Genomic DNA, 50,528 nt, shown 5'->3' on the forward strand with positions numbered 1-50,528 from the left:
CCGCCTTGAGCGCATTTTTTTTCATTACATCAAGGCTTATATTAGAAATTAGTGTATTCATAATGATATATAATATAAGTAACTGCTAATATAGCAATAGTTTTCTGTACTTATTTATTTACACCAGAAGAGAAATGCTTACTACAAGAGGAGCGTCCTTCTCATAACCAATCTTGTAGTTAATGTACTGACAATTTAATTACTGTAATTTTGGCCATTGTAGTCCGGGCTACAATGATTAATAAGGCTCAGTAAGCAATTGCGTCGAATAATTGATAATGTCTGCAGTTTTTGGGTTGCTTCTTCGCTATGGGGATTATAAAGCTTGTAATCACTGATTGCCAAAAATCATAGTACAAGCTTTTCTGCAAAGGATGCTCATCACTCATGGGAAAACAAGGAGCGTGATTTGCTTCCAATAACCATACTTGCAAATCACTATCGACAATAAAATCAATACCAAAAATGGCTAATGCAGGTGGTTTTTGATCCATAAAGGCTTGAGGGTGTAATTGATGCAAGCCATTAATAACGGAAGATACTATCGCTTTTATTTTAGGATAAAAAGGTTTAAATAAATCATATTGTTGCGTGATAATTTGGACCACGTTACGTTCATCTTCACGTAAATGCTCATTCGTTAAATGTGGTCGCAGATCGGTGAAATCATTTGCAGGATAAGGATGAAGCCCCACATTAAAATATCCTTTCGGATAAAGATAAGCACCCGCATAGTTAGTGAGTACCACAAACATGCGAATACTGTATTTATGCCCCATCTTTGGTCCTTTGAGCAGATGAGGTTGCATCAGATATTGTTGTAAAACATGCTCCCCTCCTAAACGATTGGCACTTAGATAATGTTGTTCCAATTGAGTCAGGCTTTGAAAAATTTTAATGTGTTGGCCATTATTTAACAGTGCTGGTTTTAATATCCATGCCAAATGATTGATTTGATCTACAGTATGATGCTCTTGCTGATAATACTTATGAGCTATTTGGTTTAAAAACCAAAGGCCAGTTTTCATCGTTAATACAATAAGTTGGCAGCATAACGTGCGGGCAGTATTGTGCGACTAATTGTGCCAATAAATTTTTAAATTCCAGACATTCTGCAGCAGATAAATCAAATTGAAAATTTTGCTCACCAAAATCAGCGAGCCTACTAAAACGGGTGGGATGCCATCCCCGCTCCTGCAAATAGCGTGCTAAATTAGAATAAGTAGGTGATAGCGACTCTCGTAAATAAAAACGAGAGCCTCTTAATTTTTTTTGCCATTGAGTCACAGATTGTAAATAGACCACTCTCAGACCTCAAATTTAGGAGATAAATAGCGGAATAACCTCGGAAAAAAGCGTGCCATAAAAGCCCCAAATCGCTCTTTAGCGCCCGCAATAAACATCACTGGTTTTTTATGCTCAATAGCCTTAACAATTTTTTGTGCACATTTTTCTGGTAATATCCCCTTTGCATGCGAATTATCAATTCGACCAAAATGTGTTCCATCAGCTAGTAATGCGTTTTGCGTAATCTGAGTATTGATGTAACCAGGATAAATTAAGGTAATGTTAATCTCCGTTTTGACTAATTCATTACGCAAACTTTCAAAATAGCCTCTAAGAGCATGTTTACTCGCACTATACGCTGCGCGAGTTTGTATTCCATAAAGACCCAGCATACTTGAAACCACGGCAATCTGACCACTATGACGCAGCAACATCCTTTTTAAAACCGGGCGAGTTAGAGCAATGGTGCCCAAAAAGTTAGTATCCATTATTTTTTTATCTAATTCAAAATTAGAATCAGCAACCAGATAACGCTGAGAAAGGCCTGCGTTATTAATCAGAATATCAATTGGCCCATGCGTTTCCCAGACTTTAGTGACGGTGGCTTCCAATGCATTATGTTTTTCCAAATCCAAGGGAACAACGCAATGCTTTTCCGAAAACATACACGCCGCACGAACCCGTTGTAACTCCTTTTCAGAACGCGCAGAAAGAATTATTTTTGCACCAGCTCGTGCCATTTCATAGGCTAAAGCCTCACCAATTCCAGAAGAAGCTCCTGTTATCCAAACAGTCTTATTTTTCAGTTCCATTATTTAATCATCCCTAATTTCAATCCAATCCATTTGGAATAGTTTAACTTATTTTAGACTGCTTAGATTTATCTGAGTTATATTCCACTATTCCATACCATTCCAAAATCGATGATCCCCCTTAGCTCTATTATGGTTTAGGGCTCTCGTATCTCATATCACAATCAGTGAAAGTTAAAATATATTCAAACACATGTGCCGGCAAGTTGAACAGTGGGTGCTCGTTTTCTTGCCGAAGTGCTTGGAAAAATACGGCTCTCTGATATCCAACTGACTTGGCTAAAGCTATTAATTGATTAAATTCTTCTGTCTTATACCCTAAAATTTGCGTAATCGGATGATTCTGATTAGCTTTTAAATTACGCAAAAATGTAAGACTAGTACCTAAAGAAGAAGATGATATTTTTTTCACAATTTCTGTTTTACAGTACTTGCTCAATAAATCCAGGGTATCCGGAGTGAACGAGGCTCCTCTAAGCAGATCATCCCAAATTAATGTTAATAATTCATTGGCAACTTCAACATTATCAACATTCTCCATCTGTTGTCTGCGATTAAGCGCATCCGTATAACCCCGTCTTATAGCTCGCTCCAAAAGGAAAATAGATTTTGCATAATTGATATTACAACCTAAACCATCTTTATAGATATTAGCTAGTGAGTATAGTGCCTCTACATTACCTAATTTAATGGCTTGCTCAAAAAGACAAAATGCTTCTTCATAATTTACATCTCCTCCTTGTCCAAATAGATGCATTGATGCTCTAAACGTAAGCGCTCTAAAGAGTCCTAACTCACTGGCCTTCATAAAAAGACGAATTGCTTCTCCATAGTTAATTTCTCCACCTTTACCATGGAAATGCATGGCGGCGCGATTTTGCATTGCAACAGCATTCTTCAATTCGATCGCTTGCTCAAGAAGACGAATCGCTTCTGGATAATTAATTTCTCCGCCTAACCCCTGTAAATGCATGAATGCACGATTTTGTATTGCTGTAGCATTCTTCAATTCGATCGCTTGCTCAAGAAGACGAATCGCTTCTGAATAATTAGCGTCTCCAACCAGACCTTGAAAATGCATAAAAGCGAGATGATTCATTGCAGCAGCATTCTTCAATTCAATCGCTTGCGTATAAAGGCGAATCGCCTCTTTGTAATTAACTTTACCATCAAATCCTGCTTTATAGATAAATCCCCGCAATGTCATAGAATAAGAATCATTACTTTTTATGCCTTGCTCGCATTTAGTAATGAAATCGTGGATCAGTTGAGTAATTTTCTTGGAATCTTCATTGTCAGGATTATCTTTTGCATTCTCAATGAGATCTTTTAATGTGCAGGAAAGAGAATAATCCCCTTGCAACATTTGTTGCAATATAATAGCAACGAGCTCACTGTTTGATTGTTCAAATAAGTTCAGAATAGGTTTATTTTCAGTTAATTTCATTATCAATTTTTTTCATTAATAGGAATAGTTCTTTTGTTTTTCAGGATACATTTAAAATCAACTCCATAGCAAATAAAAACGCATCCATCGTTAGGGTTTGTTGCGCATCACCAGCGCAACAAACCCTAACTTATCGAATACGCAAACTTCAACTCCGAAAGGTTCCCAGAAAATAACTCCTTTCTTCCTCGTAATCGGCTTCATCACTGGTATCAGAATCAAGAAGTGATGGATCATCAAACAATGCACCAACCACAGCAAGTGCTATGGTTGCCGATTGCGAGGTAAACCTTGATACAGTAGCTGCGAGAAAAAACACGGCAGACAAAGGACTTAACCAATAATTAAATGTATTAACATCATCAAAAAACTCAGGTCCATCTGATTCCAATGCGCGTTGTTGCTCTTTTCGTTTTAAAGCTTCAGCTAAATAGGTAGCCGCTAAAAAATCATCGTCGGAAGCGGATTGATTTATAGTCTGATAATCTATAACAAGAGGATGGCGATGATTTACCACTGTACATTCACTAGGCCAAACAGACTGCAAAGGAATGAACCCATACCCACTACTCAGAAATCGTGGGGTATTATGATATTGATCAAGCTCCATAATACCTATGGTTATAATGTCACCACATAAAAAGGACTTGTTTTTATGTAACCAAAAATAATTAGAATCAGATTTTGCAGATAATAGTCCTGGCCCCCAAGTCTGACTTTCTGTTTTACGGGATGTCGATAAACCAGATAAAGGAATTGTTACATGAACAATAGCCTGATAACGATGATGGCTATGTTGATTAGCAATATCCTCCGCTTCCTGACGTGTTAACCCAACTTGGAATGAAGACTTTTTGCTTAGCGATGTTAAAAATTCCGCTAAGTGCGCAAAATCAAAATTGTTCCTAAATTTAATAGCATCATTATCTTCCAATACAGGGGGATAAAAGATAGTGCTACCTTGTGAATTTTTTTTATGCAAAACAAAAATAGGAATAAAGATATCAATAAGATTTAGTTCATCAGATTTTTCAACGTCATCATTACTAAGATCCAACGATATGGCAACAGCATCCCCTGTACAAAATACTTCATAATAATCCTGAAACTTAACCTCTGTATTAACCTGTCTATAAGTCTGTAGCAGCTCCTTAAGAGCGGCAGTTTCTTCTTCAGCACCTTCTGCACGTTGAACAGCAGCACTTAATTCCCGCAGTTTTCTTATATAAGCTTGTTTGAGTTGAATAAAATCATTCGTTATATCTAGATCTAATACCTCAAAAACAGTTTTTCCCATTATATCCCTCCAATTTTTATAAAGGCTCCCTTACCTCAGGCTAACTGCAATATGCGCGTTGGGCCTGATTATTGCAGTTTGTAAAGGCATAGGCAATGCACCGAGGGAAGTTACAAAAATAGTTAAAAGATAATTGGGACTTCTCTCAGAGAATAATGAGGCGCATCCAATAAATATCCAAAATTGAAACAATTTGGCTTAGGTATACGTAAGCCCTAAGCCATTAACAGATTTGACGCACTATTTATTAGCAATAGTTGAGGTTCTCAATGCATCAACATAAGCAATGAGCTCAGAAGGTAACGTGCTTTGGCAGGTTGGTACTGAAATATTTTGAGCAGCAAAGAAAGCACAGCTACTTCTTAAAGAAGGAATCGGAGTATTAAAACCTAAGGCTCGATATGCATTAGCATCTTCTCTCCTCAAAGAGGGCTCAAGCCTTTGAATATCGATGTTATAAACATCAAGATACTCATCGAATTCATTATTATACAGAACAATATTATCTGCAGAGCCAAAACGATGTTGAAGAGTCTGACGTTTGAATGTCGTCATATCTTCCGCCCCAAAATACCCAAAACCAACAGATACAATATTGTCGGGAAGCGCTTCCACGAACTCATTGAACTCCTCATCTGATTTACTTTCAAGGCAATTTAATGGTAAATCAAGATGGGTAACACCTGTATCTTTGAAAGCAGCTGCCAACTCAGCCAGCTCTGCTCCTGTTTTTTTCCCAAGCTCATTTCCAGCTAAAGATAGATGAGTAACACCTGTATCTTTGAAGGCAGCTGCCAACTCAGCCAGCTCTGCTCCTGTTTTTTTCCCAAGCTCATTTCCAGCTAAAGATAGATGGGTAACCCCAGTCCCTTTGAAGGCAGCTGCCAACTCAGCCAGCTCTGCTCCTGATTTTTTCCAAAACGCATTTAGTCTTAAGTCAAGGTGGGTAACGCTTGTCTCTTTCAGAAGATCGATCAAATCAGCCAGATCTTCGTGGTACATTTTATAAAGCTGATTTTCACTTAAATCAAGATGAATGACCTCGGTCTCTATCAGCGCGGTTACGTATGCCCGCAAAACTAATGAGGACCAAAGACCGTGCCCACTTAAATCAAGCAGGGTAACTTTCTTCTCGTTCAAGGATCTAATTTCATCAATTACTTGGCATAGTGTTTTACCAGGAAAAAAAATTTTTTCTCTCATTATTCAGTGTCTCCTTCGTAAAATGCATCTTGGTATCGAGTATTCATTCTGCAACATGCCCATCAAAAATGTTGTTTTATGCCCCGCATGGACAAATATTATTCTTTTTGCCTTTTTTTGTGAACCCCTTATTTTTGAAAATGATTTATTCCAATATGGAAATTTTTGATAACAATCCCAAGGAAATGCTGTAGCCAGACTAATCATGGAACCCGCTGAAGATAAGAAATAGTTACTAGGGTCTTTATTCGTTATTTAACTTCACATTAATAATTTCTATTTTGGAAAAAATCGATTTCAAAAATATAGCATTCACAAATTAAGGCAAAAAGATTAATATATGATCATATTAATTCATAAAAACACATATTGAACCATGAAAAACCCTCCTAATTTTTATTATCAGATTCAAAGTAAGCGTGAAAATTATACGCACGCACCTTCAGGGACTATTAATGTTCAACAATTGATGCAAGGAAAACCGTGTTGGCAAGGTCTTGCTCCACTAGAAAATAAAGAAAAAATACTTATTCTTAATGACTGGCGAATGAATAGTCAACGAGAAGACTTAGTTCCCATCTATGTAACGATTCTTAAACAGTTACTTGAGGATGGTTTTACCGTTTATATATGGAAGGATCAACGAGCCCATCTTTTAGACTTAGAAAGTTTTTCTATTTATGAATTTAGCATGCTCAATAGTATGGAACCCAAAAAAGAAGAAGAAATAAGAAAGGAAGCAGCGCTACAGCTAAGTGTTAATAAAAATCAGATTCTTGTGCTTGACGATTACTGGGTTACTTATCTTTTTCAAAAAATCACTGCTCCTACTACTCTGGAATCAACTGGACGGCAACTTAGTTTGCGTGATTACCTATGGAGTTCATATGATGAATCGAAAGCTAGTTTTTTATCGAGTAAAAATCAAACTGTTTTAAAGTATATTGAAAAAATACCTTATACACGCTTTATTATCGATGAGTTTGATAGTTTCCATCCTTATTTACTTAAGAGTGAACAACTTTTTCCTGAAGCAACACGAATTATTAACATAACGTATCTTCACATAGAGGGTGATGAAATCGAAGAGTTAATGAACGGTAAGATATTGGCATGCGGGGGAATAAAATTCAGTCAACGTGATTTACAACAAATTGAAGTTCTTGAAATAGGACAATTTAATGAAGAGCAACTCACGTGGATTTTGAACCAATGCCCGCAACTACATACTCTTAGTATACTACAGTGTAGTCTAGAAGACTTTCATCCCCAAGCCCCAATCGCTCTGCCCCTATTAACGTCCTTACACTTTAAAAATTCGGCATATTACGAAGCGAAGTTTGTTGAAGATCTGCTTCTACATTTTGATGCTCAACTTGAACAATTAATTCTCTTTAATTGCGGTGGTATTGATGCAGATTTTACCCAAATTCCTAGACTTCCCAAGGTAAGAAAATTAACGCTTGATGGACCCGATATAAGTAGTAATAACATCAATACCTTAATTAAAGCAAGTGCATCGCAATTGCATTATTTATACATAAATAATGATGATCATAAGTTAACGCAGGATACCTCTGAGGAATATAGCCCACGGAATCTGGAATATTTAATAATTGAAAACATGGTAATTCCCCAAGAAAGCCTGGATGGCTTATTAAAATTTGCGGATAATTTAAAAATATTGCAATTAAGAAACGTTGAATTAACGGGGAAGACGCCATGGGTTCGTTACCAATTCAATAACCTAAAAGATTTTACACTACAAAATAAAAGTACTTTCCACGAAAACAAAGCCATTTATAACATTTTCAATAATAAAAAGCTGAACTTTATTTCCTTAAAAAACTCCTTGGTAATGTATGATAATAATAATAACATTTTAAACCTACCTTCTTTGCTTACTTTGGAATTATTAAGTGATGTTAAAAACCTTAACAAATTTGTTAATAACGCCCCACAATTGCAACGCTTAGTTCTTGAAGGAAAGACTGCCGACTTTTCTTCAATACCGCCGGCAACACCTCATTTAGCAGAAATAGTTTTAAAGCAGTTTATCTTTTTCAGTAAAGGAATGGAGGTTTTTTTAGAAAAAAATATAAATCAACTCAACGAGTTTGCGTTTACTTTTACAGATGAAATAAACATTTTCCCCCTGTTAAAAAGGGCTACTAATTTAAAAAAATTATATTTCAAAGGCCCTAAGAAACATAATGTGCTCACGCAAGATTTTTATACTGACTTACTTAATTCCTTGGCTTACTTACCTCAATTAGAATATCTGGAGTTAGAGCAATTTGGTAATATAAAATTTAAAAAATTCCAGGAAATACAGCTGGCCGCAAGAAACGCTCAATTAGCAAAACTAACTACGCTCACATTAACATCCACGACTTTTTTAGACAGAAACGACTTTGCGATTTTAATCAATTTGTTTCCGCAAATAGAACAGCTTTTATTGTCCAAAACAACCTTTTGCGATAAGCCTAAACCAATCAAAGGAACTATCCGTGTGTTAGATTCTTTAAAGTTAATCCAATTATCCCAACAATTGGTTTTTCCAACTAATTTGCTGAAATTAATACTGGATGCATCACCTAATCTGCAAATGGTTGATTTAGCAGGCTCCACCGCTCTTCAAAGTGACAAAGAAGTGATGACTCTATTGCATCCTTATGAATTACAGGGACTTAGTGAGCCAGAGCGCTATGATGCGGATAAAAAAACTACTGTGGATGCAGATACCCTAAATAAGAACACCAACTACACGGTTAATGTTATTTTTTATAACTTAAATGGTGAATCGCTTAAAGATGAAGTCCCCTTTTATCGAGAGAATATCTTTGATCAGGTAATTATTTCCTCACAACAATGCACTCAAAGTAATCCATTTGAGTTGATTGAAATAAAACCAGATGATCTAACACCTTGTTCTCCAACCAAAATTGCTAATTTAAAAAATATAGCGAAACAAGAACCACGACCTCCCAAAAATATTGGACAATATGTTTATGCGCAGGACTGTCTCGTTTTAAATTCTGAATGGCAGGCACTTCCATCACTATCCCCCGAGGAAAAATTACAGTGTTATTCTCTATCCATAGATTTAGAGATAGAACTGGCCTACTCCCAGAAACGAAATCAATATTATATTCGCTCGAAAAATAAACAGAGCCAACCAGTTATTTTCGAATTCATCCTTTGGATTCCCCAATTGCCGCAACCGGTGATGCAGCCTAAATCATCCGTACTGGCTACGGCACGTAAAGTTATTTCATCCTATGGTGAGGGCGCGTTACCAAGCACCGTTAATCGAAGCGATTGGACGGGACGCGACTACTTAGATGCCATACGCCACTACAAGGTGGGATCTTGCCGCCACCGTGTAATTGCGTTCTGGGATTTAATGAAGAGAATAGAGCAAGCAGGTATATTACCTCCAAACGTTGAGATGCGAATTGTCTATAATAAACTTCATGCCTTCTTTGAGATAAAAACAAAGGGAAAATGGCATATATATGATTTAGGGGGCTATGAATCAGGAATTGAATTCATTGAACCAACGTTTCATGAAGAGCCTGCGATAGAGAAAAAAGTAGAAGAAGAACCATCTCTTGTTCTATATAAATCTTATTTTAATACCCGCGTAACGCCGAGCAGTGAAATAACCTCTGTTCTCCATTATTGCCAACAATTAATTCAGCGAATTGACGCATCAAATCAGAAAAATGGTTTGATTAGCTTAAATTCTACTGATGAAATGGCGAGTATGGCCTTACAGTTAGAACGTTTCTGTCAGGCCACAAGCCGACCTGTTTTATTTATTAATCATCCAGATGATCTTATTGAATCTTCTGTCTCGATTCAACGCGAAGGCTCTAAAGGAACATTAAAGCAAAAATCCGGAGGCGCCCTGGCTAATTTTTTCTCAAAAAATCAGGAAGAAACCGCGCTTATCATTATTAATTATGATGAGTTTTCGCTCCAGGATTTACTCATGAGTATTGCTGTTTTAGACAGAAAACAAAAAAATATTCTTCTCATTGGATTGGTAAATCCTCGCAATGCCAATCATTACAATGGCGCAGATTTTCATGGTTATTTTGATATCCGTGAACAATCTAACTTTGCTATGCAAGTATTGAACGAAAATTTACCGCCCCTTAGGCCTCAATTAGTTGCTGAAGAATCCTCAGAAACCGTAGTACTTAATCTTTATAAACGACCTGATTGGCGCCGCTATCTTTTAGGTGGTTGGGAAATTTCAGGGGTCGAACTTACATTCAAGGAAGGGGTCTTAAACAAGGCGATTAAAGCATGTAGGCAAACACAACGACCTTTAGAAATAAGAAATGGCACTTGGGAAGATAAGGATTTTGTCTTATTTTGGCGCCAAGCATTGATTCACCACCGAATAGATCTCGAAGGAGAGTCACTTATTCTTCCAGAAGATTTTTCTCTTGTGCGGCAGGATGGTTATAGCTGGGAATACTTAACTCAAGGTATTTCTGTCTCACATGGTTTGCAGGCAGGCAAAAAAGTGCTAAATCGAGCCACCTACGATGATTTTTTTATTCGTTATACCTTTAGTAATCAAAACCTAAAAACAGAGTCCGGTATTCTAAAAGCAGCCCATAATAGCGTTCTGGAACTATCAATTACAGGGACTTTAACCTTAGAAGAATGGACTCTTTTCTTACACGAATGCCAACAGAACCAGATTCAACTGCATTGTGATTTGGCAGACGGTATTGAACTGCCTGAGGAAATGAAGCATTTTTTAAAAATTGAGCCGCCTCGAGACACTGCGATTAAACCCCTACTCCCTTGGCTGAGTATTTACGAAACACCCGACCCGGATCTTTTTATTGCTTCACTCATGCAAGAACAAAATTATCGAGTTGTCGATATCTCTGAATGCAATAGTGCCGATCTTTTAAAACAACGTAAAGGAGAAATAAAAAAAGATGGAAGCGGCTTTTGTTTTGAAGAGCGCGACACGTTTATACCGACATCAATTGCTGCAGGCATAAAAATTATTTTAAAAGGACAGTTTTCGTCCTCTCTCGCTGATGCATTAACCGCTTATTTTCTTGAAAACGAGCTTCCAGATAATTCAGTTACTCTCGTTACTGAAGACAGTCAACATTTTTCCTGCTTACCTATAAAAAAGGTTGCGCTTAATAATAAGTTAAAATATCAGCACTTGCGTCGCCACTATAAAGAAAATGAATTATTTTCATTTAGCAGTGAGGTTTTTGCGCAAAAATCAGTAGCTCAGCTTATCGCTTGCCTTAATTATGCCCGCAGAGAATCCAAGCTTGCTCAACACGAGACCGAGTTTAATTTAATAGAACAATTAAATAGCGACCTAGCTTGGCAGGGAATGCATGGCATTATTGGGGGAATACAACGAAACGACTTTGACTATGTCAATAGTGCCGAGCACGCCCAAGCGTTCATACAAAAACGAATTGATGCTTTTAAGGCCACAGTAAAATATTCTCCCTTTGTCTTTTTTACTGGTTTGACCGGTGTAGGGAAAACAACCTTTGTTACCCACATATTAAAAGATAAAGGTTATTGTATTCATGAGAGCATAAATAATCTTTCTCAATGGATAAATGATTGTCGTCCAGGACAAAAAATACTTTTTCTTGATGAGGCCAATTTAGATCCAAGCCAATGGTCCCTCTTTGAAGGATTATTTAATGAGCCCCCTGCTATCTTATACAATGGAACCTATCATCTACTAAGCACAGATCATAAAGTTATTTTTGCGGGTAATCCCCTGAATTATGGCGCCGGTAGACAATTAGCAAGCTTATTTAGCCGTCATGGCTCTGCCTTGCAATTTGAGCCCTTATCGCAAAATTTCATTTATGAAAAAATAATAAAACCTGTTTTTTCAGGAACGATAATTGAGGGCGAAAGTCAGAAAATTGCTAAGGAAATTCTGGCGGTTTACCAATATGTTTGTGAACATTCATTGAATGAAGTCTTAATGTCACCACGCGAAATAAAAACAATGGCCTTGTTCACACTCATTAATAAATTACAAAACCCTATGCGGGAAACTAAGCAAATCGCTGCAAGTTATGCCTTTTCTTTAGGAAAATATCTTATCCCTGATTATCTTTATCCGCAATTTAAAGAAAATTTTGCGACTCAACTGCAAGTTAATGACTCTATTCACACGCTGAACAGCGATCGTTTTTTGCTCACCTCGTCACGGCGTGAAGCGCATCAACTCCTTTCAGATTTTCTCAATACAAGAAACCTTAGTCCTAGTAGCGCAGGCTGTCTGGGTGGTTTTATTCTCGAAGCCGAGCCCAAAGAAGGAAGTACATCGCTCGTTATTAACACACTGAAAAGCTTGGGATATATTAAGGAAAGCAAGAAAAGAGAGAATTCAGACCAACCTACTTATTATGTTTTACCTTCTAATATATCGTTGGCGCGGCGCGAAGAAATTCTACGTAAAGCCTTTCATGAGGGAAGTGTGGTCATAATAAAAGGAGAATCATCATTACAAGAAAGCTTATTAAATGCCCTACTAATGGAAAGAACCCCTGAAGGTGAACTAGCAGCAAAGTCAGGTTTTAGATTAATTATCTTACAAAAATCCACAAGCCAAGATCTAAGTAAAGCATTGCAACGACGACTGCTTAAATGCCGTTTGCCTACTTATAGCCTTGCGGAAATGCTTGCTATTTTAGCTCAGAAAGGAGTACCTGAAGAAAAAGCAAAACACTTAATCAAAGCCTATCTTGCGCAGCGTGAAGAAGCTAAAATTAAGCGATTATCGCCAGAACCCGCTTTTAGTGATTTGTTAAAAGCAGCAAAACTTGTGTTAAAAAGCATGCGCTCAAAAGAAAGCGTTTATGGAAAACGTGCTCATGAAGAAGAAGAGGATGAACAACTACTTAAGCCAAAAAATTTGACACAAGCGAAAAAACGCACTAAAAGGGATGACGATCTTAACGATGAAATGGACATAGAACCCCCCTCTGCACGGCGGCTAAATAGAGCACAGTTTTTTAGTTCTGCAGAACAAGGAGATAATGATGACTTTGAAGTTCAATCTCCTAAGCCATTTTAAAAAGACAAAAGGAGAGCTGTTTGGCTCTCTGACGAATGAGGCACTAATTGACCAAGAACAACATCACAAAAGAATATGATTTATACGGTGATCCAATCCTCTTTCGTACCAACGATGAGTTTGGTGATATTCTAGTTATAGATCGCTCTCCCTATCGCGTTTTAACCTTTGATTCAAATTTTGATCAAAGCAGCGTTGATGTGCGAAATCCATTGATCCTGGTACATGAATATACACGTGCCATGATGTTAGCGCTTGCCTTTATTAAGCCGCGCCATGCCGTTATCTTAGGCTTGGGAGGGGGATGTCTTTTGCGAAGCTTGCACAATCTACTACCGCAATGTGAGGTGCACGCAATTGAATTGCGTCAACGTGTGTATGAAGTTGCTTCTGAATTTTTTGGAATACCCGTTAATAAGAATATAAACATCACTATTAGTGATGCAGAATACCAATTAAATAATATCAATGCCGCGAGCACAGATATTATTTTTGCGGATATGTTCTCCGCTTATTGCATGAATCCATTGCAAATGCAGCAAAACTTCGTGACTCAATGCCATCGAGTGCTGAGTAAAAAAGGCTGGCTAGTAATTAATTACCACGACATCCCCGATCTAAACACCACTTTTTTTAAATTTATGTGCAGTATTTTTACAGATGTCTTTATTTATAAAACCGTAGCAAATAATAACCATGTGGTGTTTGCCAGCAAAGAACCCATTAATGCCCTTCATGATTTCAAATATTCTATTGCTGAATTGGAACGAAAACTAGGAAGTAAGTCAATTAACTTCTTTAACCGATTAATTCGCTTAAATTCCGTTGGCCGTTTTCGAAAATCAACTTAAAGATATGCTTTGTTATGCCTGTGCTTCTAAAAATCTATTTAATTTCATAAGGTAATATTTTGTTCGACAGAAAAAACTGGCTATTATGAAATAGCAGTAATACAATTAAAGTGCGTTTTGATTAAAAACAGTTCTTTTGTTATGAATCATGGAGGATGCAAATGAGAGTTTTTCAGTCAACTTTATTGAGTATTTTGTTCACATTAACCCTAAACAAGGCTTATGCCACAGCCCCACTTCTAATCAATTTTACTCAATTAGTTGCCGCACTTGAAAATGCGGATGATGTTAAAGCGATCATTCATTTTGATAAATGTCTTGTTATAAATGAAAAAAATCAGGCGACCCAAACTCAAATCATAAAAAAATTTGATGGGGCTTCTACGCGTTTTAATTTTACAGAATATGTGCATGCTGAGGAGCGGCTTACTGGCGAATTGCAAGATACAGTTACAACCTCAATTAAAATTTCTATAGAATCATCGACAGGAGTATTCTTAATCTTATTTGGACAGTTGAAAGTCTTTGATGATAACACCGCAACGATTCATCTCGAATTGTTGAATCCAGTTAATCAAAAAAAGCAATTAAACGTAGATTGGTTATGTAACATCAGCAATGGTAACGATAATAACGGTTTGCTATTGTATGACTTCCCTTAGCAAATAAATGTACTGGGAAAATAGATCTTCCGATCAGAGCCAGAGCACTATAGGCCTAATTAAGTAGGACTAGGCCCAAATTTCGCAATTAATTCATTAGTTACTAATTTTTCATAAAATAATTGAGTGCTCGCTTTTCTTCGCCAGTCGGGATTATCGATTGCTGATTGAGCAATTTTTAGAACTTTCTCATAAGTTTCAATTGGATCTAATCCTTTCTCCTCAAATGAATTGATCTGGTTAAAAATTGCTTGGACGTGGGCAGGTTTTGGTGTTCCAAACAAACCTACTCTAAACATAGTTTCCCAAGGTTGTTTGCTTATGTATTGTTTGAGGTTTAAAAGAAAATCTTCGATTACTTGAGGGTCTATATTTTCAGAAGAAGCAGTATATATCTCGCCTTCAATATTTCGATCTGGATCAATTGCAAGTTGCGTTAAAGCTTCAAAATCATTTTCAATGAGTTTGTTTTCAAAATAATTCTTATCAATGATACTGATACTATCAATTTTATAAAGGAGCGTTAACGATTCAATGGAGCTTGGAGTGATATGATAATTCTCAAACCACAGGTTATATAGAAAATCAGCTAGCTCGTTATTTTCGCTGGGCTCATACTTTCCAGCATCCGTGCGTTTGGTTTGTTCATTCTCAATTATCTCGAATAATATCGATAATTCATCGTTAGGCGTTTTTAACAAGGTATAAATTTATCTAATTTTGCAGCATTTTTTCGAATTTCTTGATGAGATTCAAAGGAGGCATTTTTAAGTAATTGGAGCTCAGGATATCGACTTAAGAAAACGTCTGCTCTTATATCTAAAGTTGGCCAATGTAACTTTAATTGGATAGTTGATAAATCAGCCCCCATCGAGTCTAAGTGATTAAGAAATATAGCGATATCTTTATGAGTTGGTCTATAGTGTCCTGACTCATTACTGATCTCAGCTATTTTATTGTTCACTATTTTGATCATTCCCGCACAGAGAACTTCACCTCCTGAAAGAAAAGAACTGTGTTTTGTTTGGGAAGAAGGGTCTCTTCTTCCCATGACTTGGGTTTTAATTTCACCATCATTAATATAAATATCACCGGAAAATGAAAATACAAATTCTCTATCCTTAGCTTGAAACTGACGCTGAGAATTTTGATAAAAAACCTGTCCTTCCTCAAGGCCTATTTTGAACTTACTGGCTTGTTGTCTATCAAAATAAAGTAAATTATGTTGAGTTTGAACTTTATCTTCAGCATTAAAATAGGGGATAACTTCTCTACCCAATGTACTTAAGATCCGGCTAGGTAAGGTCATTGGATTACAATTAAAATATTTTGTTAATAGATTTACACACGATTTAAATAGATCATCGTAATACGAGTTATCCGATTTATTAACCAAATAATTATTTTGAATAGTTAAAATCAATAAATAGAGCCTTACTAATTGATAAGCTTTTCTGTCAGAGTTTTCTTCTCTATTGATTTTATTTACAAGCGAAACTACATTTTGCTTTAATATTTTATTAGGTTTTGTTTTCATGTGATGAGATTTTAAGAAACATATAATATAAATATACTCCTTGACTCTTAAAAGAACATTAAGGTTTTTACCTGTAGAAATAAGAAAAACCTTTGTACAGGACAAAAAATAAAAGCATTACGTGAACGCGAAAATGTGAGTCAACCAATATTTGCATATTGCCTTGATGTATCTAAAGATCTTATTAGCCAGTGGGAAAGAGGGCTTAAAAAGCTGGCAGGAACTTCTTTGAAATTGCTTTCGTTAATTAGAAAAAAAAGGGTTGAATGCCATATTATAGATATAAGGTCTGATTAATTAGGTTAATCAGACTTAGAGATTGGGGGTGTTATATGTTAAGGATTAAAATTTTCTTTCTTTACTCCTGATGGTTCAGTCGGTGCTGTATTGTCTGGCGCAAGCGCCCTCACTTCGCTAAATTTAGCTCGATATGATTTTGTTTTTTCATGATTCACTGCTAACTGAGGTATTGGTTTCGATAGCAATTTTTCTAATGCCTTAGGCTTTTCAGATTGCCAAGAAGCTGAGTTATGATTTCCTATTAAGGGGGCTTCTATAATTTCAACAATTTTTTCTATTGTCACTTGATGTCCTTTGCCCTTAAGCTTACCCTCAACAATATTGTTTAATGTTATTGCACCTGGATAAGACTCTCCACCTAAACTTGGCGTATCTTCTTCCTCAAGTACCCCACCACTTAAATAAAAGTTAATTGGTAACTTATCTTTTAAACAAGGAAAATCTTTAAGCCATTCCATTTCCCAGGCAGCTTTATTTTTTTGTGTTCCCGCCTTAATTTCAGTTGATGAGGGCAATTTAGCCTCCTTCCATTCGCCATTTTCATTCTCATCAAATTGCCAACCCACATGCCACCAGAATGCTCCTGATTGGGAAAGAACATTACCAAAGGTTTCAGGATGAGTAAGTGCGGCATGTGTTGCTGCAAGCCCACCGAAACTAGTACCGCCAACCGTTGTATGTTTTCTGTCTGAGCTACAGCCAAATTTATTTTGAAGCAATAACGGCAGTTTGTTTAAAAATTCAGTGAACGCGAGGTTGCAAGCATATTCCTTAAGTCTTCCTTCAGGACCAGGAGGAATAAAGACAGTGACTTGATTGGGTATTTTTTCTTTCTGATATAATTCATCTAAAATTGCAGGGGTAGATCTGGCAGAATGATCGGGATGCATTTCGTCATTGCCATCCATAAGTATTAAAACTCCTGGTTGAGTTCCAGTAGAGGGTGGCAGATGAATATAAAGAATGCGATCATCTTCCATTATTTCTTCCACTGCGTCTTGAGGTATCAAGTTACCCATATTGTCATGAGCGCGGCCGGTTAAGGAGGTGATTAATTTAAGTTCATTAGCGTCAGCAAGTTTGTATTGGTCATTAAACGCTGATTTCAATTCGTGAAAATCATCTTGTTTATTATCAGAAATTTGTATTTCTTGGAGTGTTTGTGCGCTTAAATCAGCATAAAAAAGTTGATCCTTAAATAAAATTACAGCATCTTTATTATTCAATAATTTTTTTATATCCTCAAAGGTGGATTTGGTTGGAGCCTCTGCCATATTAATAAGGCCGCACCCCTGGTTATAAATATAGGCGACAGGTTCAGACATGTTTTTTCTCTGCTTTTATTTTGGGAAAGTATCCTATTATTATAGTAACTACCTGGAACTTTGTTTCTTATCCCTGATTAGCTCGTACATTAGCAAAAATGTAACTGATGTTTGTTTCATTTTCTGCAGCCTAAATAGATTTATATCCCGGATTGCGGCTTCGCCTAATCCGAGATACGGCTCATGTTCTTTTCTTACACTATCATTTACTTGTACTTGGCACAGATGGTTTTATCACATTATCTAATTCTTCTTGTAGTTGTGAGGAGAGAATTTCTTTTCTGTTTTTAGCTGAATAAAAACCGATGTTTTCTGCGACATAGCTCAAACAAAGTTGTTTAAGCGGCTGAACTGGGATTGATTTTAATTCTTTGAATTTTTCCTGTGCATTCTTAAGTAATTGTTCTTTTTTTGCTTCAGCAAATAAATTTATCGCCTCTTTGCGAGCAACAATCGCTGATTCTTGTTGATGTAGTTCCCTATAACAAGAAGCTAACATAAAATAACAACTGCCCTTTTGCTCCGAAGTGGCTGCCGGATATTTTTCTATCAAATATTTCATTTGATAGAGAGTCGACACATAATCTTTGTTTTTAAAACAATCCTCTGCTCGTTTATATACAGTAACAAAATCCATCCCGCTCTGACTCAAATAAGTCGCATAGTTCTTTTCTGCTTGGCCAAGTAACTTTTCCATTGTTTTTTTATTCAATAAATAAAAGTAGTTAAGAGCCTTTTCACTGCAGACTAAACTCTCATTCATTAGTTTTAACGCGTTATAACAGGAAGCTTGAGCTGAGTAAAAATGCCCTATTAAGGATTGCTCACCCTTGTTTTGCTTGTAACCTGCAAGTGCCTTCTCACAACACTCTAAAGCATTGTGATAATCTTTTTCACGATAGTATTCCACTGCTTTATCGTAAAGCTTCCTAGGGGAAATGGGAAGAAAGGACGATGCATCTGGAATGGGGCTTACTTCGTTCGCTTTCGCTTTATACAAGAGATAATTTAAACCAGATAGAGCTGCTTCACTTGTAAATTTAGCGGGTAAATTAAGCGCGTCATAGGAATCTTTGATTGTTTTTTCAGCAAGGGCGATATCCATTCCATGTACTTCATCAGTAATCTTGCTATAAAACCTGCCCCAATTTTCTAGCAAGTGCTCAACGAAAGCTTGCTTATATTGCTCAATGAAAGAAGACCAATCCACTGTTTTTCCTTCAGCCTGATTAGCTATCAATACCCTTGCACTACGATAAAGTGCAAACCAATTGGGCGAATTTTCATTAATGGTTAACAAGTCATTGGACAAAGAACCTGAACCTGCCTGGCAGATGGACAGCAATTCTTCCCTGATTGTTGCTACATCAAGCACATCATACACTGACTGCAATTTGCCGAAAAACTCATTCAAACAGGTATAAAACAGCGCTTCCAATTTAGCAGCGTAACGACGCTCATTCGATTCAGTTTGAATTTTTTCAGAACGTAATTGATTGAGAAAATTAATTTCTTCTTCACCTGATTTTAGTGCTAGCCAATTCAATATTCGCACGTCCATGAGTATATTGGATAATAAAGCACAAATACGCGAGTCACCTTTATGCAAAATCTTTTCACAACTCCCAGGCTCTCCTTGTCTTCCTGAACGACCATCTCCTTGGCCTTCTACACGCAAATTATCAGGATAAAAAGCGGATATTAAGTGCAACCCACCAGCTTCTTTACTTTCAGGAGATAAAATAATATCTGTCCCTCGTCCAGCCATATTAGTTGCTATCGTGACCATACTGGCCTGACCGGCACGGGCTATAATATAGTCCTCTGATTCCCTTTGCGTTTCATTAAGCAGCTGATGGCCGATGCCTTTGGATTGTAGAAAATTGCTAAAAACCTTTGATTCATTAATGCTTTCGAAGAGAACCAAAGTTGGTCTTCCTGCTGCCTGCATTTCTAAAATTCGTTCATAGATCGCCGTACTTTGAGCTGCCATATCCTTCAAGATCCTTGGAGGCAGAGTCTTTCGCTGACTAGGAAAATGCGGAGGTACATCGAAGCTTTTGATGCCATAGATTTGTTGCACTTCCTCTCGTTCAATCGCCTCACCCACAGTACCGGTTAAGCCAAATACTTTTTTAAATAGATTAAAATAAGTGGGATGGGAAATAGAGGCTCCTGTTAGTGATTCAGGTTTAATAGGCCGACCATGCTTCGCCTGTAAAAATTGATGGATTCCATGCTGCCATTGACACCCTTCGCTAATACGCCCTGTATTCGCATAGTCTACAATTTGAATGTCGTCTTTAACCAGATAATCTCGATCTTCTTTTTTCTGATAATAAGCAATTTGCGCGCTTTTCAACCATCTTGCGAATTTAGCGTCAAACAGACTTAGCGTTTCTTCTAATTGCTTTGTATCTTTGAGTTCGGCTCGTAAATATGTTTTTAATTGCTCAATTATGGCCTGATTAATCCTTCCTGTTTTTAAACGCGATACCACAAAATTTAAGATGGGATGATAAATCCAGGGCATGCTTTCGCGGCCTGGTATTGCAATACGGGCAGCCCCTGTCGTATCCAGCAACATGTTATCGACTTCATCGATTAAAGCTACATCACAAGGGCGTGGTTTCAGTGTTGTTTCGTCTAAGGGGTAGGAATAGCATAATTTATGTTTATTCAGTCCGTCTTTTAATCGGGCAAACTCAAAATCGGCATTAGTACCAAATAAAATTTGCGCATGAAAATGTTCTTGCACAGGTGTTGGATGACTAATATGTGAGGCAGATAAACCAAGGGCTGCAAAAAAAGGAGTATATTTTTCACAGTCACGTGCAGCAAGGTAGCCTGAAGAAGTAATAACGTCAACAAAGTTGCCTTGGGCCGCTTGGAATGCAGCGAGCATGGCAAGAATCGTTGACTTACCTTCACCCGTTTTAATTTGCGCAATTCGTCCTTTGCTCTCCTCATCTTGTCCAAGTAAAGCAAGCAAGGAAATAATTTGTGTGTCATAGGGAGAAATTTTATAGAGGCGTCTTACTGTTTCTACCATGATGGCTACCATGGTTTGTTTCGCCTCTCTATCTCCTGTTTCACGTGCTTGCTTCGCAGCTGCAAGAAAAAGCGTTTTTAAATTATCCTGTGTTAACGCTTTCAAAGTATTACTCTTTGACGCGATTGCCAGGTAATCAATCTTAAACGGAGCTAAAACCTCTTTGGGTAAGGGATTCTGGGTAATCTCATCTACCGTTGCAAAGTGCTCTAATACACTATCAATATCGCGCTTTGGATAGCGAGCAGCCAAATATTCGTCTTGCTTTACTTGTAAGGCTTGGAACAATGCCTGTAAGTCTGGCAAATATTTGTCTACTAAAGTAGTAACGCCTCTTAAATCTTGTAAGTCAACCAATAATTGCAGAACAAGCAAATAATCTTGCAGACTGCGTTTTGAATCAGGTACCTTGGCTTCAAAGAGCTTGCGATATAAACCAACACCATAAGCCGATTTAAAATAACCCGCCAAGCTGATAAATTGCGCGAGTTCCATGCTTGAAACAGCATTCGAAAAACAGCGAAGCACCACGTCTTGCAGCAAAAATTTCTCTGCTTTTTTGTCATTTAAGGCATTTAAATGCTTACAAAATACCGCCCATTGCTGCTGAGAGATTTCATCATGAAATGTACCTAACAGCGTTGTTGCTTTTTCTTGATATAACGCATAATCAACTTCATCAAATACAGCATCTTGCTGAGTTTGGTATAAAGCTGATTGATAAGATTCTTTCGTTCTCATATTCGTTTCTCTTAACTATTTATTGCAATACATTCGCGTTTGATGGATTAGGAGCGACTACTTGTTGCCGGTTTTTGAGTGCTTGTTTGTAAAAACCATACTGCACCAGCCCCTCTTTCACACGAGGATATTGTTTGGCATATTGCTCTACAGCGGTGCTCAATTGTTGCTGTTCCTCTCTAGGCAAATGAGAAAAAGCTCCTAAACTCGTACTCTTATCACCAGCCTTTAATAAAACATTGACAATCGAGAAATGTCCTTTTAGCAAAGCGGTTTGTGCTGGAGTTAATCGTTCTGAATTGACGCGGGTAAAATTAGCGCCCTGCTTTAATAAGGCAACAACAGCCCCGCAATGCCCCTCTGCACATGCTAAGTCTAATGCGGAGAGCTTCTTATCGCTTAATTGATCGACCTTCGCTCCCGCCTTAGCCAATAACTCAATTAGCTGAACATGGCCAAATTGTGCCGCATAATGTATAGGGGCTTTACCCAGCTGATCGACGCAATCCAAGACCAGATCCCCCCCTTTTAAAAGCCAATTTAGGGCGTCACCAGCACCAGAAATACTCGCGATATGTAAAGCAGAGCGGCCATTTTTATCTAAGGCGTTAAGATTAATGTCATCAAGAATCAGCTCGCTTAAAACATCAATGTTATTTTGTGATACAGCAGCATGTAAGAGCGTCGTATTTCGCTCCTTGCTATGGTAGAAAGGAAGCAGTTTGACCAGATCCATCATCTCTCTATTTTTAGAACAAACCGCATATTCACTTAAAGAAAAACCACGCTTATCTTCTAATTTGGGATCGGCGTTGAGCTGAAGTAAGAGAAGAACCGCTTCTTCTTGTGCATGTAACGCAGCAAGATGCAATGGCGTTCGTCTTAAACTTCTCGCCAATTTATTCGGTTTTTCTGGAGACTCAGGTTGATCAAGGTTAAAGCCCTGTTTCACTAAATACTGAATGCTTTTAACTTTCCCTTTTATTGCTGCATAATGAAGTGCATTACGCCCCTGCTCATCTACTCCTTGAATTGATTGGCCTGATTCACAAAGGAAACGTAAAATGGGGAGTGATTCTTTGGCGGCCGCAAGCATCATGGGTGAAAGACCAAAGCGATTCGCTTGATTTGGCTTTTTCATTAGCGGCAAAAGTGTAAGAGCGGCAGCCTCAGAAGGTTTTTCCAGAGTATAATGCAATACGCCATTGCCCTGTAAATCCACATGATCAACCTTTGCTCCCTGCTCTAACAAAAGATTAATTAACATTACATTTCCAGATGCGGCTGCAAACATGAGGGGAGTCTGGCCTTTATGGTTAACGCTATTAACTGAATAATGACGCAATAGTTGCTTAACTAACTCATACTGATTTGCCTTAACTGCCTCCTGCAAGCCATTATATTGACTTATCTTAGCTTGCCTACAAATGACATCCATTTTTTCAAATAGCGCATAATAAGATTTTACTGTCATTATGTGCATAAGACTCCCCTCCTTAGATACCTCCTCTACAACTAAAGGCGCTATGCTTTCTGGGAAAAACTTAGCCAACAGATCAAAACGGTAACAAGCTGTTTCATCATCAACTGCTCGCGTAATGGCAAGAAGGACATTATCCTTAGCTTTATACAACGCAGGATTGATACCGGCTTGTCTTAACGCAGTTAATAATTGTTCCAAAGGCTTATCGATATGACTTAAAGAGAGACAGGAACCTTCAAATTCGGCTTGCAAAGAAGCCATGTCATGGATATTGGCAAAAATATGTTGTAATAAAGAACCACCTTTCGGCGATTTAAATAGCTCTCTCAAAATTTTTTCTTTCTTAAACAAAGAAAGGGCTTTATCAAATTGCAAGCGCTGCAAGCACTGCTTGAATTTTTTCATTACTTTTCTATCATTTTTGCTAAGCAGTGGGTTCGGAAGCAAGGTAGTAGAAGGTTTTTTCTCGGCGTCGGTTGTGCTGGACGAAGCCGTTAAGCCAGGCTTTGCATTCTTAGGCAAGCGTATTTCATATTTAGTGAGCACTTTTGCAATAGCAGTAGTTGGCTTAGGATTGTTCATTGACCACAAATCACGAGGCCACTCCCGCGGATGGCTCAGCTTAAACAGGCGTTTCAATAGATCGGCATCTTCTTGAAGCACTGCAAGATGATAAGCAGTTTGTTTTTTTACGTTTGCCTTAGCAAAAAAACAGCCGCTTTCTTTAAGCATAGGAAGAATACGGTGCGCGCCGTTTTTTATTGCTATATGCAGAGGCCCATTTCCTTCAGCATCTAAGGATTGATTGAGATTGATGTCTTTGCAGCTCTTTAATAGCAAAGCACAAATTTTTTCATCATTTGTCGCAATTGCAACGTTCAGTAAATTAATCTCTTGAAGTTCTTTAGCAGAAAGTTGTTTTAGCAAATAGCTTAGACATTGAAGCGCACCACTTTCGATTGCTTTTAGCGTTAATGCAACAAGGTCGTCGTCCTCATTAAGCTTATCGCGTAAAAAACCAATCTCATTAGCCATAACCGCATAATCCAACAGTTTCAAAGAGGTCGTTGTTTTATAAGGGATACCATTTTCTTGCAAGGCATACACAATCATAAAATGGCCGTATTGAGCAGCGATTACAGTTAAACTATTTGAGTCAAAACGCTTATCAAAGTTTTCGCCTTTTTTAAGCAACTGCTTAACACGTTGGTATTCACCATTACGCACTAGAAAATAAAGATATGAACGACCTTTTTTATCGTTCAAATGTAAATTTTCACCACGTCTTACAAGAATATCACTAACCTCTGGCATGGCATATTGTAAGGCTAATTGAGAAGCAGTTTGCTGTTGCTGGTTCACTAAATCAATAGCTACTCTTTCTGCAAGCCATTTAGCCAGTTCAACCCGACCTGCTTGAATAGCAAGCATCAGTGGTGTTTCACTTTGCAAGGTCAGAGCATCAACCAAGGCCCCTTTTCCAACCAGCAATTTTACTGTTTCAAACTGCCCCGCTTCTGCTGCTAAATGCAAGGGCGTTTTTTTAGATTCCAAGGCTAAATTAACAGATAAGCTGGAGTTAACAGCCAACATGCTCGTTATCAAATCCACCTCTCCTTGCTGTGCTGCACAATGCAAGGCAGTAAAGCCATCTGATTTACGCGGCACATCACAGTGCGCACCATGCTTAACTAATTCATTTGCCAAGACCGCCTCGCCACTCTGAATAGCTAAATGCAAAGTAGTCATTTTACTGTCTAAAGTTTTATTTACATCTAACTGAGGTACCTGTTTTAACATCCACAGCGCCAAAGGAGTAAAGTTTTTTTGTGCTGCCATATAAAGTGGAAATAAACCGTTTGGTAGACAATGATTAAAATTCGCGCCAGCTTGATGTAGTTTTTCCATCACCGCTTGCTTGCCGTGTTGTACAGCAAGCATAAGTGGGGTTAAATCGCGCTTATTTGCTGCATCGACCAATTCAGGAGCGCGTGCAAGCATCAAAGCAACCGCATCAACATTACCCGCTTGAGCAGCCATGTGGAGGGGTAAATTACCAAAATTGTCAGCAAAGCGTAGTGATTCTATCTCTCCTATTTTTATCAACTCGGCAAAATACTCAGGTCTTAGCGCTGTAGCACTATAATGCATGAAGGTTGCATGACTATCATCTACTCGGGTTTCAAGAGCTTCTTTACGCACCTTACTGACGAGCACCGGATCTTCGTTCAGACTATCTATGGCTTGTAAAGCTATGTTTGTTATTCCATGCCCTGCTACTCCTTCAAGATTATTCGTATTTTCAGTGATATAGTCAAAATCCCTGATAGGTAATTGATAGGCAATGTAGGATTGACCTGCATGGTTGAATCGCGATTTTTCCTGATTTTTCCCTTTAAATGCTTGAGAAAGTGCTTGCGCGAAACGTTCTCCATAGGGTAACGGTTCAGCATTTAAATTAGGCAGGTCCATACCGCAACCACCAATAATTTGGAAATTATCGCCTGTCTTGCTTGCAAGCTCCGCGCCGGTAAAAACGGTTAGAGCATGTGTGTATTGCTTCGCCATGCTCTGCTCGGCAATTTTCTTATGGGATAATAAAGTGTCAGTAAAATGCAGCAGCGGAATTAAATGCCCATCGAGTCGCTCTGATTCGTTCGCATAAACTAGCGCAAGTATTCTTGTAGCTTCTTTAAATGATGCAGTACAAAACGCTTCTGTGGTCACTTCTTCTAAGCGCTCATACTGTGCTATGCGCTCTTCCAGTTCTTTATCTGCCTCCGCACCAAAGAGCTTCTGTACTTCTTGTTTTATTTTGTCAATAACAGTGGCTTTTTCACTGCTGAAAAGAGTAGCAACATCAGTATTCAATGCACTAAATTCGTATTTATTCGGCTAATGGCATCTCTAATCTGTTTAATTTTAGCATCTTCTCCAGCAATAAAAGAGTTAATTACTGTTTGGTTCAGCGCGCGTAAATTAGCAGGAACTTTAGCAATTTCAGCAGTCTTATTGGCCTCTAATCCTTCAATGACAGCAGTGAGCTCCATGATTTCTTTCTTTTGAACCTCTGAGAGCTCCTTATTAATATTTTCTTTTATTGTTTTTTTGATGTCATCGAAATTAGCACGAACTATATCTTGCAAGCTTTTTAACTCACCATCCTCTCCTTCTACCATTGCCTCTGATGGGATTTCTGCAAAAATTTCAGTTTGAGCAAGTTGAGGCTCATTATCCCAGCGTGCTTTTATGAGCGCCTGTTTTTTAATTATCCCTTCTTTGACATAATGAATTCGGCCTGGCAAATCAATCTTAACAAGATTCACTTGTTCTGCTTTCGTTAAGCGTTCAGCAGTTTTTTTCACGTCCTTATCGATAGCACCGTGAAGCTGACGAATCTGATGCAATAAATTTCGCGCGACTATTTGGGCTATTTTTTCACCCTCATCCTCATTTATTTCTGCTGTTTCTCCTGGTAAGAGTTGTGGCGTTAGCTTTTCCTTAATCATTGCAAAAACTATGGTTTGAATTTTTTGTTCTAATTCGGTTGATAGTTTTTCAACTTTTTTGGCTGAAAAAAGCGCAGAAAATGTTTTATCCATGACCAATTGCCCATAGGTCTGATTTAAAGCATTCATAACGTCTTTAAGTTGGATAGCCATAGGATAGGTTTTAAAATAACGGACCGGTATAGGCGGCAAGGATTTCGGAAAATGAAAACCATGTGGCTCTTCTAAAGGCCGCAGCACTGGGCGCTTACCCATTTTCTCAAGGGTGGTGTAGTAATAACATAAAGAATTGGCTACCCCTAACAGATTGAAGAAATCCTTACAGAAAGGCAGTTGTGGCATTTTTTCTTTAACTTCTTGAGCAAATAATTCATAGCAAAGCAGGTTTTTTTCATATTCAGGTGGATATTTGCCATGCTCTAACAAATAGGAGTCGACGTATTGTTTGTAATCTGGCATGAGCTCAATGCTATATTCCACTTTAAAGCTAGGGTGAGGTAGCAAAATATTATCCTGCATTTCGACTTTTTCTTGATAAGCGATAATACGAAACGCGGTCATGAATGGCTGTTGATAAGCAGAATGGCTAGAGCCACTTTTCACTCCATAACGACTTTCTAATTCGCGCAGTGAGAGATAACCTAGTGAAGGCAGCTTTTCTTTGCAATATTTTTTAAGATCAATCATCTTGCTTCTTAGAAAGACATCATCGCAATTTGCTGTTTCATGCCATTTCTTTAAGAATTCTTCATCAAAAATACCGCCATTTAAAAATCCCTTCATCCAATAATCAAGTAAACCGATGAGTTCCCCAGTAAGAGTATTCTGAAAGGCAGGATGAATAACGGGATATAAAAAGCCCTTTTGGTTAAAATGCAAGCTGAAAAAAGGCAGGGTTTTATGGTTGAAAAAAGCATTGTGGATTTCATGCTGTATGCGATTAAAAAGAGCATCAGAAATAAATAAATTTTTCTCTGGGAAACAAAGGAAGAAGGCCTCGGCACTAGCATGTGCTTCGCTGTTAATTAAATTGTTGATTGTTGCAACTTCGGTGGCAACACCACCAATTTCGCCACTAGATCCCCACTGGCTATATACCGAGCTTGCAATATTATAAGCGTTATAACTGCTAATTAAATTTGTTGCCATCAGCGAGATAGAGAAATCAGATAAACCTGAAAAATTCAAATAGCTTAAAGAGCTCACAGAAACCTGTCGACGGATAGCACCTTCAATAAAGGGGTTAACAAAACCATATCGGAGTCGAAACTCTAAAATAGCTTGTTGTTCCAACTTCCATGCCAGGTGTAGTGAGTTAACACTATAATTTCTGGGCTGATAGGGCAAATTAAAACAGCGCGTATTATTCATGACCTGCTGGTATGCATATCTTTGCGCATGCAAGTTTGTAGCGTCATACCGTGATTTTGTTTCAACCGCATGATCTTGTGCCGCCTGTTTTTGTTGCTCTTTCGGCGTATCAGCTTGGGTACGATTTCGGTCATATAACCAATCAAAGGTTGCATGGCAAACCCTCTTAGTAGCTTCTCCAATAGGTTTAACAACAGGCGCAACCAATGCAGAAGCAGCAGCGGCACCACCTATCCCCCCAACAATTGCTCCCGCTCCTTTAATATAGGGATTGGGTATCGGCCCCCCTGCTGCTAAGCCCCCTATAACCGCACCTTCTGCCAAGCCCTTAGCAACAAATTTACCACCAACAACAGCCTGAGCACCAAGGCTAAGTGTGCTACAAACAATACTTTCCCCCATACCGTATTGCGTATCTTTTGCCGCATCACCAACAACAGAAGCTCCTTTAGCTATCAGCCCCACATAAGGAGCTTTCTCACCGACAGATTTAGCAGCCTTACCAATTTTTCCCATTGAATCTGCAACAACATCAGCTACTTGACCTATTTTTTCACGCAGACTGCCCTGTTCCTGACTATTTATTTGGTTGTCATTTTTTTCTTTCATAATTTTTACGACCCTTAACATTTGTAATGTGTTTTATGCGTTTACCAGGTGTTTAACTAATGCGAAAGCAGTTTTATTCAATAAAAACTTACGACGCTCTAGATTGTTAATGAAATGCTTTCATTGCTTTCATCTCGTTTATTAACCAATAGTCTTTTTGTTACTTTAATGTCTTAACTATTTAATTTGATTAGGATGAAGGGTTCGAATTAGATAAATAATATTTTTATGCGCGAATGTTATCCAAATTATTTTGAGTTGAGAATGCGTTAATCTTGAAATTGATTTATTCCAAAATGGAAATTTTGAATACGCGATTGCATCTTGATTTTAACTTTTATAACCACTTTTGGGAGAAGGATATTTGATACTTAATGTTTATTTATCTTCTGGAATCCCCCAACCAACAAAAGCACCTACTAGCCCACCGGCTATATGCCGGCAATTTAAATTTCCATTCAGGAAAATATTGGTTTCTCAAACAACGCATTCCAAAAAAACACAATCAGGCTAAAATATGACTTTATTACATAAAGGGTTACCAATAATATTTATTGGTTTTGATTATAAATGATTGGCTCTTATCTCGCTTAGAGGATATTAATCATGCAAGAAAAAAATGAATCCCTTTGTTTTGCTCAAGAAACTGTTCTAGACCATAATTTAAAAAAAATTATAGAAACATTAGAACCTGAAGAGATACTAAAAAAATATCCTCGGCTATTAAACCCTTCATTTTTAAATGAACTATATTACAATCCTGACGAAAGTAAGTATGCTGATTACACCAACTTAATTTTTTTAGTAATTAATATTCGCGGCATTAATTTATTAATAAATCACTCCAAAATATTAGTTGAAATGAATCCTGAAGAGATAGATATAACATTATTATCGGCTCTGACAAAAACACCATCAGGTATTAATTTTTTAAATCAAAATCGAAATTTGCTTACCCAAAACAAACTTAATCAACTATTAAAAGAAGATCTTTCGGCAGGAATAACCGCCTTGGGGATACTTGCTGCCGATCCAGAAGATCTTTCGGCAGGAATAATCCCCTTTGGGGTACTTGCTACCACTCCAATAGGGCATCAATCATTAATTCAAAATCCTGATTTATTAAGCCACGTCAATTTAAATGCTAAGATAAGGCACGACTCTGAAATAACATTGTTGTGGTTGCTTGCAAACTTTAAAGAAGGACGTGAATTGTTAGCTCAATATCCTGATTTATTAAGTCAAAGCAATTTAAATGCCCAAGCAACTCAAGGCCCTTACGCGGGGAAAACGGTGTTGTGGTTGCTTGCTGGCTCGAAAGAAGGACGTGAGTTATTAATTCAAAATCCTGCTTTATTAAATCAAAATGATTTAAACGCCCAACCAACTCAAGGCTCTGACGCGGGGAAAACGGTATTGTGGTTGCTTGCTGGCTCGAAAGAAGGACGTGAGTTATTAATTCAAAATCCTGCTTTATTAAATCAAAACGATTTAAACGCCCAACCAACTCAAGGCTCTGACGCGGGGAAAACGGTGTTATGGTTTCTTGTTGGCTCTCCACAAGGACGTCAATTATTAATAAATCATCCTGGTTTATTAGATAACGCAAATTTAAATACCGGTCCAATTGCAGGCCCTCATACGGGAAAAACGGTGTTGTGGTTGCTTGCTGCCGATCCAATAGGAAATCAATTATTAATTAAAAATCCTGCTTTATTAAAACAATGCGATATAAATTCGGGACCAACTCAAGGTTCTTTCAGAGGCATAACACTGTTGTGGTTACTTGCTTTTTATTCTAAAGAAGGACTTTTATTATTAATAAATCATCCTGGTTTATTAGATAACGCAAATTTAAATACCTATCCACAGGAAGGCCCTGATGCGGGGAAAACGGTATTGTGGTTACTTGTTAGCACTAAAGAAGGACGTGAATTATTAATAAAGCATCCTGGTTTATTAGATAACGCAAATTTAAATACTGGTCCATTTGAAGGCCCTCACGCAGGAAAAACGGTTTTGTGGTTGCTTGCTGCCGATCTCATAGGACGCCAATTATTAATGAAGCATCCTGGTTTATTAGATAGCACATATTTAAATACCTATCCACAGGAAGGCCCTGATGCGGGGAAAACGGTGTTGTGGTTACTTGCTGACACTGAAGAAGGACGGCTATTACTAACTCAGAACCAGACTTTATTCGCGAGCGGTTATTTAGATATTGCTCCAACCCAAGGCCCTAAAAAAGGACAAACAGTTTCTTCGTTGTTAACCCAAGTATTGAAAGAAAAACAACCCATACCACCCCAATCTGACCACGCCACATTAAAGAAAAGAAAACGGGACAGCCTACCCAAAAATTCAAAAAAAGAAGGAACAGTCTCTTTAGTTTCGAAACGCTCAAAAGTAGACGCCGCTTCTGATGTGCCTAACCTGATAGTTGAAGCAGCTCCCTCTCATTCCAACAACATCGTGCACAGTGAGAATAATCCACAAAACCGATTCACTCCTCGGCAGGGTTTCCGCTCGATGGTTCCCCCTTACATTAAACTTTATCATGATACAGGAATTGCCTCTAAATATCTTACGGAAAAACCTCTTCCTCAACGCCCAGTTCCTCCGGTATCGGATTCTAAAAAAACAGTATACCAGGAACTCTCCTTTCTTCCTGTAAGCAGTCTATCCAGATCAAACAATCCTGTACAACCTCATCCTATTCAAACCTCGCTCTGGGAGATGGATTTATATTCGCTACAGGAACAAGCCAACCCATGGGACATCACGACCTTTATCTGTGCGGGTAGAAAAGAAAACGCTTTGATTCCGCCTATAACACAAGGCCGAGCAGCGCTTATTTGCACTGAAGAAGAATTACCGGCATTCCTCTCTCATCTATCCCTCTCGCTTGACCTATTGGTCATCAAAAAGATGAACAGCCAATACAATGGGGATTATCAAGAACATCTGGGCAGCATTACCGTAAGGCGACTAGCGGCCTTTTTATTTGCTTATAAATACGCGCTTAATGAGTTCATTTTATTAGATGACAACATTAAGACCTTAGCGGTAACCCCTTCACTACAAATTACCCCATTCTGGCATGAACTATTTGACGCATTGAAACACCGCTTAAGCGACACAGGCTGCATTAGTGTGGCGACGGGCTCAGGCCGGCCCAAAGCATCTACCGCCTTAGGTTCTAAATTTTTTATGATTAATATGGCGCGTATTCGCGAGTTAATTCAAGAGGAAGAACACTTATTTTTCTTGTTTCCCGAGGCCACTCAAGCCAGAAAATGGGGTGAGGATTATTATTTTCAAATTGTTCTCGATTATTTATTTGAAGGGAATAAGGAGCGGGGGTTTGCTACCCTGCCAGCAAGCGACATTCATCTTGTACGCGCCATAAAGCATCGTAATGCATTTGCTGCCAGTGGAATAAAAGCATGCTTTTTTGACGAGCCTGTGAATTTAAAGAATGCGCCACCATCCTGGCAAAAACAGGTACGCCACGCTATTGAGTCAATAAATAACCTTATTGAGGTCAATCGTCAACGCCACGCGCGTTATGAGCAATTTTTACAGCAATTCAATTTGCTACGCTGCCATGCGGCTGCCAATCATATTGACGAAAACCCCTCTTCGGTAATGAGGCTTTCTTTATTAAAAGGTAATGATTTTAAAACCAATTTTTATAATTTAATTAATCATTATGATTACACCAAGAGCACACTGCGCGAGTATCAAAAAAAAGCCATTCAACAAGTACCCCAGGCCTATCAATTCCCGTCCCGCTTAGTGATGGCCACAGGAAGTGGTAAAACCCTGATTCAATCCACCTTAGCCTTGATGGCCTGGCACGCATCTATGGACAATGAGCCAGTTTTTATTGTCACACCGCACATTAACCTGGTGAATCAATTTTATGAGGATTTAATCCGCTATAATGCCACCCTCTACAAGAAAGGCGATGCCTTAAGTATTTCTAATGAGGCTGTTTTAAAGCTTTCCAGCGATAGCCAAAGTGTCTGTCTGGAATTGTTTGGAAAAAATCGCAGGGTTAAACAACAGAAAACGATTATCATTTGTTGCGAAAAAAGTTTCAAAAAATTGATTGCTCAAGACGAAGTTTATGTGACCTCCGCTTCTTTAGTCCTTTTTGATGAATACCATGCTTATTCTCCTCAAGTCCGCAGGACCTGTACGTTATTTGCCAAAAAAGACGCACCGCCTATCACTATTGCCAGTAGTGCCACCCCTCCCAAACCGGATAACATTCCAAATACTTTGTATTCGATGAGCATTCAAGATGCTTTTAATGGCGCTTTTCATGCGTCCATTGTAGCGTGTAGTTTCAACCTGGATTATTCAACGGCTAATGTTAAGATGCTCCTGCGCTGTTTGCCCGATTTTTTGCAACATCAATATCATCCAGGCATTGAAGGCGAAGGATTAACTCTGGCAGAGACCAAGGGAATTATCTATGTACCATCGATTAAGATGAGCGAAAATTTATGTGCTCATTTGCTGAAAGCCAACATTCGCGCCTACGCCGTTCATAGCAAAGCCAATAAAAAAGATTATGATAAACAGCTCAAAGAGTTTGTGGCTCATTCTAATGCTGGAGTTTTAATTGCAGTAGAAAAACTGCGTTTCGGCTTTGATTGCCCCGATTTAGCCTGGGAAATTATTGCCCGAAAACCTAATTCGATGCAGCCTGAGCAAGATATAGAGCAAATGGTGGGACGAGTTATACGCAAAACAGGTAATAAAATCGGTTATGTTCTTTCTTTTCAAGACATCCATAACCAATATATAGCCCCCTTGATGAACCAACAAAGAAAACAGATTTCTCTTGCCCCTGAGTTTTTAGCCAATGAACCAGAATATCATCTGGATCAGGATAACCATTGTGTGGTAACCGAGAATTGGGACGAAGAAGACGAGTTGCGCGAAAGTCAAAACGGGGCACGTGCACCCAAAGGAAACAGAACACTTAAAATTATTCCGTATACACGTTCGATTAATGACTTTTGCCTTCCTGTTCATGACATGAAGGACGAAGAGGAGAAACTACCCAGCTCTCAAGAAGAACATGTGACTGTCCCATCGTCTTTAGTTCATTGCATCCCCCTCTTTAATGCCATAGCGCTACAACAAGAAGAGAGATTTCGTACTGAGTTAAAAAAGATCCTGAAAACCTATGTGGCCAATCATTTAATTCCAAGAGTTGGTGTCAATGACACCAGTAATTGGGTTTATACCTGTTCTCCCTCGACCTTACTGGTCCATGATTTTTTTAAGCACATACCTGCTATGTTCCTAGAAGACCTTTTAAACTCTTCAGAGGCAAAATACTTTATTACGCTATTATACACATGCTCTGGTCTGGAAAGGGAGCAATTAATTCAATCAGCAACTCTTGATGAGTTATGGATGAAATTAAATCTGGCAGAGATGCAAACACTCATTTATAAGTTGGCAATTTATCGTTCGCCTCAATCCATCGCCCACATCGCATCTGTTTTATTAAGACGAGCGGCTAAATGCAAACAAGAAGAAAGCGCTATTAATGCGCTACTTAGCTACTACATTAGTAAATGTATTCAAAACATACCATCGGATGTGGTCGATAATTTAAAAACCCAACTAAAAAGCATTAAAAATCATCTTGATTTAGAGGAAGAAGAGGACGTAAAACATGTTTTACCTCAATCTGAGAAAACCAAGTCCTCATCAAAAAAACGTAAAGAAATTGGCTTTTTCCATGGAGCCTCCTCCAAGAAGAAGCAAAACCACCAGCAATTAGCGACTGACAGCGTCATATCCAAGGAAAACTCGGCAATGCAGGAAAATACCAGCAGTTTCGCTCGCTCTCCACGCATGAGCGTGCCGCCCTTTAATATTTTTGCGGAACCTAAAAATTATTATCCTTCTAATCAAAATTATTTTTATGAAGCTGAAGACATTAATAAAATACTGGAATATCGCATGAAGGGGATTCTGTCGACAATCTGCTTGAGTGCAGTGCAACTGGAAAGTTCTTCAAAATATGCGCGCATAGGAGAGACATTGAAGAGCTGGAAAATACACGCTGCGTTGACAGAAGACACTCAAGCTCGCGTATTGATTCCTATTAATGACGCCGAAAAAAAACATTGGGTAGGAATGCAAATCAATTGGGTAGGTTCTACAATTAACAAACTCATTTATTTTGATGGGTTTCTTTCTGAGCAGGAAAAACTTAAGCACATTACTCTGCTTTATGCAGATTTACAGGAAGCCCGGTTAATAGCGGATGGAATGAGTATTGAGTATTCAACGAACGTATTACCACAAACGGACCTCAGCAGCTGCGGCCCTGTATTGATTGAAGCATTTTATTGTGAAAATACAGGAAAATCCTGGTCAAAATCCACTACAATGAACGTTCTTCGTGAACGGCATTTACGCCTTTTAAAGTATGAAGACCCCACCTTTTTTCACCAGTTTGGTGCCCGGCAAGAGCTAAATCAACCCACGATTCATCCCATTGCAGAGCAAGAGAGGAATCATGGGTTATAACGGGTCGAGTCAGGAACATTGAATCGGTTGGCCCCTCCATTGCTCCCCAAGGGCCTATTTATGCTGCTATCCGAAAGCTTATCCATATCATTTATGGTGTATTAAATCAAAAAAACCTTTTGATGCTCAGTTAGTTTAAGCGGGTTAAGATTTTGATGATGCATGGTCTTGAGTATTCATTGTTTTAAATATACCCATAAAATTTGTTATTAAATAGGAATCTGTAAGCATAAAATGACCTTTGTTGAAATTGGGCGTATAAAAACAGATCTAAATCTGATCATAGATTGAATGATATGTTCAAATATTATCATTGTTATCTAGGAGTCGAATAGGCCAACAACGCCGTTCCAATGCTAACTCTTCAATATCGCATCGTAGCTAGTTTTATGACAGATAAATTTTATATTGGCCATTTTTTATTAGCGGTCGGGGATGTACCAGTCAATTTTAGTCGATGTATCTTTTTTATACTGACATCCCAAAATAGTCACATTCCAAACTGATTTGTGAGAACAGGCTCCCCTTGGCTATAAATTTTTGCAATTTGAGGTTAATTCCATATAAGGGGTTCTAGCCCCTATACCAATGTTGTAAAAAATTGGTATAGGGGCTAGAACCCCTTATAGAATAAATTTAACTTCTTAGTCCCAGAGAGTGCTCTCGGTTAGAATCATCATTTTCAGACTGCTCATCCTCTGAAAAATCTTCGTCCGATGAACATGCTTCAATTTGCTCATCAAAATCAGAGCTATTATTTTCATCATCCTCATAAAGAGGATCATCCCCGTCAAATAATTCCTTTATTACTTTGTTTTCGTCTTCATTTTTTTGCTATCTTCGGTAACATTTTTTTGAGGCAATTCGAAAATTATAGTTAACATATTTACATATATGTATAATTGTTAATTTCTAGACGAGTTAGAATTAAGAATGCTTACTACAGATGTTCGCGCCACCTTGTCTTTAGATAAATCAGCGTACAGCGATGAGGAATTAATAACTATTATTTCTCAACAACTTTTTGCGGGAAACTATACGAATTATAGCTTATTAATAGATACTTTCTGTTCCCCCCAATTTAAAAAAAATAGCCAACCAGAGTACCTATTAGAAAAAAGCATTCACAACCTGAGGGCTCAATGTGAGCAAAAAAGCGCGGAAGGATGTAGCCATGCCATGGTATTGTATGGACTTTTATATTGTTTTGGCATTGGTTGTCACATTGACTATCCCAAAGCCATTCAGTTTCTTGATGAGGCAATTCAATTAGGCAACGCTAATGCCATGAATAATCGCGCCTATATGCATCTACACGGCCAAGGTGGGACAGTGAATGTTGCTGAAGCCATTAGGATTTATGAAGAGGCGATTCAATTAGGCGATGTTGACGCTATGAATAATCGCGCCTGGATGCATCAATACGGCCAAGGTGGAACAGCGAATGTTGCTGAAGCAATTAGGCTTTATGAAAACGCAATAAGACATGGCTCTTCTAATGCTGCTACACATCATCTTAATCTCATTGAGATTAATAATAGCACGGCCAAGCTTTTGTTAGATTTAATTTGGGATGAGTTACTGACAGGCCAGTCATTTTCTAAGCGCACCTTAGATTCCTTAAGACAGTTCTGTAAAAAGGATGTAGTTAATCGCTTAAAGGCATCACCTTTAGGGACAAGCCTTGCTTTTTTAAAACAATTAAAAACCAATCTTCAGCATCCCTTAACTCTGATTATCAATGAGAGCCCAAATGAGAACAACGAATTCCAATCGCTTATGGCGCACGCGCTTTCTCTACATAACACGAGAGTGACCTTTTTTTGCTCCATACCAGCAAATGAAGAGTCTTGTCCGTTAAACCGCTTACCTCTTGAAATGAAAATGCACCTTTTTTCTTTCGTTCAACCTGGTTTGGAGCATGATAAAGACCAAGATTATTTTTTACCATCTCGTCAACAACGCTCCTAGAGAAAATAATTAGCTTTTCTCTAATAGGTTTTGCGACTGCCCACCCTTAACTCAGATTAGCCTTAGCGCTCCGCACTAATAAACCACTAAAATTTTGACCCAAAACACACAGTAGGTCTAAATAAACATACATGTACAAAGGCAATCTCCTGAATCGCGGTATAAAAGGTTTATAATAAACTTATTATTAGTTAAACTAATTGTGCCTCCAAATAAAATTCGTGATAATAAATAATTAATACACAACTGATTACCAACCGATGCCAAACATTCTAAACGATATTGATTTAACTCCCTTAAATACATTGCACTTAAAATCAACAGCATCTCATTATGTTGTCTTAAATCAAGTCGAACAATTAGATGGAATTAGAAAGATTATTTCTAATTTTTCCAAGTTCTTTATCTTGGGAGGAGGGAGTAATTTAATTATACCTACCCGATATCAAGGTTTAGTTATTCATAATAAGTTACGTGGTATCACAATTACTAAAGTTGGCCAAGAACAGATTGTTACGGCAATGGCTGGCGAGAACTGGGATGCATTTGTGGCTTATTGTAATACTCATGGTGCTTTTGGGTTGGAAAATTTAAGCTTAATCCCTGGCACGGTGGGTGCATCGCCAATTCAAAATATTGGTGCGTACGGAGTCGAGGTTAAAGATTTTATTAAAGAGGTTTTGGTATATGATCTTCAAACTGCAAAACTGGTTATTCTTAGCAACAACGAATGTCAATTTAGTTATCGAAACAGTTTTTTAAAAAATAATTCGCGTTTTATAGTTATTAGCGTTAGTTTTACTTTATTAACGGAGCCTAATCTGAATGCTAATTACGGTGATGTAGCACAAAGACTTTCATCTTTAACTAATCCAATACCGTATGACTTGCGTAATATAATCATTAGTATTCGTCAAAGTAAATTACCTGACCCTAACAAGCTAGGTAATGCAGGTAGTTTTTTTCATAATCCTATCGTACCAAAAAAAATAGCGCATAAATTATGTATTCAATACCCTAATTTACCGGTGTTCCCCACACATGATCCCGAGAAAATCAAATTATCAGCAGGATGGCTGATTGATAGTTTGGGTCTGAAGGGATTACGACAAGGCAATGTTGGCATTTACCAAGAGCATGCATTGGTTATGGTAAATTATGGTGGTGCTTATCAATCAGAATTATTAGAGTTTGCCGATTTGATTCAATCGCAAATTAAAGAGCATTATGATGTAGAACTTAATATTGAACCCATTATTTTAGATTGAAGTTATCTACGCTCGCTACCAATACAGATTTTAGTCACGTAGGCAGGACTGGATTGTAAAGCTCGGCTTCGGTGCTGAATGCATAAGAGCTCATTGAGCAAGCACATTTGCTGGGAAAAGCGAATGCAGCACAGTCTACAACCTTAGTCAACTATACTCACCGACAGAGCAAGGGTTTATATATGACGAATTTTCTCTCTTTAGTCCGCTTAAATCAAATTTCATGACAAAAACATGAAAATCCAGATTCATTGTTCATCAAATTATTTATAACTTCAAGTATAGGGTAATCCCCCGGTTGACATAAATCCAGGCAATAACATTAGGATAATTAATAATGCCTGCAAAGGAATATTCATATTTACTCATTCAAAGAGTCTTTATTTACGAACTTAAGCTTATAGGATTTATTGCCTATATTGAGATCCACTTGTTGGGAATTTTTATGCAAGGAATTCAATCCCTTAAGTAATTCTTGTCTTTGACTTGGTTTTTTTAAAATTTGTTTAACCAAATCACTCATTGGCGCTTTCATTGGACATCCTATTTTGTATTTTAGCTTATGAATAAAGTATAAAAACATCCCATTATTGCGTGCCAAGGAAGGCTGAAAACCGAGGCCAGTAATCAGGTTGCTTGCTAAAACGGGCTAAAGTCCATATAACTTTTAGCCGATAATTTTTGACTTAATATTGTGCTAATAAATCATTGTTATTATGGAATCTGTCCTAACTTCAATAGGAAGTACCGTATGTTTAAAAAAATAACCCTGATTGCTTCTCTTTTTCTTTTTTCATTAAACTCCTATAGTTATAAATTTGATACCATCGTGACTCTAGGTGACAGTTTGTCCGATAATGGAAATTTATATAATTATCTAAGTCATATCATTCCCAAATCACCGCCCTATTATGAAGGACATTTTAGTAATGGGCCTGTATGGATTGAAAATCTATATCAGACTTATTTTCCCAATGGCAAGACGGAAAATTTTCAAGATTATGCCGTTGGTGGCGCCGGGGCAGTTCTTTCTTACAAGGAAAATTTACCCTATACATTAGATGCTGAAGTAAGTGATTATCTCTATTTACATAATTACAACAACAAGAATAAAAGCCTTTTTGTCGTTTGGATTGGCGCCAATAACTACCTGAATGGCCCAACTAATGTGGAAGAAATCACCAGCTCTGTTGTTGATGCTATTGGTAACAATATTGAAGCGCTTATTAGTCACGGTGCCGTGATGTTCCTCATCGTCAACATACCGGATATGGGCGTTACACCTGGGGCGAAAAAAGCAAACAATCAAGCGCTCTTGTCGGAATTAAGCGCCAAACATAATCAAAAATTAGTGGATAAGTACAATAGCCTAAAAGAACAATATCCTAATGTAAGCTTTGTTTATTTTGATGTTAATACGGTTTTCAAACAACTAGTAGCTGACCCACAACAATTTGAATTGAGTAATACAACTGAGCCCTGTTACGATGGAGGTTACGTTAGCAGTACTGAAGCTCGTGCAGCCGAGAATCAAGCTCAGTTAAACCTCTATTTAACACAACAGGCAAAACAAAATAATCTCGCTTTAGATGAGAAAACCAAACAGGCAATTCTTGCAAACCCTGAACTGAAAGAAGCCCTAGCCGTCGGGTACAAAAGCAAATTAGCGCCTAGATTAACAGCAGAAGCCGCATCTTGCCCAGGTTATTTATTCTGGGATCATGTTCATCCAACCACAGCAGTTCATCAACTGATTGCACAATATGCAAAATCAACACTTGATGCATCAGGGATACAACCAATTACTCAATAAAAAAAAGGCTCCTGGATATTATCTGGGAGCCTTAATTAATAAACAAAACTTTGTTTTTAATTTACCATCTCGATGATTCTGCGGACAAGCTGCTGTGAGGATCGATGGCTAACAGCTTAGGGTTTGGCTATACTTTGCGTATCCGAATCAAGTTCAGAAGATTCTGATTGAGCGGATTTTTTCATGTCCATTAACTGACTCTTTAGCACCGCCTCTTTCGCAGCATTTCCTCGTGATATCGTACTAAGAATATCAGTAATTGAACTTGATTGTTTCATAAAATCCTTATGAGGCGCAGCAGATTTGTCTACCACACTCTGGTTATTGTTGCTCTTTGCAATTACAACCGTACCAGTATCAACTTCATCATGAGTCACAACGGTACTGTAGTCATCACGCCTTACTCCGCACTTAGGATAGGTTTGACTACAACCGTACTCGTATCAGCTTCTTCATGAGTAACCATCGTGTTGTATTCATTCGTCTCAGATAAAGGAGATGCTTTTTTAGATATTTGTTGTGCCGGAACAACGGTTTCTTTCTCAAATACAGTTCTATTCTCCGTATACTTAGCTACATCTTTATCCGCAACCATATCAGGCTCATCTCTACTGCTCAGTTGGGACAGCTGTTGCAGCAAGTTTCTTTGACTTGGTTTCATACCTGAAAGTACTCCACCATGCTCCAGATATAAGTCAACACAGGTTGCAGTAAGGTTATCCATTTTCGGCAAATCATCTTTTATATCAGTGAGTGTCGCGGCCCTGGGAACACTATATCGGCCTCCCGTTAACCGGTGAAGAAACCGCGATCCCCAACCTGCACGTTCTAAATCTTTTTTCAGTAATAATTCATCTATCTTGGCGTTATTTACTTCTTTGATATATTGGTTAATGCGTTGGAGCGGTTTTCCTTGCAACAAAGCACTGAGATTAAGCCGTGGATCTTGGAGCGTGTTGTCTATATCTTGTAATGCCTCTAGTTTCTTTTCGAGTTCAGGAGTTAATTCATCTGCATTTAAAAATTCTTTAATTAATTCAATATCTTGATGATTACTTAATTTTTCTGAAGGAGAGCGTTTATTCAGCTCATCGAGAAATTGTTCTTGTGGTAATGATATTTTGGTTAATAATGACTGAAAATGTTGCAGCGGGAGTCTTTCTGTAGGCTTGGTACGCGTTAGTTCCTGAATTAATACAGATATATTTCTCACATCATTAGGAGGGGATTTCATATTTTGGGTAATAGAGTTCCAATCAAGAAATTGCTGGGTAGTTTCATCCTCATCCGTACTACTAAGCGGAACGACCCCTGATACAAACATAAATTCTTTTAATGCCATACCTACTTGATAGGACATATAAGATGGCATATCTAATGTAGTGTGGAACGCTTTATAGTTGAGTGTCCCATTACCAACGCATTGTTGATATTCTGGTGCGCCATACATTGGACTACTGGAAATTTCCGTTACTCTAGGATTTTTAATATTCGTTAATGTTTTTCTATCACTTAAAATAACCCGCTCGCCATCAGTTAAAAAATTAGTGAGTTTAATGTCGGGATGGTAATGACCAGAATCCATTAATTTAATACTAAAATCACTTAACTTTCCGAAAATATATTCTGCTTCATTGGCAATCCGCTCAGGTTTTTGCCCAGAAAAGCTCTCAGCGTAGCTCCTTAAATCCCCTTTCTTAGCAAACTCACTAATAACAACTGGCTGATAATTTATTTCCCCTTCTTCAGAAAAAGGCAGCATCAGCGTTGCATAATCTTCAGAAAAATATTCGCTGACGCTCTCTGTTTGTAATGCTAATTCGTCCCCTAAATCATGGCGATCTTCAACACGAATAACTAGTTTTTCTGTTTCACCATCAACGTTAAAAATAAAATTTTTATTATTTCCAGTAGAGCTTCCTAAAACTCGAGTCTGGTACTCATCAAAGTTTTGCTTCACAACCCCTTGAATAGCGTCTATTTTGGCATAACTCAGTGCTAAAAAATGTTTATGGCGTTGTACTTTCTCTTGAAATCCTTCATTAAACTCATAGTGAGAAGTGATCACAGTATTGTATTTTACGTAATTTTTGAGTGCCTCAGGCGTGGGATCTTGTGTAAATAAATCATTCCGCTTCTTCATTGCACTATAAAATGAACTTTGTGTTGTCCTTTCTAAGGGCGGTGCATTAAGTGTAAAATGGCGTACTGCATTAGCAAACTCCACACTTTGCAATAGTTGTGAACTATCACGGTGGATACCATAGTGTTGCAAATGTCGTTCTAAACCTGATTCACCTAGTTGATTACGCCAAGTAACAACAGCATCATTGTCCAGATTTTTTTGAATGAAATAATTAATTCTTTGTAGAGTAAATAATTTTTTAATATCACTATTATTATCATCACCAATCGCGTTGTAGTGCTCTACTAAAGTTTTTAACTCCTTCAAGTCTCTAATATCTGATACTTCGATTAATTTGGCCATTTACATCAAGCTTAATAAAAGGTAACGCGATAAAATAATTATAGAACAATTTTTGACCATGTCGGATGCCATTAATGAGAAAGATCCCTTATTTGCTTAAGTTTTGAATAGAAAGTTAAATAAATAATGACCATATGCTATATAATATAAACACATAAAAATTTATTTGAAAGGATTAATTATGCGAATGCGATTTGATAGTAAAGCTATAAATAATAAAAAACATTTAGGGTATGCTGCTACGCTAATTACAAAATTGTTAGAATTTACAGAATGTACGCCTTATTATCGAGTGGATATTCAACAAAATTCGATGATAACTGTTCGCGAAAGTACAAAAAATCATCCTGATGCACAGGCTAAAGTAAAAATACAACAATTTAAAAATGCTTTACAAAAATTAGATGAAAATGGATGCTTTAAAATACAGCACATTGCTATAAAAGCAAAACCAATCAATAAAGAAGAAGAAATTAAAATACCCGCTATGCAAATCACAGAAATTAATAGAATGAAATTAGCGGATTTATTAGGCTTAAAAGAGGGTATTAACAATGTTAATGATACAGTCTGGGAAGCCTTATGTAACGATAAAACGAACACGCATAAACCGTAAATTTATCAACCAGAATAAGATAGGTCAAATAAAACCTTACCCCACTCCGCTTGGGCTAAGGAGGCATAAATGCCTCCTTAGCCCAAGCAGTTTGGAATGTATCAATAGGCTTTTTTTCTTAAAAGCTATGGCTTAAAACCCAAGATTAGATCGTACCTGATCTATTTTTTGTAATTTAAAAAATTCTCAAGCACATTTAGAACGGCCTCTTTATCTTGCCGAATGGGAGAATGTCCAACATGCGGTAATTGAACATGCGATAGATCGGGCAATAATTTTAATGCGCCATCCAAATCAGAATCGCTAATTAAACTACCACGTTCTAAGCCACCACGTATTAATAAAACAGGGCAAGTTACTTTTGGAAATAATTCATGTTCCTTATATTGCCCAAATGTCTTATCAAATTGATTAATCATGGCGAATAGCATTTCAGGATCACATTGTCTTAATCCTTCAGGAATAGGTAATCCAGGAAAAAACTGGCTGAATCTCAAACTTTGAATCAACAAATTAGCCTGTTCTACTTGCGCTGAAGCGAGGCGCTGCAATGGTCTTAAAGTGAGTGGTGTATCAATAAGAATTAGATTATTCACTAGCTCAGGGTAATTAGCTGCCAACATAATTCCTATCATTCCCCCTAGAGAATGCCCCATAACAATCACATGTTCTTTAATACACTCTTTTATGAAAACATAAGCATCATTTAAATAATCCGAAAGTGTGTACGCTCCCTCCATTCGTTGCGATTGACCATGACCGCGAAAATCGAGCGCATAAACATGAAAATGTTGGGTTAACTCAGGAATAACAGGCAGAAATGATTGCCAGTGGCTAGTAGCTCCGTGAAGCAATAAAATAGCGGGGTTTTGATTAGGATACTCCATATAATTTAGAGTTACTGTATTACATTCAAATAAATTTTCATGCATAGAAATCCTGTTGTACTCAAACTAATTCACATTCATAAAAAAAATATTATGAGTGTAAAAAGTATAGTTCAAATTTAAAACATTTCTGAAAAATTATTCACATGCATCTGTTTTGTGTTTTTTTTTACCAGGAACATCGCTCTAAATTAAAATCAAATTTTATTAAGATTGCCATTAATTTACATTTCATGCATTATTATTAAACTTATAACAATTATAAAGAACACATATGTCACGATTTAGCGAGTTAATTAATGGTTTTGAAAAACGATGGAAAGAGACAAGTGTGCCTCTATTGGCCGATCTAAAAAGACAGGTAACGCATCCCTCTGTAATGAGCAGAGAAAAAGCTGCTGGTATTATATGTAAATTATCGTCTCATTATTATTCCTTTGTTAGTAACATATATACGATATTTGAAAGAGATACACTTTCAACGTCGGAAAAAGAAGAATTGCAACAATTTATTAAGTCGCTTTATACAAGCGTATATGAAGATGCCAAAATACTAACTGACATTTATAAAGAAAAAGAGAGAGAAGCTTTATTTAGACCTCATTTATTTCAGGCTAAACCAGGTGAGTTACCAATACCTACTTTTGAAGAACAGTTTAAAGCAGGACAAATATTCCCTGATGATCCGGAACGATATCCCGAGTATTACACCTGTAATTTTACTTGATACAGCTTAATTTGATGGCATCTTTTTATGACAAAGTTTAGTTAAGTATATACTATATTTGAATATTTATAGTTCCTAACTCCCGGATTTCGCTATGCGGCACCCGGGCTGAAATAATATTTTTAGACATAAGTTAAATACGCCATAAACTCACTATTGTTGCCATGAACAAGCTCTAAATAAGCATTTTTTATGATGGACGTAATTGCGCCAATCCCATTGCTCCCTATTTTTTTATCATTAATCGAGCGTATAGCGGTTACTTCTGCGGCGGTACCCGTAAAAAAGGCTTCATCGGCTTGATACGTATCATAAAGGGAAATATTGGTTTCAATGATGCTAAGCCCTAAGCCGCGAGCTAAATTTATTACCGTATTTCGAGTAATGCCCGAAAGTATCCCGCCTAAATTAGGGGTATAGACTACCCCATCCTTTACCATAAAAAAATTTTCACCCACGCCTTCGGTAATATGTCCCTGACTATCTAAGAATATGGCTTCATGATAATGAGTTCCTTGTAATTCCAATGCGGCTAAAATGCTATTCACATAATGACCACAAAGCTTGGCATCAACTACAGTTGAATCCGGATGAATACGGATGTAACTGCTTGTTTTAATATCAATACTGTCATGTGCGAAATAAGCATCCCAAGGCCAACAGGCAATCACAAAACTAACCGGATTTCCTACAGGATTCACGCCCATTTTTCCATAGCTATAAAATGCCAAGGGACGAATGTAGCCAGACTCAAGTTTGTTGATGGAAACTACATCCTTAATTGCTGCAATAATTTCTTCTTTAGAATAAGTAAGAGGCATTTTTAATGTCTGTGTCGAATAAAAAAGGCGATCGATGTGATCAGCCAAGCGAAAAATTGCAGGACCTTGCCGAGTTTTGTAAAATCGAATCCCTTCAAAAGCACCGCCGCCATAATGTAGTGTATGTGATAATACGTGTGTTTTTGCATCTGCCCAAGGAATAAACTCGCCGTTCTGCCAAATTACCTCTGTAGTTTGCATCATATTTTTTTCCTCAAATCGTCCGCTACCCATCCCAAATTAATTGGTGATGAAAGATCCTAGTTCCAAGTATAGATGACGATTTATATGATGTATAAATTATGACCAAAAATTAACGACCTTACATTGTTTGAATAAAGTGCTGCGATGGGCTTGTCTAAACTCAAGTCTTAATTTTTTCTTCAAGACCTAAACTTCATTAAATTGATTTCATATAGATTAGTGGCTGTTGACATTTCTCAAAATGAGTCGATTTTCTGTGTGCTCCGTATTGATGCTCAAAAACCAACTCATTTTGGCTCAATCTAGCGAAATGTAAACAACCCCAAGGATTTACTTAAAAAGTTTAGGCGAAGGAAGTATTGATTTGATGACACCTAAAAATTGCATTATATAAATAACAATAAGCACAATAATAAAACAATTTAATAGTAAATTAATAAGACCTTCCAAGGGAATATATTCATTAACTACTAAAAGCAAAATGAACATTAAAATTGCCATGATTAAATCATTTAAACGCATCAAAGAGTCCTTTTTAATTGGTTTATTTATAATTTTTCTTCATCAACTTGCACATTAAACTTAGTAGAAGTCGAGCCACATTCATTAGAAGCACTAACAATTACATCAAAATTGTCTTTACCACCCGCTCTAATGATTAGTGCGCCACTCTTTGCGTCAATAGTAATTTTATTAGCTTTATTGTGAGAATACGCTTCCACTGAATAGGTGATATTATTACCCGAAAATGCATCGCTGGCAGGAATATTAACGTCATTATCAGCAATGATCGCCCAATTAGCAATTGGTTTAATTAATTGCGGTTTGCATGTTTTGGCATCCGGCATAGCAAATGCATAAACAGCAAACACATTGAAAATTAGAACGAATAAAATCCTAATATTAACCATTTCTATCCTTAGATGACGCTTATTGTTAAAGTATATATCAAATTTATTGTTATTACTTTTTTCATAATTCAGCCAAAATAAAAGGAACACCCGTTGTTTTTGCACGTTTCTCCTGATAAGCCAGAACAAGAAAGCCCATAATACCCGCCGCCAATGTCAGCGGAATCACACCAATCCCATAAACAAAAGCTTGAGATACATTAATACCACCATAAGCATTTACCATAAAACCAATCGCGGAGTGAAAACCATAACCAAAAATCATGATGATCATATTAGCAATGGCCGTAGCTAACCCAGCAAGATGTTCCGGTACATAAGTAGATACCTTGTAAATAGCCAAAATCTGATAGGCACAACAAACACCAACCAAAATAAAACTTAACGTGATACCTGGTACTGTTAATACACCAGCAACAAGCGCAATAAAAATAAAACACATTAGCGCACCAGCGGCAATGATGGTTCCCAGATAATACCCTGTTTTTTCAGCAATCAAACTTAAAAGAGGAGATCCGAAACACATACCGATGTAGATCATGGAAGGAAGATAGTTTGCTGTTGTGGTATTTAAACCATAAACCTGCTTTAAAAATACAGGCCCCCATACATCAGAAAAACCTTCCAATGGCCCAAGCATCAATCCAGCAAAACAACACATCATCATCACTTTACTGTGCGTGAACACCGTCTTTATATTGCCCATAACCGTCGTATCCTGCGCAATAACAGGCTTTGCTTCTGGAACAATAAGATAGGTAATGCCAGCAAGCAACACGCCTAAAGCAATAAAAATCTCCACCACTACTTGATAACCTAAAGCATGACACATATAACTCACTGGCCCACCACCATAAACGGCACCAATAAGCCCAATCATTACTGAAAGACTAAGCATTCGCGGAAAATGCTGCTCCTTAAATGTCATGCGTATTATTTTAAATACTCCCAAAATTGCTGCAGACGAGCCAATACCAATCAATGCCCTGCCAATTAATGGGTATATCCAATGTTCAGCAAAAACAAGGGGAAACAATCCCATAACGGTTAATAAAATACATCCTGTCATTACTTTTCTTGGGCCAAATCGATCCAGCATGATGCCAATAGGCAAATGCATTAACGAATAGCCAATGTAATAAATACCTGAAAATTGCCCAAATACTGTCGCATCAATGTGAAATTGCAACGTAATATCATTAAACATAATACTGGGCATTACTCTTAATACATATTGGTATGCATAAAAGATAGAAACATTGATCCATACAAACCAGGCAATAACTCGTGAAGCAGACATAATTTCCCTCAAAATAAGCAGCGAATAAACACACGATGATCAAATCATGCTCATACGCCATTCTAACTTACTTTGCATGAAATTTTTTTGCAAAAATTGATATAAAACAATTAATTTTGAATAAAAAATCCATTTTTAATTATTTTTTTAAAATAAAATGCTATTTTATAAATTAATTGTGATATTTATAAAATTAGGAAAGAATATGATTTTAGATCGCACTGATAAAAAAATACTCGAGTTTTTACAAGAAAATAGTCAAATAAGCAACCAAGAGCTAGCCGATTTAGTTGCACTTTCACCATCATCATGCCTACGTCGCGTCAATCTATTGGTAAACAATGGTTATATAAAAAAACAGGTGGCTCTGCTCGCGCCAGAAAAACTAGGATTGGGATTAACGGTACTCGTGTCGGTAGGATTAAATAGCCATCAACCGGGAATCATGAGTCAATTTGAAGAAACCGTTCGTTTTCTTCCAGAAGTAATCCAATGCTATTTAGTTACCAGCCAAGCCGCAGATTATTTGTTAAAAGTTATTGTGCCTGATTTAAATGCGTACCAATCCTTTTTATTAGGTAAATTAACCTGTATTAATGGGGTTGGCAGTGTTCATTCTAGTTTTATATTAAGAACAATTAGTGAAACAACAGCCCTGCCCTTGGATCATCTTTAGAAATAATAGGCTTTATTGTATTTACATCAGTAGCCAATACATTTTAATCTGTCCATATAAGGACAGGAATTAAAAGGATTTAAGATGGCGAATATGTATTTTTGTTTGTTTTTATTATTACTTTTAGTAAGCTCAGGAATTATTGCTCGTTTAGTAAAATCATTGTCCTCTCCTCTAGTGCAAATTAGTTTAGGAGCAATTGCAGGATTGGTTGTTCCAGGTTTTAATATCAATTTTAATCCCGAATTATTCCTATTGCTGTTTATTCCCCCATTGTTGTTTAGCGATAGCTGGCATTTTCCTAAACGAGAGTTTGTAGCGAATTCAAGAGCTATTATTATGCTTGCCATCGGGCTTGTTTTCTTTACCGTTATTGGCATTGGCTATTTACTAAACTGGTTATGCCCCACCATTCCCCTTGCAGCCTGTTTTGCTTTAGCAGCAGCACTAGCCCCTACAGATGCTGTGTCATTAAAGTCGCTGACCGCCAAATCAAAATTTCCTTTGCGCCTTACACATATTTTACAAGGTGAGGCTCTTTTAAATGATGCCTCAGGATTAGTAGCATTTAAATTTTCCGTGACAGCCCTGCTCACTGGTTATTTCTCTGTTGCAAGTGCGAGTGGCAGCCTTATTATTGTTGGTTTTGGAGGCGTGTTTATTGGTGGATTACTTACCTATTTGTTTATTATGGCATTGGGCCAAATAAGCCGTGTCAATATAGGAGAAACCACAACAGAAAATTTATTGCTGATATTATTACCCTATGCCGCCTACCTTACGGCGGAATATTTTGGTTGTTCAGGAATTGTTGCTGCTGTGACGGCTGGCTTTACTATTGACCGAGCAGGTTTTCTTGAGAAAACCATGGTAACGATGCGTATTGAAGGCCATTTCGTATGGCAAATGATGGAAACGATATTAAATGGAATCGTTTTTATTTTATTAGGTCTGTATTTGCCTCATTTCATTCACCTAATTAATGAAACGGGAATTAGCCTATGGACTTATTTTGAAATTATTCTCGTGATCACCTTGTCATTAACAATGCTACGCATGATTTGGATTTATCTAACCTTGCCTTTTGAAGTTTTGATTGCCCATCACAAAAACAAAAAATGGAAAATGCCTAATCTGAAAATTATTACCGCCATTGCTTTTGGAGGGGTTCGTGGCACAATTGCTTTGGCAGCCATTTTATCCTTGCCCATGTGGATGCCTGATGGAACACCATTCCTTGAGAGGAAATTGTTGATTACCTTAGTCGTAGGGGTTGTGCTTTGTTCTTTACTCTTAAGCGCCATTTTATTGCCACTTATTACACCTTACCTTAAAAATTTAATTGTTGATTTACCCGCTGAAGAGGATACTGCGCGTATTGCCGCAGCTCAAGCAGGAATTAGAGCGATTGAAAAAAAAATGGAGATACTCTCCTTAACACTCAATGAACACGAGCAGCTTTTATGCGCGAAAGTAGGTAATGCATTGACCGCTTCACTTTATTACTTCATTACCTCCAGTATTGGTGAAGAGCAAGAAAAATTAACCAGCCGCCAGGCGTTAATTTTTGAAAGAAATTTACGCCTGGCGGCTTTGGATGGGGCACGACAAGAATTACGGCGGTTAATAAAAAAAGGGCTTATTAATAGTGCAACCATGATTACAGTCATGCATTTACTGGATATACGACAATT

At 37.6% G+C, this 50,528-nt stretch carries 31 protein-coding genes; 11 read left to right on the forward strand and 20 right to left on the reverse strand.

The window, feature by feature from the left end; translation table 11 throughout:
- Positions 1-248: 248 nt before the first annotated feature.
- The 6 genes from LDG_RS10005 to LDG_RS18520 form a co-directional block, all read right to left on the reverse strand.
- Entirely contained in the window at positions 249-1,028 is a 780-nt protein-coding gene (locus tag LDG_RS10005) for an ATP-grasp domain-containing protein (protein WP_006871212.1), read from the reverse strand.
- Positions 988-1,305, reverse strand: a complete 318-nt coding sequence (locus LDG_RS18515) for a hypothetical protein (protein WP_006871213.1) — start codon at positions 1,303-1,305, stop codon at positions 988-990. Before LDG_RS18515 ends, LDG_RS10005 begins: the two co-directional genes overlap by 41 nt.
- A 2-nt stretch (positions 1,306-1,307) precedes the next feature.
- Positions 1,308-2,099 (reverse strand): SDR family oxidoreductase, encoded by a 792-nt coding sequence (locus tag LDG_RS10010; RefSeq protein WP_006871214.1) that lies wholly within the window; start codon positions 2,097-2,099, stop codon positions 1,308-1,310.
- A gap of 130 nt (positions 2,100-2,229) precedes the next feature.
- Positions 2,230-3,546, reverse strand: coding sequence for a tetratricopeptide repeat protein (locus LDG_RS10015; protein ID WP_006871215.1), 1,317 nt, complete (start codon positions 3,544-3,546; stop codon positions 2,230-2,232).
- A gap of 148 nt (positions 3,547-3,694) precedes the next feature.
- On the reverse strand, positions 3,695-4,843 hold the full coding sequence (locus tag LDG_RS10020) for a hypothetical protein (RefSeq protein ID WP_006871216.1): 1,149 nt from the start codon (positions 4,841-4,843) through the stop codon (positions 3,695-3,697).
- Between the two features lie 240 nt (positions 4,844-5,083).
- The gene (locus tag LDG_RS18520; protein WP_006871217.1) at positions 5,084-6,046 is read right to left on the reverse strand and encodes a hypothetical protein; all 963 of its coding nucleotides are present in this window, start codon (positions 6,044-6,046) and stop codon (positions 5,084-5,086) included.
- 376 nt (positions 6,047-6,422) lie between these two features.
- On the opposite strand from LDG_RS18520, the gene LDG_RS10030 reads away from it, so the two are divergent.
- From LDG_RS10030 to LDG_RS10040, 3 genes are all read left to right on the forward strand, one after another.
- Positions 6,423-13,148, forward strand: coding sequence for a leucine-rich repeat domain-containing protein (locus LDG_RS10030; RefSeq protein ID WP_006871219.1), 6,726 nt, complete (start codon positions 6,423-6,425; stop codon positions 13,146-13,148).
- A 47-nt stretch (positions 13,149-13,195) separates the two neighbouring features.
- Positions 13,196-13,999 carry a spermidine synthase gene (locus LDG_RS10035; RefSeq protein ID WP_006871221.1) on the forward strand — a complete coding sequence of 268 codons (804 nt, stop codon included), beginning with the start codon at positions 13,196-13,198 and terminating at the stop codon, positions 13,997-13,999.
- Positions 14,000-14,160: 161 nt separating this feature from the next.
- Positions 14,161-14,661: a hypothetical protein gene (locus tag LDG_RS10040; protein WP_006871222.1), complete on the forward strand. Its 501-nt coding sequence runs from the start codon at positions 14,161-14,163 to the stop codon at positions 14,659-14,661.
- Between the two features lie 59 nt (positions 14,662-14,720).
- Here the strand turns inward: LDG_RS10040 and LDG_RS10045 are convergent, their stop codons facing one another.
- The 6 genes from LDG_RS10045 to LDG_RS10070 form a co-directional block, all read right to left on the reverse strand.
- Positions 14,721-15,362, reverse strand: a complete 642-nt coding sequence (locus tag LDG_RS10045; RefSeq protein ID WP_006871223.1) for a hypothetical protein — start codon at positions 15,360-15,362, stop codon at positions 14,721-14,723.
- Positions 15,356-16,198 (reverse strand): hypothetical protein, encoded by an 843-nt coding sequence (locus LDG_RS10050; protein ID WP_040535334.1) that lies wholly within the window; start codon positions 16,196-16,198, stop codon positions 15,356-15,358. Before LDG_RS10050 ends, LDG_RS10045 begins: the two co-directional genes overlap by 7 nt.
- A gap of 335 nt (positions 16,199-16,533) precedes the next feature.
- Entirely contained in the window at positions 16,534-17,823 is a 1,290-nt protein-coding gene (locus LDG_RS10055) for an alpha/beta hydrolase (RefSeq protein ID WP_006871225.1), read from the reverse strand.
- Positions 17,824-18,025: 202 nt separating this feature from the next.
- Positions 18,026-21,616 (reverse strand): preprotein translocase subunit SecA, encoded by a 3,591-nt coding sequence (locus LDG_RS10060; RefSeq protein ID WP_006871226.1) that lies wholly within the window; start codon positions 21,614-21,616, stop codon positions 18,026-18,028.
- 19 nt (positions 21,617-21,635) lie between these two features.
- Complete coding sequence (locus LDG_RS10065) at positions 21,636-25,970, reverse strand: ankyrin repeat domain-containing protein (protein ID WP_006871227.1); 4,335 nt, start codon at positions 25,968-25,970, stop codon at positions 21,636-21,638.
- Positions 25,967-28,588: a hypothetical protein gene (locus LDG_RS10070; protein WP_006871228.1), complete on the reverse strand. Its 2,622-nt coding sequence runs from the start codon at positions 28,586-28,588 to the stop codon at positions 25,967-25,969. The genes LDG_RS10065 and LDG_RS10070 overlap by 4 nt, the downstream gene beginning before the upstream one ends.
- 606 nt (positions 28,589-29,194) lie before the next feature.
- Between LDG_RS10070 and LDG_RS10075 the strand changes: the two genes are divergently transcribed.
- The 3 genes from LDG_RS10075 to murB all read left to right on the forward strand — a co-directional run bounded on the left by LDG_RS10075 (position 29,195) and on the right by murB (position 38,391).
- On the forward strand, positions 29,195-35,152 hold the full coding sequence (locus LDG_RS10075) for a DEAD/DEAH box helicase (RefSeq protein ID WP_006871230.1): 5,958 nt from the start codon (positions 29,195-29,197) through the stop codon (positions 35,150-35,152).
- A 933-nt stretch (positions 35,153-36,085) separates the two neighbouring features.
- A complete protein-coding gene (locus LDG_RS10080; protein ID WP_006871232.1) occupies positions 36,086-37,123 on the forward strand; it encodes a tetratricopeptide repeat protein in 1,038 nt (345 codons plus the stop codon).
- Between the two features lie 260 nt (positions 37,124-37,383).
- Complete coding sequence (gene murB / locus LDG_RS10085) at positions 37,384-38,391, forward strand: UDP-N-acetylmuramate dehydrogenase (RefSeq protein WP_006871233.1); 1,008 nt, start codon at positions 37,384-37,386, stop codon at positions 38,389-38,391.
- Positions 38,392-38,752: 361 nt separating this feature from the next.
- Here murB and LDG_RS19665 read toward each other — a convergent pair whose 3' ends face one another.
- Complete coding sequence (locus LDG_RS19665) at positions 38,753-38,926, reverse strand: hypothetical protein (protein WP_006871234.1); 174 nt, start codon at positions 38,924-38,926, stop codon at positions 38,753-38,755.
- Between the two features lie 216 nt (positions 38,927-39,142).
- Here LDG_RS19665 and LDG_RS10090 point away from each other — a divergent pair, with 216 nt between their 5' ends.
- Positions 39,143-40,204: an SGNH/GDSL hydrolase family protein gene (locus tag LDG_RS10090; RefSeq protein ID WP_006871235.1), complete on the forward strand. Its 1,062-nt coding sequence runs from the start codon at positions 39,143-39,145 to the stop codon at positions 40,202-40,204.
- A 116-nt stretch (positions 40,205-40,320) separates the two neighbouring features.
- Here LDG_RS10090 and LDG_RS19670 read toward each other — a convergent pair whose 3' ends face one another.
- Positions 40,321-40,482, reverse strand: coding sequence for a hypothetical protein (locus LDG_RS19670; RefSeq protein ID WP_158307875.1), 162 nt, complete (start codon positions 40,480-40,482; stop codon positions 40,321-40,323).
- A 122-nt stretch (positions 40,483-40,604) separates the two neighbouring features.
- Positions 40,605-42,692, reverse strand: a complete 2,088-nt coding sequence (locus LDG_RS10100) for a protein kinase family protein (protein ID WP_006871238.1) — start codon at positions 42,690-42,692, stop codon at positions 40,605-40,607.
- A gap of 187 nt (positions 42,693-42,879) precedes the next feature.
- Between LDG_RS10100 and LDG_RS10105 the strand changes: the two genes are divergently transcribed.
- Positions 42,880-43,308 (forward strand): hypothetical protein, encoded by a 429-nt coding sequence (locus LDG_RS10105; RefSeq protein WP_158307876.1) that lies wholly within the window; start codon positions 42,880-42,882, stop codon positions 43,306-43,308.
- Between the two features lie 161 nt (positions 43,309-43,469).
- Here the strand turns inward: LDG_RS10105 and LDG_RS10110 are convergent, their stop codons facing one another.
- On the reverse strand, positions 43,470-44,240 hold the full coding sequence (locus LDG_RS10110; RefSeq protein ID WP_006871240.1) for an alpha/beta fold hydrolase: 771 nt from the start codon (positions 44,238-44,240) through the stop codon (positions 43,470-43,472).
- 229 nt (positions 44,241-44,469) lie between these two features.
- Between LDG_RS10110 and LDG_RS10115 the strand changes: the two genes are divergently transcribed.
- The gene (locus tag LDG_RS10115; protein ID WP_040535338.1) at positions 44,470-44,922 is read left to right on the forward strand and encodes a hypothetical protein; all 453 of its coding nucleotides are present in this window, start codon (positions 44,470-44,472) and stop codon (positions 44,920-44,922) included.
- Between the two features lie 122 nt (positions 44,923-45,044).
- On the opposite strand, the gene LDG_RS10120 is transcribed toward LDG_RS10115, so the two are convergent.
- The 4 genes from LDG_RS10120 to LDG_RS10135 form a co-directional block, all read right to left on the reverse strand.
- The gene (locus LDG_RS10120; RefSeq protein ID WP_006871242.1) at positions 45,045-45,947 is read right to left on the reverse strand and encodes a branched-chain amino acid transaminase; all 903 of its coding nucleotides are present in this window, start codon (positions 45,945-45,947) and stop codon (positions 45,045-45,047) included.
- Between the two features lie 330 nt (positions 45,948-46,277).
- Positions 46,278-46,469 carry a Thivi_2564 family membrane protein gene (locus LDG_RS20715; protein ID WP_006871243.1) on the reverse strand — a complete coding sequence of 64 codons (192 nt, stop codon included), beginning with the start codon at positions 46,467-46,469 and terminating at the stop codon, positions 46,278-46,280.
- 26 nt (positions 46,470-46,495) lie between these two features.
- Complete coding sequence (locus LDG_RS10130) at positions 46,496-46,963, reverse strand: hypothetical protein (RefSeq protein ID WP_148263551.1); 468 nt, start codon at positions 46,961-46,963, stop codon at positions 46,496-46,498.
- Positions 46,920-48,158 (reverse strand): MFS transporter, encoded by a 1,239-nt coding sequence (locus LDG_RS10135; RefSeq protein WP_040535339.1) that lies wholly within the window; start codon positions 48,156-48,158, stop codon positions 46,920-46,922. The genes LDG_RS10130 and LDG_RS10135 overlap by 44 nt, the downstream gene beginning before the upstream one ends.
- A 205-nt stretch (positions 48,159-48,363) precedes the next feature.
- Between LDG_RS10135 and LDG_RS10140 the strand changes: the two genes are divergently transcribed.
- Together LDG_RS10140 and LDG_RS10145 are read left to right on the forward strand one after the other, a co-directional pair.
- Positions 48,364-48,834 (forward strand): Lrp/AsnC family transcriptional regulator, encoded by a 471-nt coding sequence (locus LDG_RS10140; protein ID WP_006871246.1) that lies wholly within the window; start codon positions 48,364-48,366, stop codon positions 48,832-48,834.
- A gap of 84 nt (positions 48,835-48,918) precedes the next feature.
- A partial coding sequence (locus LDG_RS10145; RefSeq protein ID WP_040535342.1) for a Na+/H+ antiporter occupies positions 48,919-50,528 on the forward strand: 1,610 nt, incomplete at its 3' end.

Origin of the sequence: Legionella drancourtii LLAP12 (assembly GCF_000162755.2) — a bacterium.
In the GTDB taxonomy this organism is placed as follows: Bacteria; Pseudomonadota; Gammaproteobacteria; order Legionellales; family Legionellaceae; genus Legionella; species Legionella drancourtii.

Coding starts and splice junctions, on each gene's coding strand:
- LDG_RS10005 (WP_006871212.1), bottom strand. CDS start 1,028: ATGAAAACTGGCCTTTGGTTTTTAAACCAAATAGCTCATAAGTATTAT.
- LDG_RS10010 (WP_006871214.1), bottom strand. CDS start 2,099: ATGGAACTGAAAAATAAGACTGTTTGGATAACAGGAGCTTCTTCTGGA.
- LDG_RS10015 (WP_006871215.1), bottom strand. CDS start 3,546: ATGAAATTAACTGAAAATAAACCTATTCTGAACTTATTTGAACAATCA.
- LDG_RS10020 (WP_006871216.1), bottom strand. CDS start 4,843: ATGGGAAAAACTGTTTTTGAGGTATTAGATCTAGATATAACGAATGAT.
- LDG_RS18520 (WP_006871217.1), bottom strand. CDS start 6,046: ATGAGAGAAAAAATTTTTTTTCCTGGTAAAACACTATGCCAAGTAATT.
- LDG_RS10030 (WP_006871219.1), top strand. CDS start 6,423: ATGAAAAACCCTCCTAATTTTTATTATCAGATTCAAAGTAAGCGTGAA.
- LDG_RS10040 (WP_006871222.1), top strand. CDS start 14,161: ATGAGAGTTTTTCAGTCAACTTTATTGAGTATTTTGTTCACATTAACC.
- LDG_RS10050 (WP_040535334.1), bottom strand. CDS start 16,198: ATGAAAACAAAACCTAATAAAATATTAAAGCAAAATGTAGTTTCGCTT.
- LDG_RS10055 (WP_006871225.1), bottom strand. CDS start 17,823: ATGTCTGAACCTGTCGCCTATATTTATAACCAGGGGTGCGGCCTTATT.
- LDG_RS10060 (WP_006871226.1), bottom strand. CDS start 21,616: ATGAGAACGAAAGAATCTTATCAATCAGCTTTATACCAAACTCAGCAA.
- LDG_RS10070 (WP_006871228.1), bottom strand. CDS start 28,588: ATGAAAGAAAAAAATGACAACCAAATAAATAGTCAGGAACAGGGCAGT.
- LDG_RS10075 (WP_006871230.1), top strand. CDS start 29,195: ATGCAAGAAAAAAATGAATCCCTTTGTTTTGCTCAAGAAACTGTTCTA.
- LDG_RS10080 (WP_006871232.1), top strand. CDS start 36,086: ATGCTTACTACAGATGTTCGCGCCACCTTGTCTTTAGATAAATCAGCG.
- murB (WP_006871233.1), top strand. CDS start 37,384: ATGCCAAACATTCTAAACGATATTGATTTAACTCCCTTAAATACATTG.
- LDG_RS19665 (WP_006871234.1), bottom strand. CDS start 38,926: ATGAAAGCGCCAATGAGTGATTTGGTTAAACAAATTTTAAAAAAACCA.
- LDG_RS10090 (WP_006871235.1), top strand. CDS start 39,143: ATGTTTAAAAAAATAACCCTGATTGCTTCTCTTTTTCTTTTTTCATTA.
- LDG_RS19670 (WP_158307875.1), bottom strand. CDS start 40,482: ATGAAACAATCAAGTTCAATTACTGATATTCTTAGTACGATATCACGA.
- LDG_RS10100 (WP_006871238.1), bottom strand. CDS start 42,692: ATGGCCAAATTAATCGAAGTATCAGATATTAGAGACTTGAAGGAGTTA.
- LDG_RS10105 (WP_158307876.1), top strand. CDS start 42,880: ATGCGATTTGATAGTAAAGCTATAAATAATAAAAAACATTTAGGGTAT.
- LDG_RS10110 (WP_006871240.1), bottom strand. CDS start 44,240: ATGCATGAAAATTTATTTGAATGTAATACAGTAACTCTAAATTATATG.
- LDG_RS10115 (WP_040535338.1), top strand. CDS start 44,470: ATGTCACGATTTAGCGAGTTAATTAATGGTTTTGAAAAACGATGGAAA.
- LDG_RS10120 (WP_006871242.1), bottom strand. CDS start 45,947: ATGATGCAAACTACAGAGGTAATTTGGCAGAACGGCGAGTTTATTCCT.
- LDG_RS20715 (WP_006871243.1), bottom strand. CDS start 46,469: ATGCGTTTAAATGATTTAATCATGGCAATTTTAATGTTCATTTTGCTT.
- LDG_RS10135 (WP_040535339.1), bottom strand. CDS start 48,158: ATGTCTGCTTCACGAGTTATTGCCTGGTTTGTATGGATCAATGTTTCT.
- LDG_RS10140 (WP_006871246.1), top strand. CDS start 48,364: ATGATTTTAGATCGCACTGATAAAAAAATACTCGAGTTTTTACAAGAA.